The organism is Pseudomonas acericola (SeqCode), from assembly GCF_053456465.1.
In genome coordinates, this window is sequence record NZ_JBRFJB010000005.1 from 313,233 (window position 1) to 370,403 (window position 57,171).

Sequence of the window (57,171 nt, forward strand, 5' to 3'; positions counted from 1 at the left end):
CCAAGACAGGCAGCATCGTGCGCGCCTGTGAGCAACTGAACCTCACGCCGCAGACCATCAGCGGGCAGATCAGCCTGCTGGAGCAGACCTTTGGTATCGCGCTGTTTCAGCGGGTCGGCCGCCAGTTGGAACTGACCGAGGCCGGGCGCCAGGCCCTGCCCTACGCCGAACAGATGTTCCAGACCGGCAATGAATTGGAGGCGATGCTGCGCGCGCAGCCCGATGAACAGCAGATCGTGTTCCGCGTCGGGGTGGCGGATGTGGTGCCCAAATCCATCGTTTACCGGCTGATCGCGCCGACCATGGAGCTGAGCGAACCGATCCGCATCACCTGCCGTGAAGACAAACTCGAACGCCTGCTGGCCGACCTGGCGATCCAGCGCCTGGACCTGGTGATTTCCGACAGCCCGATGCCGACGCACCTGGACATCAAGGGCTACAGCCAGAAGCTGGGCGAATGTGGCATCAGCTTTTTCGCCACCCAGACGTTGGCTGACCGCTATGGCGGTGATTTCCCACAGTGTTTGCAGGGTGCACCGTTATTGATTCCGGGCGCGGAGACGGTGGTGCGCAGCCGCTTGCAGCGTTGGTTTGCCGAGCAGCAGATCCAGCCCAAGATCATTGGTGAGTTCGACGACAGCGCGTTGATGCAGGCATTCGGCCAATCCGGCAGCGGGATCTTTATCGCCCCCAGCGTGATTGCCGATGAAGTGGTGCGCCAGTACGGCGTGGCGCTGATCGGCCAGACCACGGCGGTCACCGAGTCGTTCTACGCGATCTCGGTGGAGCGCAAGGTCAAGCACCCCGGCATCGTGGCGATTACCGAAGGGGCACGGCGGGAGTTGTTCACCGCCCTGCCCTGACGCCTATGTGGCGAGGGAGCTTGCTCCCGCTGGAGTGCGCAGCGCTCCCAAAAAGCGTGGGGCCGCTTCGCAGCCCAGCGGGAGCAAGCTCCCTCGCCACAAAAGCTCCCTCTTCACAGCAAGCCCACTGCCATGAATCAGGCATAGGTCGAAGGCGATTTGGCGGTCATCAACCACAGCGCCAGCAGAATCGACACCAGGATAAACCCAGACGCCGCAAACCCCAGGCTGCCGAGGCCGAGGGTGTCGATCACATGCCCGCCGACCAACGCGCCCAGGCCAATCCCCAGGTTGGCCCCGGCGATGTTCAGCGACGCCGCAAACGCCGGCGCATGGGGCGCGGCTTTCATCAGGCGCACATGGCTGACGAGGAACATCGCCGCCTGGGTCACGCCCCACACCGCCATCGCGGTGGCCAGGCCAATCGTGGAGTGAATCGCCGGCACCAGTGCGACCATCCCCGCAATCATGAAACCGCAGAACACCATGGACGCGATCAATGGGTGGCGATCCACCGCGCGCCCGCCCAATGAATTGCCGATCAGGCCGACGGCACCGAAACCCATCAGGCACCAGCCCACCAGCGTGCCGTCAAACCCGGCCAGGCGCTCGAGGATGTCCGCCAGGTAGGTGTACGCGGTGAACATGCCGCTGAACACCAGGATCGACAACAGGATATGGCCCTGCATCAGCGGGTTGCGCAGGATCTTGAACTGCGAGCGCAGCGACGCCTGGTCGTTCTTCGGCTGGGTCACCGGCAGGTAGATAAACAGCAGCAACGCCTTGGCCAGCGCCACGACCGCGAGGATGGCAAACGCACTGCGCCAGCCGAACATATCGGAAATCAACGTGCCCACCGGAATGCCGAACACCGTGGCGCAGACGATGCCGAAGCCGATCTTCTCGATGGCGCGCCCGGCGAATTCCGGGCCAACGATATCCACCGCCGTCTCACTGGCCAGCGCCCAGAACACCGGCAAGCCCAGTGCCGGGATCAACCGTGCCAGGGCCATCACCCAGATATTCGGCGCCAGCGCGGCCACGGTATTGGCCACGCCGAACAGGATCAGGATGCTGATAAACAGGCGCTTGCGTGGGAAACGTGCGCAGTAGGCCGTAAGAAACGGCCCGAAGGCCGCGACGGTAAAGGCGAACAAGGTCACCAGCAGCCCGGCCTGGGACACGCTGACGTTCAGATCGCGGGCGATGGACGGCAGCAGGCCGACAATGACGAATTCTGTGGTCAGCACAGTAAAGCCGGCAGCCGACAGCAGCAGGATGGGGAACAGCATGAAAACTCCAGAAACGACGACAGCAACGACAGCCCAATGGGCCCGCTGACAGAGAGGAAAGGTGAGAGGCGAGAATCTTAACAGAGTATGTCTGGCTTTGCCGAAGCCCTACGGATGCGGGTGACGGAATGCCGCAGCGCCAGGGAGCTTTCCTACAGCATGCTAGACTCCGCGCCTGCTTCCTACAGCCCTTTCTGCTTGCAATGCTGCGCCCTACTAAAAAAATCAGAGACAAGTGTTTATGACTGCTGCCCCTTCCCTGCTCCAGCGCCTGACACGCGTCAGCCTGGTTACACAAATTGTCATCGGTTTGATCGCTGGCATTCTGCTCGCGCTGTTGGCGCCCGAGGCGGCCCAGGCCACCGGGTTTATCGGCAAGGTGTTTGTCGCCGCGCTCAAGGCCGTGGCGCCGATCCTGGTGTTTGTGTTGGTGATGGCGTCGATCGCCAACCATAAACACGGCCAGGAAACCCACATCAAGCCGATTCTGTTCCTCTACCTGCTGGGCACCTTTGCCGCCGCCGTTGTGGCGGTGATTGCCAGCATGTGGTTCCCCTCCTCGCTGGTGCTGATCACCCATGACGCTGCGGTCAGCGCCCCCGGCGGTATCGGCGAAGTGTTGCAAAGCCTGCTGTTGAGCGTGGTGGACAACCCGGTCAGCGCGCTGATGAACGCCAATTTTATCGGCATCCTGGCCTGGGCCATCGGCATGGGCATCGCCATTCGCCATGCCGGCGAAACCACGCGCACCGTGCTGGACGACCTGTCCAACGGCGTGACGTTGATCGTACGGGTGGTGATCCGCTTCGCGCCCCTGGGCATTTTCGGCCTGGTCGCCTCGACCTTGGCCACCTCCGGTTTCGGCGCCCTGCTCGGTTATGCGCACCTGCTGGTGGTACTGATCGGTTGCATGCTGTTTGTGGCACTGGTGATCAACCCGGCCATCGTGTTCTGGAAACTGCGCCGCAACCCGTACCCGCTGGTGCTGATGTGCCTGCGCGAAAGCGGCATCACCGCCTTCTTCACCCGCAGTTCGGCGGCGAACATCCCGGTCAACCTGGCGTTGAGCAAGCGCCTGGGCCTGCATGAGGACACCTACTCGGTGTCGATCCCGCTCGGTGCCACCATCAACATGGCCGGCGCCGCCATCACCATCACCGTGTTGACGCTGGCCGCCGTGCATACCCTGGGCATCGCCGTCGACCTACCGACCGCCGTGCTGCTCAGCGTGGTCGCCGCGATCTGCGCCTGCGGTGCTTCGGGCGTGGCCGGTGGCTCGCTGCTGCTGATCCCACTGGCGTGCAGCCTGTTTGGCATCCCCAGCGAGATCGCAATGCAGGTGGTTGCGGTCGGTTTCATCATCGGCGTGTTGCAGGACTCGGCGGAGACTGCGCTGAATTCGTCCACCGATGTGCTGTTTACCGCTTCGGCCTGCCTGGGCAAGGAAGAACAGCCGGCCTGATTTGCGCGCACAAAAAAGCCGGGGCGGTTCATGAGTGAACCGCCCCGGCTTTTTTTTGGCTGCTTAGAACGCGCCCATGTAGTCGCGCTTGCCCACTTCCACACCGTTGTGACGCAGCAAGGCGTAGGCGGTGGTGACGTGGAAGAAGAACTGCGGCAGGCCGTAGGTCAGCAGGTAGGACTGGCCGCTGAAGCGCTTCTCTTTCGGCGTGCCTGGACGAGTGATGATCTCGATGCCTTCCTTGCCGTCGATTTGCTCAGGCTTGATGGTGTCGACAAAGGCCAGCACCTTGGCGATCAGGGCTTGCAGGTCAGCGAAGGTCACTTCGCCATCTTCGTATTTCGGCACTTCGATCTCGGCCAGGCGTGCGGAAACGCCCTTGGCGAAGTCGACGGCGATCTGCACCTGGCGCACCAGTTGGAACATGTCCGGGAACAGACGCGCTTGCAACAGTGCGTTCGGCTCGATGTTCTTGGCGGTGGCGTGGGCTTCGGCCTTGGTCAACACACCGCTCAGGGCGGTGAGCATTTGCTTGAAGACTGGGATGGAAGCGGCGTACAGGGAAATAGTCATGGCAGTCTCATGGGTGATGGCACGGTTTGAACAGGCGACGATTATAGACCGCCCAGTCGCTTGTCTTTTATTTTTTCCGGCTTACGCTAGGCACTTCACTGCATAGGGAAAGCGCGATGACCGCCGAGCACGACACCGACACCCCTGAGCCGCGCCTGAACAGCACGGAAATCCGCATCCTGGGCTGCCTGATCGAGAAACAGGCGACCAACCCGGAAACCTACCCCCTGACCCTCAACGCCCTGGTGCTGGCCTGCAACCAGAAGACCAGCCGCGAGCCGGTGATGAACCTCAGCCAGGGCCAGGTCGGCCAGAGCCTGCGTGTACTCGAAGGCCAGGGTTTTACCCGCCTGGTGATGGGCAGCCGCGCCGACCGCTGGGAGCATCGCGTGGAGAAGGCGCTGGAACTGGTGCCGGCCCAGGTAATCCTGATCGGGCTGCTGTTTCTGCGCGGCCCGCAAACCGTCAATGAGCTGCTGACCCGCAGCGGGCGCATGCATGACTTTGAAGATGCCGAGCAGGTCGTGCATCAGCTGGAACGCCTGATTGCGCGCGGGCTGGCGCTGTTGGTGCCGCGTCAGGCGGGGCAGCGGGAAGATCGCTATACCCATGCGCTGGGGGACCCGGCGGATATTGAGGTGATTATGGCGGCGCGGGGTAATCCGGTGGAGCGTGGGAGCTCGGTTTCAGCGGATCGCATTGAAGAGCTGGAAGCTCGGATTGCCGCACTGGAAGAGCGCCTGACTCAGCTGGAACAGGCATAACACCGTCCTAAATGTGGGAGCTGGCTTGCCTGCGATAGCAGTCTGCCAGTTGATGCAACTGTGACTGAAGCACCGCTATCGCAGGCAAGCCAGCTCCCACATTAAATCTCCATAGGGTCTCAGGTGCGGGCGAAGGCCACTGCCGCCTGGAACTGTTCATCGGTCGGCCGCACCCCGGTGTACAACACAAACTGCTCCAACGCCTGAATCGCGATCACTTCCAACCCGGTAATCACCCGCTTGCCCTGGGCCCGCCCCCGCACGATCAACGGTGTTTCGGCGGGGATCGCTACCACATCGAACACAGTATCCGCCGCATCCACAGCCGCCGCTTCAAACGCCAACGCATCCGCCTCTGCCCCACCGGTCATGCCGATCGGCGTCACGTTGATCAGCATCTGCGGGCGTGCATCCCCCAGGTCCGCCTGCCACTCGTACCCCAGGTTCTGCGCCAACGCGCGGCCCGCCGCTTCGTTGCGCGCCACGATCAGGCCATTGGCGTAGCCGCCGTCACGCAAGGCGCTGGCCACGGCCTTGGCCATGCCGCCGCTGCCACGCAGGGCAAAGGTCGAGTCTTTTGGCACCGCGTGCTTGACCAGCAGTTGTTCGATGGCGATGTAATCGGTGTTGTAGGCCTTGAGATGGCCGTTGGTGTTGACGATGGTGTTCAGCGAGTCGATGGCTTGAACCGAATCGTCCAGCTCATCCACCAAGGCAATGGCGGCCTCCTTGAACGGCATGGACACCCCGCAACCTCGGATGCCCAAGGCGCGGATACCACCGATCGCGCCGGGCAAATCCTGGCTGCTGAAGGCTTTATAGTAGAAGTTCAGCCCCAACTGTTCGTACAGGTGGTTGTGAAAACGCAGGCCAAAATTCCCCGGGCGCGCCGACAGAGACATGCACAGTTGGGTGTCTTTGTTGGGGTGCATCTGCATGGGTAACTCCTTGAAGTAAGCAAATCGGTACAGACCTTACACAACCTTTACCTAGCGGCCGTGCTGTTTTCCAGAAATACGTTGTCTTAAAAGTATCCCCGCGACAATCCTTGAGTCTATTGATTGCAGACCACAAGCGCAGGGGCTAACCGAGGAATGACCATGATTCGTACAATCCCCAAAATCGCCCTGCTGGTTGGCGCACTCGCGATGGCAGGCCAAGCCTCCGCCCACGGTGGTGGTTGGGGTGGCCCGGCCGTGCTGGGTGCTTTAGTCGGCGCCGCCGTCGTGGGCTCCGTGGTTGCCAGCCAGCCGCGTGAGGTCTACGTGCAGCAACAGCCGGTGTATGTGCAACCGCAGCCGGTGTATGCAGCCCCGCCGCCGGTCTACTACGCACCGCCACCGCCGGTGTATGTGCAACAACAGGTTTACTACCGCCCGGCGCCGGTCTATTACGGCCCACCGCGTGGCTACTACGGCCCTCCCCACGGCTATTACGGTCGCGGCTGGTAAGCGCCAATCGTCTGAAACAGGCCTCGCCCATGCGGCGAGGCCTTTTTTTTGCATGAAAAGTCTGGATTGATCGCATCAAGGTCGCAGTGAGGACAATGGCCGAGCCGTAATCCCACATCATCGACACCATTGTCTACTTGCTCGACCGGGCTCCGCGCTGTCATGTTTGTGTCACACCACACTCTCACTATCGAGCCTGTCCACCCAATAACAACAAGGACGACTGACCATGCCCACACAAAACCCACACCGCACCGCTGGCCTGTGTACGTCCAGCAAGGTCTACAGCGCCCTCACCGAACTCAAGCACCTGGAAGGCCACCGCAGCGCCAAGTTCCTCGCGCTGCTCGCCGAGAACCTTGTGCGCAAGGGCTTGCTCAATGAGCAGGAAGTGGTGGCAATGCTTGATCAAGTGGTGGACTGACGCGTCACGTCAATGTCCACTATCGAGACAGGTGATTTTTCCTACACCTCGCTGCCGCGTAAGGTGACCTCCATAGCGATTGGAGGTTCTTATGCCCACTGTTCAAATCATGTCCGTCATCGGCAGTGCCGTCCCCGCCCCTCTGCGCGAGCTGGGCTTGCTGGCCTGCTGGTATGTGATGCGCGATGGCGAGGCCATCAGCGGCCCGCTCACCTCGTTGTCCGCCGCCGAGAAACAACTGCAATGCGCCTCGAACTTCAAACTGCACGCTTGAGCCTCACGGCAATGGCAACTTGACCCGTGGCTTGCTCTCCACAAACAGCGCCCAGCTGGACATGAACAACGCCGCCACCAGCGGCCCGATCACAAAGCCGTTCAGGCCAAACACCGACAGCCCGCCCAAGGTCGAGATGAGGATCAGGTAATCCGGCATCTTGGTGTCCTTGCCCACCAGGATCGGCCGCAGCACGTTGTCCACCAGCCCGATCACAAACACGCCAAACAAGGCCAGCACCACGCCCTGCCAGATCGAACCGCTCAACAGGAAGTAAGCGGCCACCGGCCCCCACACAATGCCGGCGCCCACCGCTGGCAACAGTGATAGAAACGCCATCAGCACCGCCCAGAGCAACGCACTGGGAATGTCCAGGAACCAGAAAATCAAGCCGCCCAGCGCGCCCTGGGTCACGGCCACCAGCACATTACCCTTGACCGTGGCACGCACCACCCGGTTGAATTTGAGTTGCAAGCGACGCTTCTGCGGCTCGGCCAGCGGCACCGCCGTGCGCACTTTACGCACCAATTCGGGGCCGTCGCGCAGCAGGAAGAACAGCAGATACAGCATGATGAAAAAGCTCACCAGGAAATCAAACGTGCCTTGGCCAAAGCTGAACGCCTGGGACGCAAAGAACTGGCTGCCCTGCATCGCGCCCTTGACGATCTTCTCGCGCAGCCCTTCGAGGTTGCCCATGCCAAAACGATCCAGCAGGTGCTGGAAGTACGGCGGCAGGAAGTTCTTGAACTGTTCGATATACCCGGCCACGTCCAGCTTGCCGCTTTCGACGTTTTTATAGAGCGTCGCCCCCTCTTGCACCAGCAACGCGCTGGTGATGATCACCGGCAGGATCGCGATCACCAGGCACACCGCCAAGGTGGCCAGGGAGGTCAGGTTGCGGTTCCAGGCGAAACGCTGCTGCAAGCGGCGCTGCATCGGCGCAAAGATGATGCCGAGGATCACCGCCCAGAACACCGCGCCGTAGAACGGCAGCAAGATCCAGATAAAAGCGACGGTCACCAAGACCAGCAGTAACAGCAGGGTTTTGAATTGCAGGTTGGTTTGATTCATGTCCGGTCCATGTCAGAAAAGCAGAAGGCCTGCGTAGGCCCCTGCTGCTTAGTCCACACCCAGCGCTACGAGTGCCCTCTTTGTTGCAAGGCTAGACCCAGATCAATAAACCCCGCGCCGGCTTGCTCTACCCTGCCGCACTTTTTTTGACTCAAGTACCGACCATGTCCCCTGTTATCGCCCCCGAACTGCTCGCCCCCGCAGGCACCCTGAAAAACATGCGCTACGCCTTCGCCTACGGTGCCGATGCGGTCTACGCCGGCCAGCCGCGTTACAGCCTGCGGGTGCGCAACAACGAATTCGACCACGCCAACCTGGCCCTCGGCATCGACGAGGCCCATGCGCAGGGCAAGCGTTTTTACGTGGTGGTCAACATCGCGCCGCACAATGCCAAGCTCAAGACCTTCCTCAAAGACCTGGCCCCGGTGATCGCCATGGGCCCGGATGCGCTGATCATGTCCGACCCCGGGCTCATCATGCTGGTGCGCCGACACTTCCCACAGATGCCGATCCACCTCTCGGTGCAAGCCAACACGGTGAACTGGGCCAGCGTGGAATTCTGGCAGCAGCAAGGCATCTGCCGGGTGATCCTGTCGCGGGAATTGTCCCTGGAAGAGATCGGCGAAATCCGCGAGCAAGTGCCGGCCATGGAGTTGGAAATCTTCGTCCACGGCGCCTTGTGCATGGCCTATTCCGGGCGCTGCCTGCTCTCCGGCTACATGAACAAGCGCGACGCCAACCAAGGCACCTGCACCAACGCCTGCCGCTGGAAATACCAGGCCACGCCGGCGGTGGAAAACGCCACGGGCGAGATCGTCCAGCAATTCCAGCCGACCCTGGGGATTGGCACGCCCACCGACCAGGTGTTCCTGCTACAGGAAGCCAACCGCCCCGACGAACAGATGCCCGCCTTCGAAGACGAGCACGGCACCTACATCATGAACGCCAAGGACCTGCGCGCGGTGCAGCACGTAGAGCGCCTGACCCAGATGGGTGTGCACTCGCTGAAAATCGAAGGCCGCACCAAATCCCACTTCTATTGCGCGCGCACCACCCAGGTGTATCGCCAGGCCATCGACGATGCGGCGGCCGGTCGCGCCTTTGATCGCCGCCTGATGACCGACCTCGAATCCCTGGCCCAGCGCGGCTACACCGAAGGTTTCCTGCGCCGGCATGTGCACGACGAATACCAGAACTACCAGAACGGCAGCTCGGTCTCGGAACGCCAGCAGTTTGTCGGAGAATTGACCGGCGAGCGTCGGGGCGAGCTGGCCGAGGTGAAGGTGAAGAACCGTTTCGCCGTAGGCAATCATCTGGAACTGATGACGCCTGCGGGCAATTTCCACTTTGACCTGGGGATGATGCACAACGCCAAGGGCGAGGCCATCGAGGTGGCGCCGGGGGATGGGCACACGGTGTATGTGCCCGTTCCTATGGAGATGGGCCTGCGCTTTGGCCTGTTGATGCGCGACGTTTAAACGCGCTGACTACAAGGTCATTGCCGCCAGCCAGCCAAACGCCAGCAACGGGAGGTTGTAGTGCAGGAAGGTCGGCACCACGGTGTCCCAGATATGGTGGTGCTGGCCGTCGATATTCAGGCCGGAGGTCGGGCCGAGGGTGGAATCCGACGCCGGCGAACCGGCATCGCCCAAGGCGCCCGCCGTGCCGACGATGCACACGATGGCCATCGGACTGAAACCCAGTTGCACACACAGCGGCACAAAAATCGCCGCCAGGATCGGCACCGTGGAAAACGACGAGCCGATGCCCATGGTCACCAGCAAGCCCACCAGCAACATCAGCAACGCGCCGACGCCACGGCTATGGCCGATAAACGCCGCCGAGGTTTCCACCAGCGAACGCACGTCGCCGGTGGCCTTGAGCACTTCGGCAAAACCCGACGAGGCGATCATGATGAAGCCGATCATCGCCATCATCTTCATGCCTTCGGTAAACAGGTCGTCGGTGTCGCTCCAGCGCACGATGCCCGACACCGAGAAGATCAGGAAACCCGCCAGGGCACCGATGATCATCGAGTCCAGCCACAACTGAATGATGAACGCCGAGGCAATCGCCAGGCCCGCCACCAGCAAGGTCAGCGGGTTGTATTGCACCGCCACTTGCTCGACGCGCTCGATTTTCTCCAGGTCGTACACGCGTTTTTTGCGGTAGCTGACAAACACCGCCACCAACAGGCCGACCACCATGCCCAGCGCCGGCAAGCCCATGGCGTGGGTCACGTTGACCCCGCTGATGTCCACGCCGCTCTTGGCCACATTGGCTAGCAGGATCTGGTTGAGGAAGATATTGCCGAAGCCCACCGGCAGGAACATGTACGGGGTGATCAGGCCGAAGGTCATCACGCAGGCGATCAGGCGGCGGTCCAGTTGCAGCTTGGTCAGCACGTACAACAGGGGCGGCACCAGCAACGGAATAAACGCGATGTGGATCGGCAGGATGTTCTGCGAAGCAATCGCCACCACCCACAACAGGCCAATCAGCAGCCATTTGACGTGGCTGCCGCCGCTGGCTTCCTGGCGGTCCACCAGCATCAGCGCCTTGTCGGCCAGGGCGTGGGCCAGGCCGGACTTGGCAATCGCCACGGCGAAAGCGCCGAGCAAAGCGTAGGACAAGGCCACGGTGGCGCCGCCGCCCAAGCCGCCGTTGAAGGCTGTGAGCGTGGCGTCGATGCCCAAGCCACCGGTGAGGCCACCCACCAGGGCGCCGACGATGATGGCGATGACCACATGCACGCGGGACAAACTGAGCACCAGCATGGTGCCGACCGCGGCAATGACTGCGTTAATCATGGATACCTCAAGCAGAAACATAAAAAACAGGCATGCCCGCGCCAGGACAGGCCAAAGGTGGCTGCCAGCGTGCAGGCTTGGAGGAGGTCTTATTAGAGGGCGCGCACTTTGCCGCAGGTGGGGCTGCATGTCAAAAAACGGCGTCGCTTTGAGCTTTCAATTGAACGTTTAAATAATAAAGATCGGGAAACATCGGCCGATAACCTGATTCACTGTGTTTTCAGGTTAAGGATGCTCCTCGATGTCCCTCAGACAGCTGTCCATTCAATGGAAAATCACCCTGCTCGCCGGCCTTTGCCTGCTGGGAATCGTGACCCTGCTGGTGGGTCTGTCGCTGTATCGCATGGAGCAGAGTTCCGCGCAGGTCAAAGCGTCCAGCATGCAGATGCTCGACGAAGCCGCCCAAGCGCGCATCGAGGCCCAAGGTGAAGGCCAGGCGCTGGGCATTCGTCGCCAGTTCATGGACGCCTACCAGTACGGCCACGGCTTTTCGCGCCAGGTGCTGTTCTTGCGTGAGCAGGCGGAAAAGCGCTTCCTTGACGCCTTCGACACTCGCGAAGACCTGACCCGCCAGGTCAAGGCCGCCTTGCAGGCCAACCCGGACTTGCTCGGCTTGTCCCTGGTCTTCGAAGCCAACGCGCTGGACGGCAAGGACGAACTGTTCGCCAACCAAGCCGAACTGGGCAGCAACGACAAAGGCCGCTTCGCCCTGTACTGGTCGCAGCCGACCCCCGGCAAACTGGAGTCGATGGCCCTGCCGGAAAGCGACATGGCCGACACTAGCGTCGGCCCCAGCGGTGAAAAAGCCAACGCCTGGTTCACCTGCCCGCGCACCACGCTCAAGCCGTGTGTGATCGAACCCTACTTCTATGTGATCAACGGGCAAAACGTGCTGATGACCAGCATCGTGTTCCCGCTGATGGCCAACGGCAAAGTCATCGCGTCGCTGTCGGTGGACATCAACCTCAACAGCCTGCAGGCCGTGAGCCAGCAAGCCAGCCGCAAGCTGTACGACGGCCAGACCCAAGTCAGCATCATCAGCCCCACTGGCGTGCTCGCCGGCTACAGCCCGGATGCGAGCAAGCTCAGCCAGCGCCTGGACCAGGTCGACAGCACCAGTGGCGCGCAGTTGATCGGCTTTTTGTCCAGCGGTGCACAGATCCGCAGCCTGCGCACCGAACATCAACTCAAGGTGCTGGCGCCCTTCGCGCCGATCCCCGATGGCAAATTGTGGGGTGTGTTGCTGGATGTGCCGGAAAAAGTCCTGGTCGCGCCCGCCGAGGCGCTGAAGACGCAGTTGGATGCCGACAATGCCCGGGGCACCCTGCTGGAACTGGGCCTGGGCCTGTTGGCCGCCGTCGTCGGCCTGATCCTGGTGTGGCTGATGGCCCGCAGCGTGACCCGGCCGATTCTCGGCGTGGCGCACATGCTCGAAGACATCGCCAGCGGCGAAGGCGACCTGACCCGCCGTCTGGCCTACGACAAACAGGACGAACTGGGCCAATTGGCCGGCTGGTTCAACCGTTTCCTCGACAAACTGCAACCGATCATCGCCGAGGTGAAGCGCTCGGTGCAGGACGCCCGTGGCACCGCCGACCAATCCGCCGCGATTGCCACTGAAACCAGCGCCGGCATGGAGCAGCAGTATCGCCAGGTCGATCAGGTGGCCACCGCCTCCCACGAAATGAGCGCCACCGCCCAGGACGTCGCCCGCAGCGCGGCCCAAGCAGCGCAGGCCGCCCGCGATGCCGACCAGGCCACCCGCGAAGGCCTGACCGTGATCGACCGCACCACCACCAACATTGGCAACCTGGCAGCCGATATGAGCACCGCCATGGCCCAGGTCGAAGGCTTGGCCGCCAACAGCGAGAAAATCGGCTCGGTGCTCGAAGTGATTCGCGGCATTGCCGAGCAGACCAACCTGCTGGCCCTCAACGCCGCCATCGAAGCCGCCCGCGCCGGTGAAGCCGGTCGTGGGTTCGCGGTAGTCGCCGACGAAGTGCGCAACCTGGCACGGCGCACCCAGGAATCGGTGGAAGAAACCCGCCTGGTGATCGAACACCTGCAAAGCGGCACCGAGGAAGTGGTGGGCTCCATGGGCAACAGCTATCGCCAGGCCCAGGGCAGCGTCGAACAAGTCGGCCAGGCCGTCACCGCCCTGCGCCAGATCGGCGAGGCGGTCACGGTGATCAGCGACATGAACCTGCAAATCGCCAGCGCCGCCGAAGAGCAGAGCGCCGTGGCCGAAGAGATCAACAGTAATGTGGCGACCATTCGCGATGTGACCGAGTCGCTGTCGGAACAGGCGAATGAATCGGCGCGGGTGAGCCAGGCGTTGAACAGCCTGGCGAATCAGCAACAGGGCTTGATGGACCAGTTCCGGGTCTGAGTGCACGACACCGGCCCTGATCTTTAAGTAAATCTAATGTGGGAGCTGGCTTGCCTGCGATGGCATCAACTCGGTTTGTCTGATGTACCGAGTTGTCTGCATCGCAGGCAAGCCAGCTCCCACATTTTTAACCGCGTTAGCGCTTGGGCAGTTCAATCAACACTTTGAGTCCGCCCAACTCGCTTTCCTGCAACTGCAGCACCCCGCCCCACACCTCAACGATATCCCGCACGATCCCCAACCCAAGGCCATGGCCATCGATCTGTTCGTCCAGGCGCGTGCCACGGCTGAACACTTGGTCGCGCTGGATTTCGGGAATTCCGGGGCCATCGTCTTCCACCGCCAGCCAGAAACTGTGCTCGGTTTCGCTGACCGTCAGGCACACGTCGGCATCCGCCCATTTGCAGGCGTTGTCCAACAGGTTTCCCAGCAATTCCAGCAGGTCGGCACGGTCCCACGGCAATTGCAGGCCAGGCGCTGCGTGGTAGCTCAGGTCCAAGTGTTCGCCGTGAATCATGTTCAACGTGGCCAGCAGGCTCGGCAACTCCTTCTCACAGTCGAACAAGGCACCGGGCAAAGTTTCACCGGCCAGGCGGGCGCGATTGAGTTCACGGCCGAGGCGCTGTTGCACCTGTTCCAACTGGTCGCGCAACAGCTTGGCCAGCTCGGGATGGTCCTTGAGTTGCTCGCTTGCGGCCACGCTCAACAGCACCGCCAACGGGGTTTTCAGGGCATGGCCAAGGTTGCCCAGGGCATTGCGCGAACGCTTGAGGCTGTCTTCGGTGTGCGCCAGCAAGTGGTTGATCTGCGCCACCAGCGGCTCCAGCTCCAGCGGCACCTGGGTGTCGAGTTGCGAGCGCTGGCCCTGTTGCAGCTGGGCGATCTGGTTACGTGCGGTTTCCAACGGGCGCAAGGCCCGGCGCACAGTTACCCGTTGCAGCACCAGCACCAGCATCAATGCCGCCAGGCCCAGCACCAGACCGATCTGGCGCATCAGGCGAAAGCTTTCGCGCACCGGCGTGTAGTCCTGCGCCACGCTGATGGAAATCGCCTGGCCGAAGCGCTTGTAGTCCTCACGCAGCACCAGCAATTGCTGGCCTTCCGGGCCCAGTTGCAGATTGCCCTTGAGCCCCGCTTCGGGAAGATGGGGCAGGTCCTGGTCCCACAGGGAGCGGGAACGCCAGTGTTTATCGGCAAAATCGATACGGAAATAGTGCCCGGAAAACGGTCGCTGATACGCCGGCGACAGGCGTTGTTCATGCAACTGCAAACCGTCGGGGCCACGTACCAGCGCCACCAGCAGGCTTTCGCTGTCGTTGCGCAAGCCCGCTTCCAGATAACGCTGCAAACCGGCTTCGAACAACCACAGACTGGTTTGCGCCAGGGCGATGCCGACGATCACCATTACACTGATCAGGCCCAGGCTCAGACGCCGTTGAATCGACCTCATGCGGGGCTGGCGCCAAACCGGTAACCCTGGCCACGGCGGGTTTCGATCACGCTGCGGCCCAGCTTGCGGCGCAAGTGGTTGACGTGGACTTCCAGCACATTGGAGTCACGCTCGGTTTCACCGTCATACAGATGCTCGGCCAGATGGCTTTTCGACAAGATCTGCTCGGGGTGCAGCATGAAATAGCGCAGCAGGCGAAATTCGGCAGCGGTCAGCTGGATTTCCGCACCATCGCGCAGCACACACTGGCGCCCTTCATCCAGATGCAGGCCAGCCGCTTGCAGCGTCGGCTGATTGGCCTGGCCGTGGGAGCGGCGCAACAGCGCCTGGATGCGCAAGTACAGCTCTTCCGGGTGAAAGGGTTTGCTCAGGTAATCGTCAGCCCCAGCCTTGAGCCCTTCGATGCGCTCGGCCCAGGAATCACGGGCAGTGAGCACCAGTACCGGGATGGCCAGCGCGGCGGCGCGCCACTGCGCCAGCACTTCGAGCCCCGGCAGGCCCGGCAGGCCAAGGTCGAGGATGATCAGGTCATAGGGCTCGCTGCGGCCCTGGTACACGGCGTCGCGGCCGTCGGCCAGCCAATCGACTGCGTAGCCCTGGCGTTGCAGGCCAGCCAGCAACTCATCGGCCAAGGGTACGTTGTCTTCCACCAGCAGCAGGCGCATCAGTCTTCCTCGTCTTTGATCAATACACCCGTGGAGGCGTCCAGCTTGATTTCACGCACAACACCCTCGGCGGTAACCAGCTCCACCTCATAGGCGTACTTGCCATGCTTCTTTTCCAATTCGGCTTCCAGCAAGCGGGAACCGGGGTGGCGCGCCATGGCTTGTTGCAACAGTTCTTCCAGCGGCAGGATCACGCCCTGCTGCCGCAGCGCCAAGGCTTCATCCTGATCAAGGTCACGGGCCGCCAGGCTTGAGCAAAAAGCCAGGAGCACCAACGCTATTCGACTGCCGGCACGTACATTTACCTTCATTAGGTTTCCTGATGATTCTTGAGCACCTGCCCGGTGAGCGCGTCCAATTCAATTTCCCACTCGATGCCGTTGGCATCTTCCAGTTCGACTTGGTAGAGGTACTTGCCATACTCCTCATCCAGGTCGGTATCCAGCAGCGTCGAGCCAGGGTGCAGGGCCAGGGCCGTGGCTTGCAGCTGATCAAAGGCGACAATAGTAACAGTGCCGGGTAACTTCAGCGGCTTGTCGAGGTCCACTGCCCAGGCCTGTGGCGCCAGAGACGCCATGATACTGGCGGTGACCAGCGCTGTGAGGCGCTTCATGATGAGTCTCCGTTTCAGGATATTGTTCCTACGCCGGCCACCGTAACTGCTGCAACTTAACTGAAACTGAATTGCCACCATGGCATTCTCGCCCCACCCCCTGCTGCCACAGAGACCGGTATGACAGCCATCCACATCAAGTTTCCCGCACTGACGCTCAAGGCCGGCAAACGGGCCTTTGCGCGCATTCGTGAGCAAGGCCTCAAGCCTGCCGATGTCGGCATCCTCCCCGGCGCGGCCGGTGGGCCCAAGGCGTTGGGCATCCAGGGCCTGGACCTGGCCCTGTTCGGCGACTGGCTGCCCCGCGCGCCACGGGAACGTGCGCTGATTGGCGCGTCCATCGGCTCCTGGCGGTTTGCCAGTGCCTGCCTGCCCGACCCCGTGCAAGGCCTGCTGGACCTTGGCCGCCTGTACAACGAACAGCGCTTTGCCAAAGGCGTGACCATGGCCGAGGTCAGCCAGAGCTGCCAGCGCATGCTCGACGACCTGCTGGCCGGCCGTGATGCGCGGCTGCTGGACAACCCGGACTATCGGCTGAACATCATGGTGGTCAAAAGCCATGGCCTGCTCGCCGATGACCACCGGGGCCGGTTGGGCCTGGGCCTGTCATCGGTGATTGCCGACAACCTGCGGGGCCGCGCGCGACTGGCGCGGCATTTCGAGCGACTGATCATCCACGACCCGCGCCAGGCGCCCCCCGTGCACCCGTTGACGGACTTCCCCTCGCGCTTCCTCGCCCTGGAGTCCGGCAACCTGCGCCAGGCCCTGCTGGCTTCCGGCTCGATCCCCATGGTGATGCAAGGCGTGCGCGACCTGCCTGGCGCCGGCGCCGGCACCTACCGCGACGGCGGCCTGCTGGACTATCACCTCGACCTGCCCTACCACGGCGATGACATCGTGCTGTACCCGCACTTCACCGACCGGGTCATCCCCGGCTGGTTCGACAAGGGCCTGCCATGGCGGCGCAGCAATCAACAAGGCTTGCAGGACGTGTTGCTGCTCGCGCCGTCCAGGGACTACCTGGCCCGCCTGCCCCACGGCAAACTGCCGGACCGCAGTGACTTCAAGCGCTTCCTCGGCGATGACGCCAGCCGCAACAAATACTGGCAAACCGCAATGAGCGAGAGCCAACGGCTAGGGGATGAGTTCCTGGCGTTGGCCGATAACGGCCTGTTGGGCGAACACCTGCAAGCCCTTTGACCCAGTGGTATGCGCGGCGATGGAGCAAGCTGTTAAACTCGCCGCCTGCCAGATACCTGAACGAGCTGAAAACACTGTGGAAATCTTCAAGGAATTTACTTTCGAGTCCGCCCACCGCCTGCCGCATGTGCCGGACGGCCATAAATGCGGGCGCCTGCATGGGCATTCGTTCAAGGTGGCGATCCACCTGAGCGGCGACCTCGACCCCCATACCGGCTGGATTCGCGATTTCTCGGAGATCAAGGCGATTTTCAAGCCGCTCTATGAGCGCCTCGACCACAACTACCTCAACGACATCCCCGGCCTGGAAAACCCCACCAGCGAAGTGCTGGCCAAGTGGATCTGGACCGAGTTGAAACCCCTGCTGCCAGAACTCAGTGCGATCCGCATCCATGAGACCTGCACCAGCGGTTGTATCTATCGCGGTGAGTGATTCGACACTGTGAAAAAGCCACCCTTGAGGTGGTTTTTTTATGCCCGGCTCCCGTACAGTCGTGGCTTCCAGCCGACCAGGAGCACGCTGCAATGATGCGCCCCGCCACTGTTGAGGATGTTGCAGCCATTGAGGCTATCGTCCAGGCTGCCTACTCGCCTTACATCGAACGGATCGGGCGCCAACCCGGCCCGATGCTGGAAGACTATCGCCAGTTGGTCCAAGCCGGCGGCGTCCACGTGCTGGACAACGCCGGGCGTGTGCAGGGTTTTATCATCCTGAAAGATGCCGGCACCGCCCTGCTGCTGGATAACCTGGCTGTCGCCCCGGATGCCCAGGGCCTGGGTTTCGGGCGCCAGTTGATGGATTTTGCCGAACGCCAGGCAATCGATGCAGGCTACGCGGTCATCCGTTTGTACACCAACGCAGCCATGACCGAGAACATCACGCTGTACAGCCGCCGCGGCTATGTCGAAACCCATCGGGCCGAAGAACACGGCCTGCGCCGCGTGTACATGAGCAAAGTCCTTTAGGAGACTCCATGGAAAACACCTGGCTGACCCAAGCCAAGCGCCTGCAAGCGCTGGCGTCTACAGGCCTGCACTTTTGCACCGACGACTTCGAACGCGAACGCCTGGAAGAAATCGCCGAGATTGCCCACAGCATGCTCGCGCAGTTGGGCAACGTGCCGCTGGAACGTATAACGGGACTGGTGCCGGACTTTGCCCAGCGCTACTCAACGCCGATGCTCGACGTGCGCGGTGCGGTGATCGAAGGCGATCGGATCCTGCTGGTGCGTGAATCAACCGATGGCTGCTGGGCGTTACCGGGCGGTTATGCCGACATCGGTTTGTCGGCCGCAGAAAACATCATCAAGGAAATTCGCGAGGAAGCCGGGCTGACCGTCACCGCGCGGGTGCTGTATAGCGTCACCCACAAGGCCAAGGGTCTGTATCGGCCGGACGTGCGGGACTTCTACAAACTGTATTTCCTGTGTGACCGTGTGGACCAGCTGGCGCCGATGGCGGGGTTCGAGACCACCGAGGTGGGGTTTTTCCGCCTGGATGAACTGCCGCCGCTGTCCCGTGGACGCACCATCGAAAGTGATCTGGAAGCCGCCTTTGCGTTCCATCGCGGCGAGACCACGCAGACGCTGTTCGACTGATCTCATTCGTTGCTTTTTGCCCAAGAGGAACTTGCCCATGCACATCATCAATGCCCGCCTGCGCAACCGTGAAGGCCTACATGATCTGCACCTGGAACACGGCAGGATTGCCAGCATCACCCCGCAAGCAACCGTGCCAGTGCTTCAAGCTGATGACCTGGACGCCGCCGGTAACCTGGTGATCCCGCCCTTCGTCGAGCCGCATATCCACCTCGACGCCACGCTCACCGCCGGTGAGCCACGCTGGAACATGAGCGGCACCTTGTTCGAGGGCATCGAGTGCTGGGGCGAGCGCAAAGCCACTATCACCTTTGCCGACACCAAGGCCCGCGCCAAGCAAACCATCCAGGCCCTCGCCGCCCACGGCATCCAGCATGTACGCACCCACGTCGACGTCACCGACCCCAACCTCACGGCGCTGAAGGCCATGCTGGAAGTGCGCGCGGAAAGCACGCACCTGATCGACCTGCAAATCGTCGCCTTCCCCCAGGAAGGCATCGAGTCCTACCGCAACGGCCGTGAGCTGATGGAGGAAGCCGTCCGCCTGGGTGCCGATGTGGTCGGCGGCATCCCGCACTTTGAATACACCCGCGACCAGGGCGTCAGTTCGGTGAAGTTCCTGATGGACCTGGCCGAGCGCACCGGTTGCCTGGTGGATGTGCATTGCGACGAAACCGACGACCCGCACTCGCGCTTTCTCGAAGTGCTCGCCGAAGAAGCCCGCAGCCGTGGCATGGGCGCGCGCGTTACCGCCAGCCACACCACGGCCATGGGTTCCTACGACAATGCCTACTGCGCCAAGCTGTTCCGCTTGCTGGGGCATTCCGGCATCAGCTTCGTCTCCTGCCCGACCGAGAGCATTCACCTGCAAGGCCGCTTTGACAGCTTCCCGAAACGCCGCGGCGTGACCCGCGTCAACGAGCTGCTCGAAGCCGGCATGAACGTGTGCTTCGGCCAGGACTCCATCGTCGATCCCTGGTACCCGCTGGGCAACGGCAACATCCTGCGGGTGCTCGAAGCCGGCTTGCACATCTGCCATATGCTCGGCTACCGCACCTTGCAAAGCGCCCTCGACCTGGTCACCGACAACAGCGCCAAGGCCATGGCCCTCGGCGACCGCTACGGCCTGGAGCCGGGGCGGCCGGCCAACCTGTTGATCCTCTCGGCAGGCAGCGACTATGAAGTGATTCGCAGCCAGGGCCTGCCGCTGTATTCGATCCGCAACGGCAAGGTGTTGATGAAGCGCCAGCCGGCACACGTGGAGTTTTTGATCAGCTAGCTTGCCGACGGGCAGTGCCGAACAGGCTGACACCGAGCAACGTGTCGGCTTTGGCCTGCAAGCGCACCGGCGCCGTACCGCCCGGCATCACCACCGCAACTTCCCCCGCCGCCACCCAACCGGCGCGCCACGCCGCACAGGCCACCGCGCTGGCACTGGTGCCGGAGGACGCCGTGGGCCCTTCGCCGCGCTCAAAGACACGGGCGATCACGCGGTTGTCGGATTCCCGCGCGGCCCATTGCAGGTTGACCCCAGCGGCACAGGGCTGGCCACGGCCAACCGGTGGCGCAAAGGCAATCGCCTGCAAGGGTTCGAATAGCGCGGGCTGCTGCATCTGTACGTTGTCCGGCAACGCCGACGCGTGCGCCACCAACGTCACGCAATGGGGGTTGCCCACCCGTACAAATTGACTCTGCGTCCAGTGCGGGTTGATCGCCGCCAGTGCGCTGACGTGGCTGAGTCCGGCACTGCCAACATCCGATGCGCCAACGGCCGCCGGCCCGAAAGCGGGCTGGCCCAATGCAAGCCAAAATCCCGCCACCTGCTCATACACCGCAGGTTCCACCCAGGTGGCCACCGGCGAGGTACCGCCGGGTTGGTCGTGATGCACGCGCAACTCACTGGCCGCCGTCATCAAGCCCTGGTCCGTGAGGGCCTGGGCAAAGATCGTCAGGCCATTGCCACTGCGCTCGGCGAGGGTGCCGTCCGTGTTGACGATCAACAGATCAAATGGCGGCTCGGCCTGGAACGGCCCGACCAACAAGCCATCGCAACGATGGGCCTTGGCCGTTGGCGGGCGCGGCAGCGAGCCCCAACTGCATTCGGACGCGATGGCCGCTGCTGCCCACGCCTGGCGTTCACGCGCAGCCTGGGCGGCAGTGTCGGCCAGGTCGATGCCCTGGCTGCGTAAAAAGGCCGGGCTGACCACCCCGTAGAGATTGCCCCGGGCATCATAGAACTGGGTCATGGCAGCGCCTGCCAGGAATTTTTCATCGGTTCATCCGCTCGCTAGCCTACAGATTGGAACAGCAGCGTATTACAGAATGCCGTGGCTGTGGGAGGCGGTCTGGAAGGTGCGTGATCCACTGCAAGAAGCCTGGGGTTCAGAAGTTCCCACGGGGATTACGCACCTTCCAGACCGCCTCCGGTAGATCCGATAACCCTTACGTGGCGAGTAACACTTAAGGCGTTCCAAGTTTGTAAAAATATAATTTACCGCTGCAACCACGGGAGCCCGACTCGCTCACCCCGGCCTGATGTGCAAGGATGTCGCGCCGGACACCGTTCGTTGAACGCAAAACCAAGGATTTTCCATGACCGCCATCCCCACCCCTGCGCCCGTGATTCCCGGGCGGCTGGAGCAAATGTCCACCCGCATCGCCTTTTTCATCGCCGGTTTCGGCATCGCGGCCTGGGCGCCGCTGGTGCCCTACGCCAAGGCGCGGGCGCAGTTGAACGAAGGCACCCTGGGCCTGTTGCTGCTGTGCCTGGGCGTGGGCTCGATCATCGCCATGCCGGTGGCCGGCGCATTGGCGTCACGCTATGGCTGTCGGCGCGTGTTGAGCGCCGGCACGGTCCTGATCTGCCTGGCGCTGCCGATGCTGGCCACCGTCAGTTCGATTCCGTGGCTGATCCTTGGGTTGTTCCTGTTTGGCGCAGGCCTGGGTACGGTGGACTCGACGGTCAACCTGCAAGCCGTGATCGTCGAACGGGCCAGCGGCAAAACCATGATGTCGGGCTTTCATGGCCTGTTCAGCCTGGGGGGAATCGTCGGCGCCGCCGGTGTCGCCGGGTTGCTGGGGCTGGGCTTTACGCCGTTGCAGGCGACCCTGGTGGTGGTCGTGATCATGCTCGTGGCCTTGCTCAAGGCCGCACCGCACCTGTTGCCCTACGGCAGTGAAAGCGCGGGGCCGGCGTTTGCCGTGCCCCATGGCGTGGTGCTGTTTATCGGCTGCCTGTGCTTCATCGTGTTTTTGGCCGAAGGCGCCGTGCTCGACTGGAGCGCCGTGTTCCTCAGCGCCGAACGCGGCCTGGACGAAGCCTACGCCGGCCTCGGCTACGCGGCATTCGCCTTGACCATGACCGCCGGGCGCCTGACCGGTGACGCCATTGTGCGCCGCCTCGGCGCCACCCGCGTGATCGTGATCGGCGGCGCGCTGGCCACGGCGGGTATGTTATTGGCCACGCTGTTTCCGGCGTGGCAAACCGCGCTGCTTGGTTATGCGTTGGTCGGCGCCGGTTGCTCGAACATTGTGCCGGTGCTGTACAGCGCCGTCGGCAAGCAAACGGTGATGCCGGAACATATCGCCGTGCCGGCCATCACCACCCTGGGCTACGCCGGTATTCTTGCCGGGCCTGCGGTGATCGGTTTCATCGCCCACGGCAGCAGCCTGAGCACGGCCTTTGTGCTGATTGCACTGTTGCTCGCGGGCGTGGCCATCAGCGGCAAAATCCTCAAGGTGTGAACCCGGCACAAGGCCAGGGCATTACCTGGCTTTGTGCATCTTGTCCTGTTCCAGCCAGCGCTCCAGGCCTTTGTTGCTGATCCAGCCTGCCTGGTGCGCCGGGCCGAACATCCGCGTGCCGCTGGCGCGCTCCAGCGAACGTGACAAGCCCGGTCGCTCAAGGATGTTCTTCGCCGTGTACACGCTGAGTTCGCTGTACTGTTTACCGGGCAACCCGGTCGCAGGATCAAGCACCGGCTGGCCGTCTGGGCCGACAGCGTCAGGGTCGCGCATCAGGGCCCTGAGCCCGGCGACTTCGACGTACTGGTGCTTGTCGAAAAAGAAGGTTCGATCCTTGCTCTGATCCCGCAACTGCTCAAACATCCCTTGAAAAGCCGTGACGACGTGCGCGTTGTCTTGACCATGGAAAGGGTCTTGGCTGAAGGCACTCGGGGAGCTGTTGCCCTGCGAAGCCGTGACGGCGGCCGCCAGGCTGTCACGGGTGATGTCGCCGTCGATGCTCAAGATTGCGTCTCGCAAGGGCGGACGGTTGTTGATCTCCCGGGCCGCCAGGATGACGCCATCGAGTTTATCGTTATCGCCCATCGTGGCTTCTGCGACTTGGCGCAAGGCTGACAGCGTTAGCCGCCCGTCCTTCAGGAAGGGGTGCAACACACCGAAGTTTTCCCGCAGCGTTTCGGCCAGCTGGCTATCTGGGGTGTTGACGCCTGGCGGCAACAGGCTCGCACGCGTAACGGGCGGGTTCTGCAAGGCGCGGTGTTGCAGGCCAGACAAGCCACCGCGCAACAGCGCTGGCCGCCTGGGCGGGTCTTGCGGGGCCGTGTCACAAGGCCGGGACGCATGATGGCGTTCGCTCCAGGCATCATGATGGATGGCCGATGAACACTCAGCAGGTCGCATGCCCGTGTCTGCCAGCGCCGCTGGCCGTGCGTGATGTAGTGCACCATCGATTGTCATGCGTCTTCTCCCACGTTTCTCAGATCCATGCTTGATTCATTGAATGCAAGCAAACCTCTGTGGTGAGCAGGGCGCGGCAGTTCCAAACCTGCGCGCAATACCAATGACAGTATGTAAAAAAGCGGCGCGGGCCCTGATCAGTCGGGCTTTTGCTGGCCCAGGCCCGCGATCAATACAGCCAAGGCACTGCGGATATGTTTCAAGGGTGAGGTCGCGGTGCCACTCCCCTGCCCTGGCGCCAGCATGCCCCGGGCAAAATCATCGGCGACCGGCGCCTGGAATTGCCGTTGGGCGGCAAAGGCTTTCATACGCAGCGCTTGAGCGGCGTAACCGTTTGCCGACGCGCAGGGCGGCAGGCCTTCGGATGCTCCAACATCGTCCAGCACCGCCTCTGGATGCGCAAAGGCACGTGGATAACAACCTTGGCGAGTTTGAAATGAAGTTGTCGTCATGCCTGGACCCTGACTCGGTTCCTGAAAGCGACCCGTACCATCAGAGTCGCCGGGGTTGAATGACCTGAGTGGCGTCACGCTGGAAATGGTTCCTGACACATCGACCTCGTGGCATGGGGCGCCACAAGCCCCCCCCCCCCGCAACCCCATGCCACCGGCTGTTCAATCAGCGGGTTAAGCGCTGAATCTCCCGGCGACTCAGTTGCCCATCGCCATTGCTGTCCATCGCCATCAACACGTTGCCGCGACTGAGAAGTGCCTGGGCCAACTGGATGAGGTGATCCTTGGGCGAGTCTCCCGTCAGCGGCTGGCTAGCCAATTTCTTCAAGTCATCGATACTGATTTGCCCACCCCAGCGGCGTGCCAGTTCATCGAAATGGCTGAGCATCTCACCGGCGATCTCCTTGTCACTCTGGTACCTGAAATAGTTCGTGTCAGCGAGGGCGTCGCGCAAATCTTGCTTGCTGAACCGGTTGTCTGTCGCACCCGTTCCGTTGTTGCGGTCCAGGGCCTGCATCAGGTCGGGGCGGTTCAGAAGCTCCTTGGCCAGGCGAATATTGTTATTCATGACGGGGTCGTTACCCGGCTGCCTGTTGGCCATAGCCTTGATATCGCGGGGGCTCATGTACTTCGCATGGGCGGCCCCCGTGAACGCTTTGAAGTTATCCAGCAGCGCCTGCGTCAACTGCTCATGACTCTGCATTGAGTAGTCCGGCTTCGGCTGGGGCCTGCCAATCGTCGGGTGCGGCCGAGACGGCGCGCTGTTGCAGGGAGGGCACGCGGGCGGGCGGCACCCGCCAAACCATTGGCTTATCCACTGCTTGAACTGTTCCAGGAAGCTTGGATGGCGCATCACACTCACCATCGGCAAAGGGTTGTGGTTGTGCGGCGCGTGAGGGTGATGGCCGCCCCGATTGACCGGCGGCTGATGATCACCAAAGACCGGGCCGGATGCGTGCTCTCGCGAGTGGTAATTCACATGTGCCTGGTTTTTCCCCTCGAAAGAAGACGTGGAAGGTACCCCGCGATTGGCCTGCGGGCTGAGGGGCGAGGTATCAAGGGTGGACGATGGCAGCACGGGTGAGTCAAGGGTCGATATCGACATAGAGGGCTCCAGAGCGAGAAGGATAAGCCGTGAACCTGCATGCCCAACAAATCTCCAGGCAAATCAGGTATCCCTCTGTGTGGTGCTCTTGTCGGAATCGGTTCCTATGCAGGCAGCCGGCAGTCGTGTGAAAGCGTAGGAAAACCCAAAAAATCGTAGCACCTTGAACTTGATGCCAGTCAGTTAGGAACTAGCAAGAGTAAACAGCAACCTGTGGCGAGGGAGCTTGCTCCCGCTGGGTCGCGAAGCGGCCCCAGCTCTTTGTTTAAAAGCCTGGGACTGCTGCGCAGTCCAGCGGGAGCAAGCTCCCTCGCCACAGGTACTGCGTTCGCCCTTAACTGACTGGCATTTTTTTCCTAGCCGATACGGCTCAGAACCCGACGCTTGCCTGCACAAAAAACGTACGCGGTTCGCCCAGATACAACCCGGCATTGTTGTCGCTGGAACGGGTGTAGTGCTGCTGGTCGAAGACGTTTTTTACCCCCACGCCCAGCTTCAGGTTCGACAGTTGCGCGCCAAAGTCATAGCCACTGCGCACGTTGACCGAGACATAGCCCGGAATATCACCGTATTGGCCGTCGGCAGTGCCTTGGGTGATGTAGGTGGTACCCGTGCCGGGCGCGCGCTGGCCGGACTGGGCGTAGACGTCCAGGTTGTGGGTCCAGTGGTTGACGTCATAACGCAGGCCCAACGTCGCCACTTCACGGGAGTACAGCGGCAGGTCACGCCCCTTGAAGGGCACATCGCCTTCGGAAGTAGCCTTGGTGTAGGTAAAGCCGGCGTTGGCGGTCAGGCCGTCCAGGCGCGGGTCGAGGTTCGACAGGTCGTAGTGGGCCGAGGCTTCGATACCGGTGTGCTTGGTGGCGCCGAGGTTGGTCCAGCCCACAGCGTTGCTGACGTATTGCAGCTCATCGGCAAAGTCGATGTAGAACAGCGTCACTTCGCCGCCCCACACGCTGTCGTTGTAGCGCGTGCCCACTTCGTAGGTCTTGGCTTTTTCCGGGTTCAGGCCGTTGGCAGTCTGGTCGCCGCTGCCGCCCTGGCCCAGTTGGAAATACTGCAAGCTGCCGAAGGACGTTTCGTAGTTGGCGAACAGTTTCCACGCGTCGGAGACGTGGTACATCACGCTCAGGGCCGGCAGCGGTTCGTTGTTGTGCACCTCGCGGCGTTTTTCCAGGGTGCGCGGGCCGGTCAGCGGGACCACCGGGCGGTCGTGCCACTCGGTACGGATGTCTTCGAAGCGAATGCCCGGGGTGATGGTCCACTTGCCGATGTCGATCTTGTTATCGACGTAGAACGCATTGGCCTCGGTGCCGCCCGTGCGGTCCTGGTAGACGTGACCATCGCTGCGCCCGCCCGGGGTTGGCACGTTGTTGACCAGGTTGAGGCTGGTGGCCTGCTCGTGCATGCCTTCCTTGAGGTAACGGTAACCGACGCTGACTTCCTGGGTGCTCGGGCCCACATCAAACACATGGCTCACCCGTGGCTCGATGCCGAAGGTGTAGTAGGTGCGCGGATACGAGCCGAGGGTGAGCAAGTCGCGGTTGGCGATATTGCTGCCACGGAAGCTGTCGGAATAGTACGTCAGCACTTCGGCCTGGGTGCGGTCGTCGATCTGCCGGATGTACTTGAAGGACACATCCTTGCGGCGCCCGGTGAAATTGTCCCAGTCGCGCACCGACTGGTAGGGGTTGGCGTCGAATTGCTTCTGGGTCAGGCCGCCGGGCATGTCGGCGGTGGCGTCGTAATAGTGAAAGTTGAGCGAGAAGTCGTCTTGATCGGTCGGCGCCCAGTGGGTCTTGAAGATCACATCATTGATGTCATTGGAATTGTTGCTGTTGCGATAGCCGTCGCCCTTGACCCCGGAGTACAGGAGTGCGGCGCCGATGCCGTTGTCCGCGGTGCCGCCGACAAAGGCGTTTTCCAGATGTTTCCAGCCGCCATGGGCCGAAGTTTCCAGGGTGGTGCCGACTTCACCGGAGAACTTCTCCGGGATCGCGCGGGTGACAAAGTTGATCACGCCGCCGACGTTTTGCGGCCCATAACGCACGGAACCGGCACCGCGTACCACGTCGATGCTGTCCAGGTTGCCAGCAGAAATCGGCGCCATCGACAGTTGCGGCTGGCCATACGGGGCGAACGCCGCCGGTACGCCGTCGATCAACACCGTGGAGCGTGGCGACAGACGCGAAGTCAGACCACGCACGCCGACGTTGAGGGAAATATCGCTGCCGCCGGTGCCGTTGGACTCCTGCACCTGCACGCCCGGCACCCGGCGCAACACGTCGCCGACGTTCATCGCGCCCTGCTCCACCATGGCCTCGCGGCGGATCACCGTCCGCGCGCCGGGGTGGTTCTGCACCACTTCGGCATTGGCATCACCGAGCCAGTCGCCGACCACCTTGATGTCGGTGGTGCCCAGCTCCAGCGGCGAGCCGGCTGCACCGGTGCCGCTGTTCAGCGGGCGCAACGTCACCGAGCCGGCGTCGATCTGGTAGTCCAGGCCGCTGCCTTGCAGCAATTGGCGCAGGGCCTGTTCCGGCGAGAGGTTGCCGTCCACCGCCGGGGCTTGCTTGCCGGCGACCATGTCCGGGCTGAAGAACACTTGCAGGGACGTTTGCTGGCCCAACTGGCTCAGCGCCGCACCCAGCGGCTGGGCCTGGATATGGATGGCGTCGGCGGCGTAAACCGCGCTGCTGACGGCCAGTGCCAGGGCCAGCGGCGCCCAGCGGGAGATTTTATTGTTGTGGCGAGCAAGTTTTTTCACGTCGAATCGAGTCCTGTGATCGCAAGCAAGTGCGGCCGTTAATGCAAACCAGTTGCAGTTGCAGGAGAAGACGACGAGCGCGGAAAAAACCTGAATGTCAGCGTGAAATAATTTCCTGGCTGCCGTCCGGCAAGGCGCGCACGGCCACCGGCAGGATGTGGGGCAAGGCCTTGAGCAAGGCCTCGGTGTCGCTGGACTTGAACACGCTGGTCAAGCGCAAGTCACCCACCGCCGCCGAGCCAACCCGCAACGGCTGCTCGCGGTAGCGTGAGACTTCCCGCGCCACCTCACCCAGGGTGGCGTTGTTGAACACCAGTTTGCCGCTGCGCCAAGCGGTCAGTTCTTCAGCGTTCACCGCGTAGGCTGGCACCACGTTGCCCTGGCCGTCGATGTGCGTGCCGCGCCCCGCCGTGAGGGTGACGATGGCATCGGCTGCATGCCCTTGTACCTTGACGGTTCCGGCCTCGACCACCACGCGGGTCTGGTCATCGTCGCGGCGCACGTCAAAACGGGTGCCGGTCACGGTGACTTGCCCGACCCCGGCGGCGACCACAAACGGGCGGCTAGTGTCATGTTCGACGCTGAACATCGCCTCGCCCCGCTTGAGCTCCACGCCACGCCGGCCCTTCTCGAAATGCACCACGACCACGCTGCGGCTGTTCAACTCCATCATCGAGCCGTCGGGCAGCGTCACCTGGCGATGTTCTCCCAACCGCGTACTGAATTCGGCGCTGTAGGGCTTTGGTTGAATGCTGAACACGCCCAGGCCAATGGCAACGGCCACCACACTGGCAGCCACCGCATAACGCAACACCGCACGGCGCTTGGGACGTTCGGCCGGCGCTTCGCACAGCACCTGCAAACGCGCCGCTGGCAGCAGGTCGGCGGCACTCCACAGGCCGCGCAGCACGTCGAATTCGTATTGGTGATCGGGATGCTCTCGGCGCCACGCCTCGAACTGCTGGCGCTCGGCGGCGTTCAGCTCGGCGTCTTGCAGGCGCACAAACCATTGCGCGGCCTCGTCTCGGGCACGGTTATCCATCATGGAAGATCCTTGGTTCATGGGGCCAGCGCGTCCAGGCGGTCACGCAGATGCCGCAGGGTGCGGATCATATACTTTTCCACCATGTTCTTGGACAAGCCCAGGCGTTCAGCGATTTCCTGCTGGGTGAGGCCTTCGATTTTCTGCCAGATGAAAATCCGCCGGCAGTTGAGCGGCAGCTCCGCCAGGGCCCGCTCGATGGAATCCGCCAACTGGATCGCGTGCATGAAATGCTCCGGGTCGCCACTGTGGGGCGCACTCTGCTCAAAGGCGTCCAGCCCCAATGCCTCGCGCCGATCTTCACGGCGGTGGGCGTCCACCGCGATATTGCGCGCGGTCTGATGCAGGTAGGCGCGCGGTTGCTCAACCTCAGTGGAACGGGCCTCCAGCACCCGCACAAAGGTGTCGTGCGCCAGGTCTTCGGCCTGCTGACGGTTTCTCAGGCGGCGCGTCCAGGTGCCGATCAACTCTTCGTAATACTCGAAAAAGCCTGTTCTGCGGGGCGGCTGGGGAATCATCGCGGAGGCACTGGGGAGGCGGGACGTGAATAGTAATGCTTCCTATTAAGTGGGGCAATTGCTTCCCGTCGTGTCACCGCAGTTCGAAGCGTTGCTCCAGCACATCGTTGGAATCCAGCCCGACCTGCACGCGAAACTCCCCCGGCTCGGCGACGTGTTGCAATTGCGCGTTGTAGAACTTCAAGTCGCCCTCACTCACGTTGAATTCGATACGCCTACGCTCGCCTGCCTTGAGCAGGACTTTCTGGAAACCCTTGAGTTCCTTGACGGGACGGCTGACGGACGCCAGCGGATCGCGGATATACAGCTGAACCACGGTTTCGCCCTCGCGCTCGCCCGTGTTGGTCAGTTCAACGCTGGCCTTGAGAGACTCTCCGGGTCGCAGGACAGCCGCAGACAGTTGCAGATCCGACAGCACAAATTGGCTGTAGCTCAAGCCGTATCCGAACGGATACAGAGGCCCCTCTGCTTCGTCGATGTACTGGGTGGTGTATTTAAACGGCTTGGCCGAATCGTAAGGGCGACCGGTATTCAAATGGTTGTAGTACAGAGGAATCTGCCCCACGGAACGGGGAAAGGTCATCGGCAGTTTTCCCGACGGGTTGTAGTCACCGAACAGGACATCGGCCACGGCATTGCCGCCCTCGGTGCCGCTGTACCAGGTGACCAACAGCGCATCTGCCTGTGACTGTTCGTCGCTCAAATCCATCGGGCGGCCATTCACCAGGACGATGATCAACGGCTTGCCCAGGTCCCACAACGCCTTGAGCAAGTGTTTCTGGCTGGAGGGCAGGTCAATGCGCGAGCGGCTGCTGGCTTCATCATTGAAGCTCCACGGTTCGCCCAACACGGCGACGACGACATCCGCTTGACGGGCGACCGCCCTCGCCTCGTCAAGCAGCGCTCGCGGAGGGCGAGGGTCGATATTCAGCGGCGTGCCGTAGTTCTTTAAACGCGCAATCAACGCGCCATCGTCGCTGGCGTTCGCGCCGCGTGCATAAAGCAGCGTCGCTTTCCCGCGCAGGGCCTGCGCCATGCCGTCATAAATGCTCACCACGCTGGCGGCGTCACAGCTGCCACAGTAGCTGCCCAACAGATCGCGTTGACTCTTGGCCAAAGGGCCGATCAATGCGATCCGTCCGTGCTTGCGCAACGGCAATGCCTGCCGGGCATTCTTCAGCAATACGAAGGTTTCACGCGCGATACTGCGCGCGGCGTCACGCTGCAGGCGCGTTTCAACCGGTGGCAACGCTTCGGCGCGCAGCTTGTGATAAGGGGCGTCAAACAAGCCCATGTCGTACTTCATACCCAACACATGACGCACGGCCTCATCGAGGGCTTCGGTGCTGACAGCCCCTGCCCGTATCTGCCGGGGCAACTCATTCACGTAAGCATCATCGCAAAGCGCCACATCGAGGCCCGAACGCAATGCCAGGGCTGCCGCCTGCCCCTCGTCAGCCGCGACGCCATGGTCGATCAATTGAATAATCGCTGCGCAATCTCCCAGGGTCACCCCTGAGAACCCCCAGTCATGGCGCAACACTTGCCGGATCAACCAGGGATTGGCAATGGCAGGCACGCCCGCCACCGTATTGAACGCCACCATCACCACCCCGGCACCGGCATCGACCGCCGCGCGGTAGGGGTCGAAGTAAAACTGATACATAGTGGCAGTGCTCATGTCGACGCTGTTGTAATCGCGCCCACCCTCGACCGCGCCATACAAGGCAAAGTGCTTGACCGCTGCCATCAGGCTGTTGGTGCCGCGCAGATCTTCGCCTTGATACGCCTTGACCAGGGTCGCGGCGATGCGCGAGGCCAGATAGGCATCTTCCCCATAGCCTTCAGATACCCGCCCCCAACGCGGGTCGCGGGTGATGTCTACCATGGGGCTGAGTGTCAGGTTGACGCCTTCGGCGCCCGCCTCCTGCGCGCTGACCCGCCCCACACGCGTTATCGCCGATAAGTCCCAACTGGCGGCAAGGGCCAGGCTTACGGGGAAAATGGTGTACATGCCGTGCACCACGTCCTGCGCAAAATACAAAGGGATCTTCAACCGGCTTTGCTCCACAGCGATACGCTGCAACTCGCGCCCGAGCGGTGGCGCGCGCCCACCGCCGATGCCACCCACGGAGCCCTCGGCAATCCGCTCAAGGTCGCGAGGGGTGATCCGCTCCAAATCAAAGCTGGCCAATTCCAGTTGGCCGGCTTTTTCTTCCAGGGTCATTTGCGCCAGCAGGTGTTCGATGAAATCTGTCTTTACGGAGGAGGCCTGGGCATGAACATCCAGGACGTAGCCACTTATCAGCAGCACGAGTAGCCAATATTTGCTCACAGGGTCCGTCCTCTGGACACTTGCACGCCTGTAGCCTCAACCCTCGGAATGAACGCGTCTACTGTCAGAATTACCAGTTTTACCGCGCATAACGACCCGCCGCATTGCAGAAACCCACGCTGAACTTACGCCCCGCCCCACCAGTCAGCTAACTGAACCCTCTGACAATGGTGCTTGGCCCATGCTTCTCTCGTTGCAGCAACAAGTCGCCCTGGTCACCGGCGCCAGCTCCGGCATCGGCGCAGGTGCCGCCAAGGCCCTGGCCGACGCCGGCGCGGCCGTGGTGCTCAATTACAACGCCCAGGCGGCCCCCGCCGAAGCCCTCGCGGCACAGATCAACGCCAACGGCGGCCGGGCGATTGCCATCGGCGGCGATGTGTCCAAGGAGGCAGACGTGGAACGCCTATTCGCCCAGACCCTCGACGCCTTTGGCCACCTCGACATTCTGGTCGCCAACTCCGGCCTGCAAAAAGACGCCAATCTGGTGGACATGAGCCTCGACGACTGGAACACGGTGATCGGCGTCAACCTCACCGGCCAATTCCTCTGCGCCCGCGCGGCTGTGCGTATCTTCAATCGCCAGGGCGTGCGTGAAGGCGTGTCGCGGGCAGCGGGAAAAATCATCCATATGAGTTCGGTGCACCAACTGATCCCCTGGGCCGGGCATGTGAATTACGCCGCCTCCAAAGGCGGCGTCGAGATGCTGATGCGCACCCTCGCCCAGGAGGTCAGCGCACAGCGCATCCGCATCAACGGCATTGCACCGGGGGCGATCCGCACGCCGATTAACCGTGCGGCCACCGAGGGCGCAGCGGAAAAAGAGTTGCTGAAGCTGATTCCCTACGGCCGCGTCGGCGACGTGGAAGATGTGGCCAACGCTGTGGTATGGCTGGCCAGCGACGCCTCCGACTATGTAGTCGGCAGCACCCTGTTCATTGATGTCGGCATGAGCCTTTACCCGGAGTTTCGCGGCAATGGTTGAGTTAAACAACGAACCCCAAAGCACCATCGACGCCCACGGCATCATCGGCGACATGCGCACGGCGGCCCTGGTCAACGACAAGGGCAGCATCGACTTCTTCTGCTGGCCGGAGTTCGACAGCCCATCAATCTTCTGTGCACTGCTGGACAGCCCCGAAGCCGGCATTTTCCAGCTCACGCCAGACCTGCCCAACGCCCGCCGCGAACAGATCTACCTGCCCGACACCAACGTCCTGCAAACCCGCTGGCTCAGCGATGCAGCGGTGGTGGAAATCACCGACCTGCTGGTGATCAGCGATGAAATCGACGACCTGCCCTTGCTGATTCGCCGTGTGCGAGTGGTCAGCGGCAAGGCCGATTTCCACCTGCGCTGCGCCGTACGCCATGACTACGCGCGCACACCAACCCATGCCGCTCTCGACAACGGCACCGTGTGCTTCAGCGCCGACAACCAGCCCGGCCTGCGTTTGTCCGGCAGCCACCCGCTGCACGTCAAGGACGGTGCGGCAGTCGCCCGCTTCACCCTGACCCAGGACGAAGGCGCGGAATTTGTCCTCGGCGGCCAGGAGGATGAACGCGTGGACAGCAGCTGCACCGACCTTGCCCTGGCCCACACCTTGCAGTTCTGGCGCGGCTGGATCGCCCAGTCGAATTACCGTGGCCGCTGGCGCGAAATGGTCAATCGCTCCGCCCTGGCGTTGAAGCTTTTGACCTCACGCAAACACGGCGCAATCATCGCCGCCGCGACCTTCGGCCTGCCGGAAACACCCGGCGGCGAGCGCAACTGGGATTACCGCTACACCTGGATCCGCGACGCCTCGTTTACCGTCTACGCGTTCATGCGCCTGGGTTTTGTCGAAGAGGCCAACGCCTATATGCGCTGGCTCAAGGGCCGGGTCAGTGACTGCTGCGGCCAGCCGATGAAAATCAACATCCTCTACGGCATCGACGGCCGCCAGGAGCTGCCGGAAACCGAACTGACACACCTCGCCGGCCACGGCGGTGCCCAGCCGGTGCGCATCGGCAATGGCGCGGTCGGGCAGATCCAGCTGGATATCTACGGCGAACTGATGGACGCGGTGTACCTGGTCAACAAGTACGGCGAAGCCATCTCCCATGACGGCTGGAAACACACGGTGGAAGTCGCCGATCAGGTCTGCGAAATCTGGAACAGCGAAGACGTCGGCATCTGGGAAATGCGTGGCGAGCAGCATCACTTCCTGCATTCGCGGCTGATGTGCTGGGTGGCGCTGGACCGCGCGATACGCCTGGCGTCCAAGCGCTCGCTGCCGGCACCGTTCGGTCGGTGGGACCAGGCGCGCCAGGCAATCTACGCCGACATCTGGAGCAACTTCTGGAACGAAGAACGCGGCCATTTTGTGCAGCATATCGGCGGCACCGCCCTCGACGGCTCGATGCTGTTGATGCCGCTGGTGCGCTTCGTCGCGGCCACCGATCCGCGTTGGCTGTCGACCCTTGAAGCGATCCAGAAAAGCCTGGTGCGCGACGGCATGGTCTACCGCTACCGCAACGACGACAGCCAGATCGACGGCCTGCAAGGCACCGAAGGCGCGTTTGCCGCGTGCTCATTCTGGTACGTCGAATGCCTCGCGCGCGCCGGCCAGGTGGAAAAGGCCCACCTGGAATTCGAACAACTGCTGCGCTACGCCAACCCACTGGGCTTGTACGCCGAAGAGTTCGACAGCCAGGCCCGCCACCTGGGCAACACGCCCCAGGCCTTGAGCCATCTGGCGCTGATCAGCGCAGCGACGTTCCTCGACCGCAAGCTCAGCGGGGAGAAGACGACCTGGCAGCCCTGAGGCACAATGACCGGCCCCTCGGCTACGGACAGGAACCCCATGCGCCAGGTACTGCTGATCATCGACGTGCAACCGTCCTTCAACCCACCGGCGTGGCTGGTGGACGGCATCAACGCCCTGCTCCGCCGCCTGCCCAGCGTCGCCACCGTCGAACGCCATGACGAAAGCGTCACCCCTTTTGCCCGCCAACTCGGCTGGCAACCGGCACCGGATGACGACAGCCTGATCGCGGCAGATCGCATCTTCATCAAGCACGGCTATGCACCCACGCCCGAGACGATTGCCTACCTCAAAAGCCTGGAACCGGCGCGCGTGTTGGTGTGTGGCATACAAACCGACACCTGCGTGCTGGCGGCGGGGTTTGCGCTGTTTGATGCGGGGTTACAGCCAACGTTGATCAGCGACTTGACCGTGGGCTCGTCGTTGGATCGGTCGGGGCAGTTGGGCGTGGAGTTGTGGCGGCATCACTTCAAGCATGTCGTGAGTAGCGCCGATCTTGAGCTGGACTAGAAGACAAACAGTAACCTGTGGCGAGGGAGCTTGCTCCCGTTGGGTCGCGAAGCGGCCCCCGCTCTTCGTTTGGAAAGGCTGGGACTGCTGCGCAGTCCAGCGGGAGCAAGCTCCCTCGCCACAAACACAGCGTCGCTCAATCGGAGGTTTTGCTCAGTTGATCCCCATCATCTCAATCCTCATTCACGTCCCGGACTGGCGGACGGCAACCGAGTGGTATGCCGCAGCCTTTCCGTTGGCGACACGCATTCGTCATGATCCTGATGACTTCGGCCATCTAGATGTAGCAGGCGTCGCCCTCGAGATCGTCAACGCCGATGACAAGGTTGCATCAGGGGCGGCTGGATCAGTGGTGTACTGGGGAGTAGACGACTTGCAGCAGGCATTGCGTCGGTTTGAGGAGCTGGGCGGGACGTTGTATCGGGGGCCGATGGAGATCGAGGGTGGTCATTGGATTTGTCAGGTGCGCGACCCGTGGGGAAATTGCATAGGCCTTCGACAAACCAGCTTGGAGAAATAATCCCCGTGCCAAAGATCTCCGCCATCGAGCCACGGCAATCGGTTAGCGTTTCAGCACCACTGGCCAGCCGGAAATCGCCCACCATGACCACCACCGCAGTGAAAACCACTGGCGCAGGTTCTGTTCGGCTGAAGTCGTTCGCCAAGCCTTAAGAACGCTGCAATTGTGGCGAGGGAGCTTGCTCCCGTTGGGTCGCGAAGCGGCCCCCGCTCTTCGTTTGGAAAGGCTGGGACTGCTGCGCAGTCCAGCGGGAGCAAGCTCCCTCGCCACAGGTTGTTTTACGCCTTTTCGCGGTTTCAGGTCACTGGCGAAAACCGCTCGCGGTAAGCCTGCGGCGTTACCGACAAGGCGCGTAGAAAACTGCGACGCAGGGTTTCCTCACTGCCAAAACCACACTGCACGGCGATGCGTTTGATCGACGCCGTGCTATCCGCCAATTGCCGACGGGCCGTCTCGACTCGGATCAATTCGACAGCCCGCGCCGGGGTCTGGCCGGTTTCGTTGCGGTAGTGGCGCACAAAGCTGCGTTCGCTCATGCCGGCTTGGGCGGCCAGGGTCGGAATGTTCAGGTCGAGGGTGAGGTTTTCGGCCATCCACGCGTGGAGTTCGGTGAAGCGGCTCTCGGCCTTTTGCAGGGACAGGGTCACGCTGAATTGGGACTGCCCGCCCGGGCGTTTGAGGAACACCACCAGGTGCCGCGCCACTTCCAGCGCCACTTCGCTGCCCAGGTCGTCTTCCACCAGGGCCAGGCACAGGTCGATGCCGGCGGTGACGCCGGCGGAGGTCCACACTGCGCCTTGGCGGATGAAAATCGGGTTGGATTCCACCGTCAGCGCGGGGAATTTGCGCGCCAGTTCTTCGCAGCGCGTCCAGTGGGTGGCCACGCGGCAGCCGTCCAATAAACCACTGGCCGCCAGCAGGAAGGCGCCGGTGCACACCGAGGTCATGCGTCGGGTGTGCCGGGCTTTTTCCCGCACCCAGTCGACCAGCGCCGGGTCGTCGGCGGCGCCGTACACGCCCCAGCCGCCGGCGATCACCAGGGTGTCGCAAGGCGCGTCGATGGCCGGCAACGGCTCGGCCACCAGTGCCAGGCCGGCGGAGGTCATCACTGGCGCCGTTTGCGCAGCGATCACCGTGACCGCGTAAGGCAACGGCATGCCGCGCTGGCGTGCCAGGTCATTGGTGGAGGCGAACACCTGCAACGGCCCGGTCACGTCGAGCACCTGGGCATTGGCAAAAGCGAGGACATGGACAATTCGCGGCATGATTGGCGTGATCTGTGGGCTGAATGGCGTATGCGCCAAAGCCTAGGCCCCTAGAGTGAAGCCGTCCACCCCTTTCTCGGAGCACTGTCCATGACCTTGCAGATCGGCTTTGTGTTGTTCCCCGGCATCCAGCAACTGGACCTGACCGGCCCCTATGACGTCCTCGGTTCGCTGCCGGACGTGACATTGCACCTGGTGTGGAAAGACCTCGCGCCAGTCACCTCCAGCACCGGGCTGGTGTTCACCCCGACCATGACCTATGCCGACTGCCCTCAGCTGGATGTGATCTGTGTACCGGGCGGTTCCGGCGTGGGTGCGTTGATGGAAGACCCGCAGACCCTGGACTTCCTCACGGTGCAGGCGCAGACCGCGCGGTATGTAACGTCGGTGTGTACCGGCTCACTGGTATTGGGCGCGGCGGGCCTGCTGCGCGGGCGCAAGGCCACCACCCACTGGGCCTACCACGACATGCTCGCCCCGCTCGGCGCGATCCCCGTGCAAGAGCGCGTGGTGCGCGATGGCAACCTGTTGACGGGGGGCGGCATCACTGCCGGCATCGACTTCGCGTTGACACTGGCAGCGGAGCTGTACGACGAAGCGACGGCGCAACTGGTGCAGTTGCAGATTGAATATGCGCCGGCGCCGCCGTTTGACTCGGGTCGTCCGGATACCGCGCCCAAGTCAGTGCTGGAGGAAGCGCACAAGCGCACGGCGCAGTCGCGCAAGACCCGTGGCGAGATTGTCGCAAGAGCAGCCGCACTGCTGGGCTGACACCACAATCCCACGGTGTGAATACAATCAACTGTGGGAGCTGGCTTGCCTGCTCCCACAGTTTTACCTCCCACCTTTCAATAGGGTCAGTTGGGACGCGACATCACCGCCAACCGCACCGCCAACACCGTCAGCACCGTCGCCAGCCCCCATTTCTGTAGCCAGGCGCTACTCGGGCGCTTGGCAAAGTAGCGGCTCAGCACACCACCAAACGCCCCCAGCAGCCCATGAAATACCGCTGCGATCACCGTCAATACGCCGCCAAGCACCAGCAATTGCACGGCAATCGATCCCGCTTGCGGCCGCACAAACTGCGGCAGAAACACCACAAAAAACAACAACGCCTTGGGGTTGAGCAAACTGTTGAGCATCGCTTGCACACATACCCGCCCCAGGGGGACGCGGTGGACGTGGGCCGTGTCCAAACGCGGGCTTTTCTGCAAGGTCTTGAACACCAGCCACAGCAGGTAGATCACCCCCGCATAACGAATCAGGTCAAACGACGGCGGCCAACTGGCCACCAGTGCCGTCACCCCGCTGGCGGTCAACGCGGTCAGCAGCAGGTCGGCCACGCCGATGCCCAGGGCGCAGGCGATGCCGCCGCGCCAGCCGTGGCTCACGCCGTGGCTGATGACAAAGGCCATGTTCGGCCCCGGCGACAACAGTAACAACAGCACCGCACCGCAAAACACCGCCAGGGTCGCCAGGTCGATCATGCTCAAGCCTCCGCCGATAAAACCTGAAGCGTAATCCGCATGCCGTGGGCCAACAAAAAATTGTGCTGGATACATTGCGCGCCAGTGATTGCTCATTGCCACAATCAACGCTTAGAATGCGAAACATTATCAATTATGACTGCTGTGCCAGGATGCCCATGTCGAGCGATCACCCACTGGACCCCGCCGCCATCGGCCAGCTGTACCTGGCCCATCACTCCTGGCTGCACGGCTGGTTGAACCGGCGCACCGGCTGCCGCGAGCATGCCGCCGACCTGGCGCAGGAGACATTTGTGCGCCTGCTCAATGCGCGCAAGCAGCAGACCTTGCAGCAACCGCGCGCGTACCTGAGCAGCATCGCCCGCAGCCTGATGATCGACGGCTACCGCCGCCGCGAACTGGAACGCGCCTACCTCGAAAGCCTTGCGCATTTCCCACAGGCCGAGGTGCCGTCGGAAGAAACCCGGCGCCTGATCCTCGACAGCCTGGAGCGCATCGACCGCCTGCTCGACCAACTCAAGCCGCGCGTGCGCGAAGCCTTCCTGCTCGCCCAATTGGACGGCCTGACCTGCGCGCAAATCGCCCTGCGCCTCGGCGTGTCCAAGGCCACCGTGGAGCGCGACCTGTCCAAGGCGCTGCACGCCTGTTATCGGTTGCGTTATGCAGAATGCTGACCCGCGCCTGGTCGACCAGGCCATCCAATGGATGATCAAGCTGCGCTTCAATGTCGCCGACGACGCCAGCACCGCCGCGTTCGAACGCTGGCTGCACAGCAGCGCCGAACACCAGCAGGTGTGGCAGCGCGTGGCGACCATGAATGACGATTTCAACCAACTGCCGGCCCAGCTCGGGCGCCGCACCCTCAGCGGCGCACGGCAACGCATCAGCCGCCGTGAAAGCCTCAAGCTGCTGGGCCTGGTGGCCGGTGCGGCCGGGCTGACCTGGTTCGGCCGCGACTACACGCCGCTGCCCGCCCTGGTGGCCGACTACCGCACCGCCACCGGCGAACAGCGACGGGTGACGCTGGACGACGGCAGCCAGCTCCAGCTCAACAGCGCCACCGCAATCGATGCCAGCTTCAATGCAGAACGCCGCAAGGTGCAGCTGCGCCAAGGCGAAATCGTGGTGCAGCCCAGCGGCGACAGTCGCCCCTTCTGGGTCCTGGCGCGCAACGCCGACCTGCGCGCCCAAGGCGCACGCATGCTGGTCCGTGAAGAAGCCCAAGGCACGCTGGTCGCGGTGCAACAGGGCAGCGTGGCGGTGTTTGCCGACCGCCATGACGCCAACGCCCGCCAGGTGATCCCGCCCGGCGCGGCGGTGCTGATCGACCGCCAAAGCATCCGCCCGCCCATCGCCAATGGCCTCGACCCCTGGGCCTGGAGCGACGGTGTAATCAGCGCCCACAACATGCGCCTGGATGACTTCCTCAGTGAGTTGGCGCGCTACCGCAACGGGCTGTTGCGTTGCAGCGAGGCAGTGGCAGGGTTGCGCGTGTCGGGCACCTATCAGTTGAGCGATACCGATCAAGTGCTGACGCTAGTCGCGCAATCGCTCAACGTCGATGTCACCTACCGCAGCCGTTACTGGGTGAGCGTCACCCCCCGGGTGTAAACCGTCGAAAAATAAATGAGGTGAATTCGCATTGCCGCTCGACCTGTAAGGAAAGGCCGATCAACAGGCCAGTCTTTTTCCACTTCCTTCAGGAGCAGCCCACGGTCATGCAAGCGTTCCCCTCCCCCCGTTCCCCCCTCAAGCGCGCGGTCCAGGCCGCCCTGCTGGGCGCCTGCCTGAGCGGCGGCGCCCTGCCCCTGGCCGTGCTGGCCGAGACACCGGCCAGCGACACCCAGGCCCGCGACTGGCACATCGCCGCCGGCTCCCTGGCCAATGCCCTGGACCAGTTCGCCCGCCAGGCCGGCATCAGCCTGTCGTATGACGCCAACAGCGTCGCCGGCAAGACCAGCACCGGCCTGAATGGCCGCTTCGACCACGAACAGGCCCTCGAGCAGTTGTTGCGCGGCCAGGGCCTGCAAGCCCAGCGCCAAGGCAACAGCACCTGGTTGTTGCTGCCGCAGGTGGCGGACAGCGGCGCGCTGAACCTGGGCGCCACCACCATCACCGGCGACCGCCTGGGCGCCACCACCGAGGGCACCGGTTCCTACACCACCGGCGCGGTGACCATCGGCAAAGGCCAACACAGCCTGCGGGAAACACCGCAATCGGTGAGTGTGATGACCCGCCAGTTGATGGACGACCAGAACGTCACCACCATCGACGACGTGATGGAACGCACGCCGGGCATCACCAGCTACGAGTCGCCGATGGGTGGCAAGTACTTCTATTCCCGTGGTTTCAAGATGCTCGGCCAGTACCAGTACGACGGCGTGCCACTGGACATGGGCAAGGACTACGCCCAGGCCGACAGTTTCAGCGCCAACATGGCGATTTATGACCGCGTGGAAGTGCTCAAGGGGGCCGCCGGCATGCTCAAGGGCGCCGGCACCGCCAGCGGCGCGGTGAACTTCGTGCGCAAGCGACCCCAGGCCAAGCCCACCACCAGCCTGTCGCTGTCCGCCGGCACGTGGGACAACTATCGCGCCGACCTCGACACCGGCGGCCCGCTAAATGACAGCGGCACCGTGCGCGGCCGAATGGCGATCAGCCAACAGGATCGCGCCTCGTACATGGACATCGCCAAGCGCAAGGACCAGGCATTCTATGGCGCGCTAGACGTGGACCTGAGCCCCGACACCACCCTGGGCATCGGCGCCAGCTACGAAGACGTCGATGCCACCCCGTGCTGGGGCGGCCTGCCGCGTTATGCCGACGGCAAGAGCGCCAACCTCAGCCGCTCGACGTGCCTGGGCCAATCCTGGAACGACTGGCAAAGCCGCCGCGCCACGTACTTCGTCGACCTCACCCACGCGCTCAACGACGACTGGAAACTCAAGGTCGCGGCCGTGCACAGCCGCAACCTGCAAGACACCAAGTACGCCGCCAGCGAAGGCACCATCCAGTACGGCGACCCGGCGCCCACCGCCCTGTCCTACGCCGCGTTGATGGACTACGACCACCGCGACTACGGGCTCGACGCCTACCTCGACGGCAAGTTCGAAGCCTTCGGCCTGGAACACGAACTGATCCTCGGCGCCAACGGCAGCCGTGGCACCCAGGACGATGTGTACGCGATCCAGAACCTGCCAACGCGCCAGGGCATCTACACGCCCAACCACCACTTGCCGGAGCCGGCCGACAACACCTTTTGGCCGAACATGTACCGTGGCAGCACGATCAAGGAAACCGCCACCCAGTACGGCGCCTACGCCACCTTGCGCCTGCGCCTGGCCGAACCGTTGATGTTCATCGTGGGCAGCCGCGTGAGTTGGTACGACAACCGTCGCCAGTCCTACAGCCTGGGCTGGGGCGAGTGGTCGTTGCAGGATGCGCGCAGCAAAGAAACCGGCGAAGTCACGCCGTTCGCCGCGCTGATCTATGACCTCAACGAGCACCTGTCGGTGTACGCCAGCTACGCGGATATCTTCCAGCCGCAAAGCGCCTACGCCACCGCCGATGGCGCCGCGCTCAAGCCGAAGATCGGCGACAACTATGAGCTGGGCATCAAGGGCGAATGGTTCGACGGCCGTCTCAACAGTTCCCTGGCACTGTTCCGCGCCATCGAGAAAAACGGTGCTGAAACCGACTTCCGCAGCTTCTGTGCAACCTCCGCCGATGGCTTTTGCTACACCGACACCGCCCGAGTGCGCGCCCAAGGCGTGGAGGCCGAAGTCAGCGGTGAACTGCTCGAGCGCTTGCAGGTGTCTGGCGGCTACACCTACACCCAGACCAAGTCCCTGAAGACCATCGACAGCGCCCTCGAAGGCGGCTCATCCAACACCTACGTGCCCAAGCATATGCTGCGGGTGTGGGGCGACTACCAGCTCGACGGCGCGCTGTCGAAATGGAGCGTCGGCACCGGCGTCAACGCCCAGAGCAGCAACTACCGCATGCAGACCATCAAGCTGGAACAAGCCGGTTACGCGGTATGGAACGCGCGGCTGGCCTACCGCGTCGACGACACTTGGACCGTGGCTCTCAACGGCAACAACCTGTTCGACAAAAGCTACTACAACACCGTCGGTACAGCGTCGTGGGGCAACTTTTATGGCGAACCGCGCAATTTCACGGTTAGTTTGAAAGGCAACTTCTAATCCCCCGAAAGTCCCGGTGGCCGGGCACTTAACGTGCCTTGCCACCCCCTCTTTGTCCCCCTTTCCTACTTCCATTTGAAAAAGCTTTCTCCGTTCGGCAGGAAAATTCTCACATTTGTTCCTACACTCAAAATCACACCCTAAGTCCGAGTGTTAAGACAAGGAATGTCAAAAAAATGCCAAATAGACCGCAACTCAAGCGCCCTAAACGGGCCATCCGCAACATGGTCAACTTTTTGACATGGCAAGTTAAGGAAGCACTCCCTTAGTCACTACCCCCGCAGTTCCCCTTCAAATGGCGAGCCGCCTTTGAATTGGATAGTTGCGTATTACCCAGAGTAGCCGTAGTTCGACTGGCCTCTAAGCAGCCTGCTGCCTTATTGATCAAACAGCCGAACAAAAAGTCTGGAGTGCAATGAGGGATGTTGTATGCGAGAAAAGTCGTCCGTCGACAGTTTGTTTTTAACACGCGCCGGTTTTGTTGAGTTTTTTGTTGTTTTCGTCAAATTCATCCATGGCTTGAGTGCCATCTTGCCGCCGTTGGTCCTGGTGTATTTCCTCGACCCGATAGCCCCCGAACTGCGCCCGCACTTCCTTGGTCTGCTGCTGTTTTTCGCGATCATGACCATCATTCTGTTCCAGGCCCTGGGCATCTATTCCGAAGAATTGTTCAGCAACCGCCTGCGCCTGAAAACCAAGGTCAAGGCCTGGTCTGCGGCGTTTTGCATCCTGCTGTTCATGTACCAGATCCTGCAATCCTTCCCCCAATTGACCCCACGCAATCTGGTCGCCTGGTACTTCGCCAGCCTGGCGCTGTTCTGCCTTGAACGGCTGCTGATGCTGCGCCTGTACCGCAACCTGATGCGCAAGGGCAAATACCTGCAACGCACGGTGATCCTGGGCTTTACCGACACCGCCGTGCACGTCGCCGACCACCTGCAACGCAATGGCGATATCCGCTCGGGCCTGATCGGTTTTATCGACGACCGCACCGAGCGCATTCCCAAGGAATTGAGCAACCTGCCCTTGCTGGGCAACTCCCGCGACCTGGAAAAACTGATCCGTGGCGAACAGGTCAACCAGGTGATGATCTGCCTGCCGTGGGCGGCCGAACAGCGTATCCACGGGCTGGTCAACCGCCTGCGGCAGATGTCGGTCAACGTGATGCTGGTACCCGACATGGCGGCCCTGCGCTACGGCCACAGCAAGATCACCGACGTCGGCGGCATCCTGATGTTCAACACTTCGCAATTGCCGCTGCGGGGCTGGTCGCCGGTGATCAAGCGCCTGGAGGACATGCTGCTGGCCAGCCTGGCGCTGGTGTGCCTGTCACCAGTGATGGTGGCGACGGCGATTGCGATCAAGCTCGACTCCAAGGGCCCGGTGCTGTTCCGGCAAAACCGCTACGGCTACAACGACAACGAAATCCGCGTGTTCAAGTTCCGCTCGATGTACACCGACCAGAGCGACTTCACCGCCGAACGCCAGACCACCCGCCAGGACCCGCGCATCACCCGCGTCGGGCGGATCATCCGCAAGACCAGCATCGACGAGCTGCCGCAGCTGTTCAACGTGCTGCTGGGCAACATGTCGATGGTCGGCCCGCGCCCCCACGCTACCGCGACCAAGGCCGCCGGCGTGCCGTTTGAAGTGGCGGTGAGCGAGTACAGCTCGCGCCACCGGGTCAAGCCAGGGATCACCGGCTGGGCGCAGATCAACGGTTTCCGCGGCGAGACCGACACCCTCTACAAGATCCAGAAACGCGTGGAGTACGACCTGGAGTACATCTCCAAATGGTCGGTGTGGCTTGACCTGTACATCGTCTTCATGACGGTCCCCGCCGTCCTGTCCACCAAGGAGGTCTATTGATGAACACCCTCAACGGATTGATTCCCTGCATCGTCTCCGGGGGGTCGGGCACGCGGCTGTGGCCAGTGTCGCGGCAGAACATGCCCAAGCCCTTCATGCGCATGCGCGACGGCCAGAGCCTGCTGCAAAAAACCTTCCAGCGCGCGGCCAAACTGCCCGGCGTGGAAAGCGTGCTGACGGTGACCAACCGCGACCTGCTGTTTCGCACCCTGGATGACTACCGCAGCGTGAACAAGGCGCACTTGCCCCTCGACCTGCTGCTGGAACCGTTCGGGCGCAACACAGCGGCGGCCATCGCGGTGGCGGCGCTGCATGTGCAGGAACACTTCGGCGATGCCGCGCAACTGCTGGTGCTGCCCGCCGACCATCTGATCCTCAATGAAGTGGCGTTCGCCGAGGCCGTGACCCAGACCCGCGACCTCGCCGAGGCGGGCTACCTGGTGACCTTCGGCATCCAGCCCGATCACCCGGAAACCGGCTTTGGCTACATCGAGCAAGGCGAAGCGCTGGGCACTGGCTATCGGGTCAAGCGCTTCGTCGAAAAACCCGACCTGGCCACCGCCCAGGGCTACCTCGACGGCGGCAAGCACCTGTGGAACGCGGGCATGTTCTGCTTCAAGGCTGGCACCCTGGTGGACGAACTCGCCCGCCACGCGCCGGACGTACTCACCGCCGCCAGGGCCGCGCTGGAACACAGCCAGAGCCTGCAAAACAAAACCTCGCGCCAGCGTGAACTGGACGCCGATGGCTTCGCCAGCGCGCCGGATATTTCCATCGACGTGGCGCTTATGGAAAAGTCCCGCCAAGTCGCCGTGGTGCCCTGCGACATCGGCTGGAGCGACATCGGCTCGTGGGAAGCGCTGCGCCAGCTCACCCCCAGCGACGCCCATGGCAACCAGGTCAATGGCGAAGCGATCCTGCATGACGTGCACAACTGCTACATCGACTCACCCAAGCGCGTCACCGGCGCCGTGGGCGTGCGCGACCTGATCATCGTCGATACCCCCGACGCGCTGCTGATCGCCGACGCCCATCGCAGCCAGGATGTGCGCTACATCGTCGCCGAACTCAAGCGCCAGAATCATCCGGCGTACAGCCTGCACCGCACCGTCACCCGGCCGTGGGGCACCTACACCGTGCTGGAGGAAAGCAGCCGCTTCAAGATCAAGCGCATCGTGGTCAAGCCCCAGGGTTCGCTGTCGTTGCAGATGCACCATCACCGCAGCGAGCACTGGGTGGTGGTCAGCGGCGCGGCGCAGATCACCAATGGCGAGCGCGAGTTCCTGATCAACGCTAACGAGTCCACCTACATCCCGGCCGGGCACAAACACCGGCTGACCAACCCCGGCATCATCGACCTGGTGATGATCGAGGTGCAGAGCGGCGAGTACCTGGGCGAAGACGACATCGTGCGCTTCGACGACATCTACGGGCGCGCCCCGGCTGACGTGAAAAAATGACATGCGCACTTCATTGATCATCCCGACCCGTAACGCTTCCAGCCACCTGGCGCGCCTGCTGCCGGCGCTGGCCATGCAAAGCCTGCAACCGGACGAAACGCTGGTGGTGGACAGCGCCTCCAGCGACGACACCGTGGCGCGCTTTCGTGCCTTCGGTGCACGGGTCGAGGTGATCGATGCCCGCGATTTCAACCACGGCGGCACCCGGCGCTGGGCCAGCGAACAAGTGGGCGGCGACGCCTTGATCGTGATGACCCAGGACGCCATCCCCGCCAGCCCCGAGACCTTTGCCAACCTGCTCGCCGAGTTGCAGCAAGACCCGCTCAACGGCGTCGCCTACGGCCGCCAATTGCCGCACCCCGGCGCCGGCGTACTGGGCGCGCAGTCACGGCACTTCAACTACCCGGCGCAGAGCCGCAGCAAAAGCCTGGCCGATGCGCCGGAGCTGGGGATCAAGACCTGCTTCAGCTCCGACTCGTTTTCCGTGTACCGGCGCAGCGCCCTGCACGCGGTGGGTGGTTTCCCCGCCGATGTGATCGGCAGCGAAGACGCCTACGTCGCCGCGCGCCTGCTGCTCGACGGCTACAAGGTGCGGTATGCCGCCAGCGCGCAGGTGTACCACTCCCACGATTACAAGCTTATGGATGAGTTTCACCGCTACTTCGACATTGGCGTGTTCTACGGCCGCGAGCCGTGGATCCGTGAAGCGTTCGGCGATGCCGGCGGTGAAGGTAAACGCTACGTACTGGCTGAGCTCGCGGCACTGCGCGCAGCCGGTGCATTGCACCGCGTCCCCGAAGTCCTGGTGCGCAGCGCGTTCAAGTTGCTCGGCTACCGGCTGGGGCATCAGGAACGCCGCCTCCCCCTCGCCCTCAAGCGGCGCATCAGCATGTTTCCCGGTTATTGGAGGTGAGCAGCATGACCCACAGGAAATCCCCCTTGATGAAACGAACCGTGCTCGTCCTGGCCATGCTGGCCCTGGCCGCCTGCAATACCCCCGCGCGCATCGTCGCACCCGATGGCAAGACGGTGGAGGACGGCAAGCGCGCCCTCGAACAGTTGGCGCAATTGCCACCGGCTGTGGAGCGCATCCGCGTCGGCGACCAGTTGCGCATCGTCCGTGATGCCGGCGAGATGCCGACGCTGTCGGCGTTCAACGTCAGCACCATCTATGAGTTGACGCTGTACACGGTGCAGACCGACGGCAAGATCAACTACCCGTTCCTCGGGCCGATCCAGGTGGCCGGGCGCCAGCCTTCGGAACTCGCCACCGAACTGACCGGCAAGCTCGCGCAGACCTACCGCGAACCACGGGTGACGGTGAACATCAACCAGGCGCCGGGCAACTCGGTGATCGTCGGTGGCGCGGTGAACAACCCGACGGCGGTGCAGATCGCCACGGCCAACACCCTGGAACAGGCGATTCTTGGCGCCGGCGGGGTCAGCCCGGCGGGCAATGCGAGCATGGTCGCCCTGCTGCGTGAAGACGCCCAGGGTGCCTACCGCGCCTACTTCCTCGACTTCAGCCAGTTGCTCAAGACCGGCCCCAACGGGCGCAAACCGGTGCACCTGCAACGCGGTGACGTGGTGTTCGTGCCCAAATCCAACGTGGGCGAACGCATCCAGGGGGTGGATACCTACATGAACCAACTGATCCCGTTCACCAAGTCCATCGGGGTTGGCTACAACTACACCCGAACCAGCGGCGGCAATAACTAAAGGAGCGACATCCCATGATCGAGATCCGTTCTTTTCGTGATCTTCTGCGCCTGTTCTTCATCTTCCGTCGCGAGTTCAAGCTGGCGGCGATTGCCGCGCTGGTGATCATCCTGCTCGGCGCGTTCCTGTTGCCGGCCAAGTACGAATCCACCGCGCGCCTGCTGGTCAAGCCGGGGCGCGATTCGACCTTGCCGATCGAGATCAGCAACCGCCAGGCGCTGGTCATGCCCAGCACCCAGCGCGACCCGATTGTCGATGAAGAACGCCTGCTCACCGGGCGCCCCATCGTGCGCGCGGTGGCCGAGCACTACCTGGAAGTCATCGAAAACGCGCCGCCGCCCGAAGGGTTCTGGAAGCGCACCAAGCACTACGTCAAGGAAGGCATCGGCGCCATTTTCGGCGGCGTGCGTGTGGTCCTGGAAACCGTGGGCATCGTCGAAAAAACCACCCCGGTGGAGCGTCTCGCCGCCAGCCTGGAAAAGAGCTTTGAAGTGAGCCACGCCGCCGGTTCCACTGTGATGGACATCAGCTTCACCTGGGGCGACCCGGAAATCGCCCAGGCGGTGGTCAAGGATTGGGTCGAGACCTATATCAACGAACGCACCCAGGCCCTGGGCCGCAAGAGCCTCTACGTGTTTTACGAAGGCCAGGTCGCCACCAGCGCCACCGAGATCCAGAGCTACAAGCAGCAGATCCTCAAGCACCTCAACGAGATCGGCGCGGCGAGCATCACCGACCGCCTGGAAGACTTGTCCGAGCGCATCAACGTGCTGCGCGGCGAAACCTTCAACACCCAGCGCTTGATCGCCTCCTCCGACAGCGCCATTGCGAGCACGCGCACCCAGCTCAAGACCCAACCCAAGGAAGTCACCACGGTACGCCAGATCGCACTGAACCCACAGCAACAAGACTTGCGTCGCCTGCTTAACCAGAAGCTGCTGGAAAAGGCCGACATGATGCGCACCTACACCGACAACGCGCCGCCGGTGAAAGCCCTCGACGCGTCGATCCGTGCGATGCGCGCCGAGGTCTCCAGCGAAAGCAACACCGTGCAAGCCTCGGAAAACCGTGCGCCGAACACCCTGGAAATCCACTTGCAGCGCGTGCTGCTGGATGAGACCAGCAACAACCAGGCGCTGCGCACGCAGCTGGTGCAACAGCAAAACCAACTGCTCAACCTCGAAGCCCAGCGCAAGCAAGCCCTGGAGATTGAACCGGAACTGGCGCGCCTGGCCCGCGAGCTGAACACCACCGAGCGCAACTACGCGCTGTACGTGGATAACCTGGAAAAATCGCGCATCGACCGCGAGCTGGACAACAGCCAGATCAGCAACATCGCCGTGATCGAAGAAGCCACCCTGAACCCTGGGCGGATCTTCCCGAAAACCCTGGTGATGCTGTTCCTGGCGATCCCGTTTGCCATCGTCGTCGGCTTGCTGGTGATCTACCTGTGCTACCTGATGGACCAGCGCATTCACGACGGCGGCCTGGTGGAGCGCAAGTTCGGCCTGCGCCTGTGGAGCACCCTGCCGGAACTGGACACCAGCACCGTGCAAAGCACCAACGCATTCCACGCGAGCATCTACCGGCTGTACAGCCAGCTCAAACCCGACCGCATTGCGCAGAACGGCCTGACCCTGGGCCTGACCTCGGCGCGACACGGCGAAGGCGTGACCTTTGTCGTCGAACAGCTGCGCCATCTGCTGCTGGAAAACGGCGTCAACGTGCGGGTCGGCGGCCTCGTCCCGGCGGAGCCTGGCGAAGTGGTGTTGCTGGATGCCTCGGGCTTGCTGGACAACCGCGAGGCGTTTGTCACCCTGCGTCGCGCCGACCTGATTGCGCTGGTGGTGGAAGCGCATAAAAGCACGGTGCCGGTGGTGGAACATGCGCTGTCGATCCTCAACACCGCGTTCGGCAAGGTGGACGGCATCATCATCAACCGGCGCAAATTCGAAGTGCCGGCCAAGGTGTTGCGCACCATCGCCAAATACCGGGGGGCGTTCTGATGCGCATTGCCCTGCTCGCTCCCTTGCCGCCAGAAAAAAACGGCATCGCCGACTACGCGAACCATTTCAAGACGGCATTGGAGCAGTTGGGCGTGACGGTGGCGACACCGTTGACCGGCGTGGACGGCAACAGCGCAGCGATCCAGCAGGCCATCGCCGGCTTCGACTGGCAACGTGTGGACCTGGTCCACGCCGAGCTGGGCGGCGGGCGCCTCGGCGAGTTTTTGGCCTTGCGTGAATTGCGCAAGGCCCATCCCGGCCTGGCGTTGACCGCCACCGTGCATGACCCCGAGCGCATGGTCTGGCGCCGTGAACACCTGCCTTTCCCACTGAACCTGTTGGAGCGTTTGCCCAGCCCGTTGCCGCAAGCGGCGGTGGTGCTGGCCGACCCGTTGACCTTGCGCGAAGAACGCCATGTCGCTCAAGGCCTGACGCGGCTGATCACCCTCACCCGCCTCGGCGCCGACTGCCTGAGCCAGCGCATGCAACTGCCGGCCGGCAAAGTCGCGGTGATCAACCACGCCAACCTGGCCATTCCACCAGCACCGTTGCCAGCGCTGGACACTCTGCACCTGCTGTACTTCGGTTTTATCTACCGGGGCAAAGGCATTGAAGACCTGTTGCAAGCCCTGGCCGATGTGTTCAAGCAAGCCCCCGAATTGCGTGACCGCGTGCGCCTGACCCTGGCCGGTGGCACCGCCGCCGAAATGGCCTTTGGCGCGGGCGGCAATTACCTGGAGCAACTGAACAGCCAGATCGCCGCACTCGGCCTGACCGACGCCATCGACTGGCGGCTGAACCTTCCGGCCAGCGAGATTGCCCAGACGATCCAGGCCCACCATGTGATGGTGCTGCCCTATCGCGAATCGAAAAAACTCGGCCTGCTCGGCCGCCAACGCGGCACCAGTGGCGCGCTGTCCTGGGCCGCCGCGTGCGGGCGCGGGGCGATCACCTCGGATGCGCGGGCGTTTGCCGAAGAAGTCGCCAGCGGCAACGGCGCGATCTATCCCCAAGGCGACGTAGCGGCGCTCGCAGCACAGCTGCTGCGCCTGGCACGCACGCCGGCGCTGGCGCGGGACTGGGCCGAACGCGCCGGGGAAATCGGCCGCGAACGCCTGTGGCCGTTGACCGCGCAAAAATTCAAGCAGCTCTTCGAACAGGCGATTGCCGGAGCCCCCTATGGCGCGTAAACGCACGTACCTTGCGACCCTGGCCGTGGTCGCCGCCCTGGGCCTCACGGCCTTTATGTGGGGTCGCCAGGCCGACGCCGAGAGCCATGTGCTCAAGAGCAACAAGGTCGTGGTGTGGAAGGATTTCCTCGGGGTGAACGCGCAGTTCCTGTGGTTCGCCCCTGAGCGTTACCAATTGCAGATCGATCGCCTCAAGGCCCTGGGCCTGCAATGGGTGCGCCTGGATCTGCACTGGGACCAACTGGAGCCGGTGGAGAACCAGTACCAGATCGCAACCCTCGATCAGTTGGTCGGCAAGTTGCAGGACAACCAGCTCAAATCGGTGTTCTACCTGGTGGGCTCGGCGCCCTTCGCCACTACCGCGCCGGCCGGTGCGCCGTATCAGGACCAGTACCCGCCCAAAGACCCGAACGTGTTCGCCACGCGCATGGCGTTGCTGTCCCAGCGATACCCCAGCGTCGATGCGTGGCAGGTGTGGAACGAGCCCAACCTGCTCGGCTTCTGGCGCCCGGTGGCTGATCCCGCAGGCTTCGCCGCGCTGTTGACGGCCACGGCGGGCGCCTTGCGCGGGGTCAATCCGAGCAAGCCGGTGGTCGCCGCCGGCATGGCGTTTTTCAGCGAAATGCCCAACGGCCAGACCATGTTCGATGCCCTTGGCGCCCTTGGCGTGGCCAGCCTCAACACGGTGATTTCCTACCATCCGTACACCCAATTGCCGGAAGGCAACGACCCGGCCAACCTGGACTTTATCGCCAAGACCAGCGCCCTCAACACTGCCCTGCGCAACGGCGGCGTGCAGACCCTGTGGAGCACCGAATGGGGCTGGTCCACCTACCCGGGGCCCAAGGACGCGCAAGACCTCATCACCCTGCAAGGCCAGGCCGACTACGTGCTGCGGCGCCTGGCGCTGATGAGCGCGATGGATTTCGACAAGATCTTCCTGTTCACCCTCAGCGATCTCGACCAGCGCGCCAGCGTGCGTGACCAGTTCTACGGCTTGCTCGATATCGACGCCAACCCCAAGCCGGTGTACACCGCGCTGAAAAACTTTCTCGACATCAGCGGACCGAGCCTGAGCCCCGGCGACCCGCCGCTCGCCGACCAATTGCCCGATGGCCTGTTCAGCATCGGCTGGACCCGCGCCGACGGCCACAAGCTGTGGTTTTTCTGGTCGGCAGCGGGCGGCAACGCGCACTTGCCAGGCCTGGCCAACGCCACCCTGTACAACCCGCTGCTCGGTACGCAAACACCGCTCACCGGCACCAACGGCCTGACCGTGACGGTCAAGCCGACCCTGCAAATTCTGTTATGGGATTGACGCGGCCATGCGCATTTTATGGATCCTGCCCTACTCACCCTGGCCCGCCACCAGCGGCGGCAAGACGCGCCAGTTTCACCTGCTGCGCAGCCTCGCGGCGCGCGGGCACCAGATCACCTTGCTGCTGCATGACAAACACCCGGTCACGCCGGCCGACCGCCAGGTGCTGGAGGCGTTTCTCGAACAATTGATCGTGCTGCCACGCCGCCCGCTGCGCAGCGTCAAAACGTTGCTGGCCGGGCTGTTCGCGCCCTACCCGCTGCTGGCCAGCGTGAATGGCCTGTCGACGGAGCTGCAGGACACGTTCGAGTGGCTATTGGGTGAGCAATGGGACGTGGTGCAGATCGAACACACCTACACCTTCCAGCCGTACGAAGACGCGCTGGCGCGTAACGCCCAGCCGTTTGTGCTGACCGAACACAACGTCGAATCGGCCCTCGGCGCCGCCACCTATGACCGTTTGCCGCGCTGGGCGCTGCCGTTCATTCGCTACGATCAATGGCGCTATGCACGCTGGGAACGCCGCGTCATGCGCCAGGCCACGCAAGTGGTGGCGGTGACCGAAAGCGACGCAGAGGTGCTGGAAAAGATCGCCGGCAAACGGGTGCCGGTGGTGGTCAACGGCGTGGATTGCGATCACTTCGCCAAGGCCCGCCCCGACCCGGCGAGCCGCCGCGTGCTGTTCCTCGGCAACTACGAATATGCGCCGAATGTGGACGCCATCGAGTGGGCCCTGGATGAAATCCTGCCCAAGGTCTGGGCGCGCTGCCCCGATGCGCGCATGAGCGTGTGCGGCTTCGGCATGCCCGCCAGTTGGCGCACGCGCTGGCCTGATCCGCGCATCGAATGGCAAGGCTTTGTGCCCGATCTGCTGGAACTGCAATCGAGCAGTTCGGTGTTTCTCGCCCCGTTGCGCCACGGCGGCGGTTCCAAGCTCAAGGTCCTCGAAGCCCTGGCGGCCGGCCTGCCGCTGGCCAGCACCGCGCAAGGCGTGTCGGGCCTGGATCTGGTGGAAGGCCTGGACTACCTAGGCGGCCACACCGCCACCGCCCTGGCCGATGCCGTGGTGCGCCTGCTGCAATTTCCCGGCGCCGCCGCGCCCATGGGCGAAGCCGGCCGCGCGTATGTGCGCCGCGCCCATGACTGGAGCGTCGCCGCCAGCCAGTTGGAGCAGGTGTACGCCAGCCTCGCGCCGGTCAAACACAAGGAGCCCGCATGCGTGTAGGCCTGGATTACCGCACCGTCGGCACGTCGCCGCAATCGGGGATCAGCCGCCAGGTGTATGCCCTGGAAAACGCCCTGCGCGCCTTGCCGGATGTTGAGCTGGAGCGCTTCACCGTGGCGCCCCTGGGCGATGAAACCCGTTTGCAGGCGCATTGCCCAAGCTGGGGCTGCGCAAAAACCGCGATGCACCAACCGCAGAATCGCCTGCGTTTCGAGGCCGGTTTTCTGCCGCGTGTGCTGCGCGAGCAACACGTTGATCTGTATATCAGCACCTTCAACATGGGCCTGCCGCTGCCGCCCAAACCCAAGGGGTTGCGCACGGTGGTGTTGTTGCATGACCTGTTCCAGATCACCTTGGACAACTACCACGCCAACCGCCTGAAGGCATTGATCTACAAGACCAGCGATCGCCTGTCGATTGCCTATGCCGTGCGCAGCGCCGACCGCGTGTGGACGCCGTCGCAGTACAGCGCCGATGAAACCGCGCGGCTGTTTCCGAAGGCGGCGGGCAAGATCCGCGTGCTGCCCAATCAGGTCGATGGCTTTGCCGGATTGCCCGCCGACCTCAGTGCGCGCCAATTGCCCGAGGGTTACTGGCTGCTGGTGGGCACCCGCGAGTTGCGCAAGAACGTGCCGTTCCTGGTGGACGCCTGGCAGCAGGCGCGGCGCCAATCCAGCGAGGTGCCGGAGCTGGTGCTGGTGGGCAGCCTCGACCATCTGCCCGAGGCCCAGCGCACACTGCCGGGGATTCGCGCCTTGAGCGGTGTGTCGGATGCCGAACTGCATGCGCTGTACCGCCAGGCCTCGCGCCTGTGGCAACCCTCTTACGCCGAAGGTTTCGGCCTGCCGGTGATCGAAGCCCTGAGCGTCGGCACGCCGGTGGCGGTGGCCAGCGGCACCTCGCTGGATGAAATCACCCCGCCGACGGCGCCGCGCTTTTCGCCCACCGATGGCCCGGCGCTGGTGCAGTTGATGCTGGAGCTGGCGCAGCGCCCCATTGAAGATTCGCCGGAGCAACGCCGCCTGTGGGCTGAGCGTTACAACCCTGGCGCCTATCGCCGCCGCCTGGCCGACCTGATCGAGGAGCTCAAGTGAGAATAAACCTGGCAAGCCTCGTCCCCATCCTCTTCGGCGTGCTGTTCGGCGCGCTGGCCTTGTTGCTGTCACCGGCCAAGGCGTTTGTCGCCGTGATCGGCCTGGCGGGCGCGCTGACCATCCTGCGCTTTCCGCTGTGGGGCCTGCTGCTGTTTGCCCTGGTGGCGACATTCATGCCGTACTCCACGGTGAACCTGGGCATCCGCACCACCGTCAGCGAAGCGATCCTCGCGCTGACCTGGGGCGCGGTGGTGTGGGAGCGCTTTCTGTCGCGCCTACCCGATTCGCCGCGTTTCGCCCAGCGCCCCACCGACCAGATGTTGATGTGGCTGATGCTGTTCAGCGTGTTCCCGTTTATCGTCGGCCAGGTCATCACCCACGCCGACAGCAGCGGCCTGGCCAACTGGCTGCGCTGGTTGCTGAACCTGTCGGGGGTGTTCCTCGCGGCCAAGTTGTTGGTGGAACGCAAGCACCGCGAAGCCCTGGTGATCGCCCTGCTGTTGGGCACATTGGCGATGCTACTGCTGTCGATTGCAGTGTTTGTGCGTACTCGCTCGGGGGCCGGGATTGCGCCGATCCTGGGGCTGTTCAACTACGCCAACTTCGACACCCTGAAATTCGGCCTGGAAGCCATGTCCTCGCGCATGGGTTCACCCTGGACCCACCCGAATGCCATCGGCGGGATCATGGCGCTGCTGCTGCCGTTGGCGTTCTGCTACGGCATGACCGAGCAAGGCTGGAAGCGCGGTCTCGGCCTGAGCGTGGCGTGCCTGGGCGCCGCGGCGCTGCTGTTGGCCAGTAGCCGTGGCGCGATGGTCAGCCTGGCGTTGGTGCTGCTGTGGATGGCCACGCGCCGCGTGCCGTACACCGGGCGCCTGCTGATGATCGGCGCGGCGCTGACCGTGGCGCTGGTGATCGCGTACCCGCCGTTGCAGGACCGGTTGGCGACGATCTTTTCGTCGAGCAACGCCAGTACCGAAGTGCGTTTCGATGAATACCGCATGTTCCCGCAGGCAGTGGCGGCGTATCCGCTGGGCATTGGCTTCAAGGTTGATCCACCGGTGCCGGGCACGCATCTGCTGGGGATCTCCAACCTGTGGCTGAACTACATCTACAAGATCGGCATTCTCGGCATGCTGCTGTTTGTCGCGGTGACCGTGCGCTGGTGGCGTGAAGCGCGCCCGGAAAAAGGCCCGATCCGCCTCACCAAGGACAACGCCCTGTGGCTGGGGACCACGGCGGGGATTCTGGCGGCGTTGGTCAGTGGCTTGTTTGACCACTACTTCAGCTTTGCCGTGGTGATGGTGGCGCTGTTCTGGCTGATGGTGGGGATCAATGTGCTGGAGGCGCGGCGGTTGTTCCCGGCGCGGTTGCCGCAGGTCAAACACGTCGCGGCGCCCGGGCCGCTGCTTGATGGCGTGCGCCCCTGATGCTCGGCTCTGCCGTCTGGCTCACCGTGGCGACCTTGCTCGGCTTGTGCCTGGGCTTTGCGCGCGAATGGTTGCTGGTGGCGGCGTGGGGCGCGGGCGAGCGCAGTGATGCGTTCCTGATCGCGCTGTTTTTGCCCGAAGCCTTGCGTATGTCCCTGGCCGGTGGCGTGCTCAGCGCCGCCGCGCTGCCGTTGTACCTGCAACGCCAGGAGGGTGAGCGCCTGAGTTGGCTGGCGGTGTTGTTTCCGGCGTTGCTGCTGATCGCGCTGGTGACCAGCCTGTTGCTGACGCTGTTGGCGCCGTGGCTGGTGCAACTGCTCGGCCCCGGTCTGGCGGCGAGTGCCACGGCGTTGGCGGGCAGCAATCTGCAGATCGTCGCGTGGTGCGTGCCGGGCTTGATGCTGCATGCGCTGTTCAGTATTCCGTTGCAGGCCAGCGAGCGGTTTGTGCTGGCGGGGTTGGGTTCGTTGCTGTTCAACCTGCCGCCGGTGACCTACCTCGCCCTCGCCGGCACCGCCACGCAACCGCACACGCTGGCCCTGGCCTGCCTCGCCGGCAGCCTGTTGATGCCGCTGGCGCTGGTGCCGTCGATCTGGCGCCAGGGCTGGCGGCCCTGGCGTTGGCAGCTGTCGCTGGTGCCGTTGCGGGAGCTGGGCCAACGCATCGGCCCGCTGCTGTTGAGCAATGGCGCCAGCCAGGGCTTGGCGCTGATCGAGCGGCTGGTGGCCTCGCTGCTGGGGGAAGGCGCGGTGACGTGGGTCAACCTCGCGCGCAAGCTGATGAACCTGCCGCTGATTGCGTTGATGAGCCTTAACCAGGTGCTGCTGGGCATGATGAGCCGCCGCCAGGGCGACGAGCGCCTGGCCCTGCTCAAGCGCGGCCTGGAAACCGCCAGCGTGCTGACCCTGCCCGCCGGTGTCGGCCTGGTGGCGGCGGCGCCGAGCCTGGTGGCGTTGCTGCTGCCCAAGCAGTCGGCGGATTCGCCGCTGCCGCTGCTGCTGGCGTGGTTCGCCGTGCCGCTGGTGTTCGGCGCCTGGAACGCATTGCTGGCGCGCTATGCCTACGCCGCTGGCGACACACGCCAGCCGTTGCGCTGCGAATTGCTCGGCAGCCTGGTCAATGTGCTGTTGCTCGGCGCGCTGCCGTTTATCTTCGGCCTGGCCGGTATTCCGCTGGCTGCGTTGGCCGGCGTGCTGTGCACCGCGCTGCTGTTGATGCAGCGCCAGTCCTTGCTCGCCGCCCTGCCCTGGGCG

50 protein-coding genes and 3 pseudogenes (2 of these 53 running past the window's edge) are annotated in these 57,171 nt (G+C 63.1%); 34 read left to right on the top strand and 19 right to left on the bottom strand.

From position 1 onward, the window contains the following. A protein-coding gene (nhaR, locus tag ACU688_RS20930) for a transcriptional activator NhaR (RefSeq protein ID WP_448186237.1) crosses the window boundary here: on the top strand, positions 1-863 show its 3' portion. The gene continues 40 nt to the left of window position 1, outside the view; only the last 863 of its 903 coding nucleotides appear in the window; its start codon lies off the left edge, out of view; it ends in the stop codon at positions 861-863. 137 nt (positions 864-1,000) lie between these two features. On the opposite strand, the gene ACU688_RS20935 is transcribed toward nhaR, so the two are convergent. After that, entirely contained in the window at positions 1,001-2,155 is a 1,155-nt protein-coding gene (locus tag ACU688_RS20935; protein WP_448186238.1) for an MFS transporter, read from the bottom strand. 241 nt (positions 2,156-2,396) lie between these two features. Here ACU688_RS20935 and sstT point away from each other — a divergent pair, with 241 nt between their 5' ends. Further along, a complete protein-coding gene (sstT, locus tag ACU688_RS20940) occupies positions 2,397-3,617 on the top strand; it encodes a serine/threonine transporter SstT (protein WP_448186239.1) in 1,221 nt (406 codons plus the stop codon). Between the two features lie 63 nt (positions 3,618-3,680). Here sstT and ACU688_RS20945 read toward each other — a convergent pair whose 3' ends face one another. Beyond that, the gene (locus tag ACU688_RS20945) at positions 3,681-4,190 is read right to left on the bottom strand and encodes a DUF1993 domain-containing protein (RefSeq protein ID WP_124525195.1); all 510 of its coding nucleotides are present in this window, start codon (positions 4,188-4,190) and stop codon (positions 3,681-3,683) included. 116 nt (positions 4,191-4,306) lie between these two features. Here ACU688_RS20945 and ACU688_RS20950 point away from each other — a divergent pair, with 116 nt between their 5' ends. Further along, positions 4,307-4,954, top strand: coding sequence for a YceH family protein (locus ACU688_RS20950; protein WP_448186240.1), 648 nt, complete (start codon positions 4,307-4,309; stop codon positions 4,952-4,954). A 119-nt stretch (positions 4,955-5,073) separates the two neighbouring features. On the opposite strand, the gene ACU688_RS20955 is transcribed toward ACU688_RS20950, so the two are convergent. Further along, entirely contained in the window at positions 5,074-5,892 is an 819-nt protein-coding gene (locus tag ACU688_RS20955; protein ID WP_448186241.1) for a shikimate 5-dehydrogenase, read from the bottom strand. A gap of 156 nt (positions 5,893-6,048) precedes the next feature. On the opposite strand from ACU688_RS20955, the gene ACU688_RS20960 reads away from it, so the two are divergent. From ACU688_RS20960 to ACU688_RS20970, 3 genes are all read left to right on the top strand, one after another. Beyond that, a complete protein-coding gene (locus tag ACU688_RS20960; RefSeq protein ID WP_026136767.1) occupies positions 6,049-6,405 on the top strand; it encodes a hypothetical protein in 357 nt (118 codons plus the stop codon). A 229-nt stretch (positions 6,406-6,634) separates the two neighbouring features. Beyond that, positions 6,635-6,829: a hypothetical protein gene (locus tag ACU688_RS20965; RefSeq protein ID WP_105524780.1), complete on the top strand. Its 195-nt coding sequence runs from the start codon at positions 6,635-6,637 to the stop codon at positions 6,827-6,829. A 91-nt stretch (positions 6,830-6,920) separates the two neighbouring features. Continuing rightward, positions 6,921-7,103, top strand: a complete 183-nt coding sequence (locus ACU688_RS20970; protein ID WP_448186242.1) for a hypothetical protein — start codon at positions 6,921-6,923, stop codon at positions 7,101-7,103. A 3-nt stretch (positions 7,104-7,106) separates the two neighbouring features. Here ACU688_RS20970 and ACU688_RS20975 read toward each other — a convergent pair whose 3' ends face one another. Next, positions 7,107-8,174, bottom strand: coding sequence for an AI-2E family transporter (locus tag ACU688_RS20975; protein WP_448186243.1), 1,068 nt, complete (start codon positions 8,172-8,174; stop codon positions 7,107-7,109). A gap of 164 nt (positions 8,175-8,338) precedes the next feature. Here ACU688_RS20975 and trhP point away from each other — a divergent pair. Next, positions 8,339-9,744 (top strand): annotated as a pseudogene (gene trhP, locus ACU688_RS20980) (prephenate-dependent tRNA uridine(34) hydroxylase TrhP); the annotation flags it as partial. Here trhP and ACU688_RS20985 read toward each other — a convergent pair. Further along, positions 9,662-10,981, bottom strand: coding sequence for a Na+/H+ antiporter family protein (locus ACU688_RS20985; protein WP_448186299.1), 1,320 nt, complete (start codon positions 10,979-10,981; stop codon positions 9,662-9,664). The pseudogene trhP and the gene ACU688_RS20985 overlap by 83 nt on opposite strands. A 463-nt stretch (positions 10,982-11,444) precedes the next feature. On the opposite strand from ACU688_RS20985, the pseudogene ACU688_RS20990 reads away from it, so the two are divergent. Together ACU688_RS20990 and ACU688_RS20995 are read left to right on the top strand one after the other, a co-directional pair. Then, positions 11,445-12,515: pseudogene (locus ACU688_RS20990) on the top strand (methyl-accepting chemotaxis protein); the annotation flags it as partial. Positions 12,516-12,863: 348 nt separating this feature from the next. Next, positions 12,864-13,373, top strand: a pseudogene (locus ACU688_RS20995) (methyl-accepting chemotaxis protein); the annotation flags it as partial. 136 nt (positions 13,374-13,509) lie between these two features. Here ACU688_RS20995 and ACU688_RS21000 read toward each other — a convergent pair. Genes ACU688_RS21000 through ACU688_RS21015 form a run of 4 tightly spaced genes read right to left on the bottom strand, consistent with a single transcriptional unit; the run spans position 13,510 to position 16,101 of the window. Next, the gene (locus tag ACU688_RS21000) at positions 13,510-14,823 is read right to left on the bottom strand and encodes a sensor histidine kinase (protein ID WP_448186244.1); all 1,314 of its coding nucleotides are present in this window, start codon (positions 14,821-14,823) and stop codon (positions 13,510-13,512) included. Further along, the gene (locus ACU688_RS21005; RefSeq protein WP_448186245.1) at positions 14,820-15,488 is read right to left on the bottom strand and encodes a response regulator transcription factor; all 669 of its coding nucleotides are present in this window, start codon (positions 15,486-15,488) and stop codon (positions 14,820-14,822) included. The genes ACU688_RS21000 and ACU688_RS21005 overlap by 4 nt, the downstream gene beginning before the upstream one ends. Beyond that, positions 15,488-15,799 (bottom strand): PepSY domain-containing protein, encoded by a 312-nt coding sequence (locus ACU688_RS21010; protein WP_448186246.1) that lies wholly within the window; start codon positions 15,797-15,799, stop codon positions 15,488-15,490. Before ACU688_RS21010 ends, ACU688_RS21005 begins: the two co-directional genes overlap by 1 nt. Further along, a complete protein-coding gene (locus tag ACU688_RS21015; RefSeq protein ID WP_448186247.1) occupies positions 15,799-16,101 on the bottom strand; it encodes a PepSY domain-containing protein in 303 nt (100 codons plus the stop codon). Before ACU688_RS21015 ends, ACU688_RS21010 begins: the two co-directional genes overlap by 1 nt. Before the next feature lie 120 nt (positions 16,102-16,221). Between ACU688_RS21015 and ACU688_RS21020 the strand changes: the two genes are divergently transcribed. From ACU688_RS21020 to codA, 5 genes are all read left to right on the top strand, one after another. After that, the gene (locus ACU688_RS21020; protein WP_448186248.1) at positions 16,222-17,301 is read left to right on the top strand and encodes a patatin-like phospholipase domain-containing protein; all 1,080 of its coding nucleotides are present in this window, start codon (positions 16,222-16,224) and stop codon (positions 17,299-17,301) included. A 76-nt stretch (positions 17,302-17,377) separates the two neighbouring features. Continuing rightward, positions 17,378-17,734, top strand: a complete 357-nt coding sequence (gene queD, locus ACU688_RS21025; protein ID WP_017736453.1) for a 6-carboxytetrahydropterin synthase QueD — start codon at positions 17,378-17,380, stop codon at positions 17,732-17,734. A gap of 92 nt (positions 17,735-17,826) precedes the next feature. Further along, entirely contained in the window at positions 17,827-18,267 is a 441-nt protein-coding gene (locus ACU688_RS21030; protein ID WP_448186249.1) for a GNAT family N-acetyltransferase, read from the top strand. An 8-nt stretch (positions 18,268-18,275) separates the two neighbouring features. Continuing rightward, positions 18,276-18,899, top strand: a complete 624-nt coding sequence (locus ACU688_RS21035) for an NUDIX hydrolase (RefSeq protein WP_448186250.1) — start codon at positions 18,276-18,278, stop codon at positions 18,897-18,899. A 37-nt stretch (positions 18,900-18,936) separates the two neighbouring features. Next, positions 18,937-20,178, top strand: coding sequence for a cytosine deaminase (gene codA, locus ACU688_RS21040; protein ID WP_448186251.1), 1,242 nt, complete (start codon positions 18,937-18,939; stop codon positions 20,176-20,178). Here the strand turns inward: codA and ACU688_RS21045 are convergent. Continuing rightward, positions 20,171-21,145, bottom strand: a complete 975-nt coding sequence (locus ACU688_RS21045) for a diaminopimelate epimerase (RefSeq protein WP_448186252.1) — start codon at positions 21,143-21,145, stop codon at positions 20,171-20,173. The genes codA and ACU688_RS21045 overlap by 8 nt on opposite strands. A gap of 346 nt (positions 21,146-21,491) precedes the next feature. Here ACU688_RS21045 and ACU688_RS21050 point away from each other — a divergent pair, with 346 nt between their 5' ends. Further along, the gene (locus ACU688_RS21050; protein ID WP_448186253.1) at positions 21,492-22,643 is read left to right on the top strand and encodes an MFS transporter; all 1,152 of its coding nucleotides are present in this window, start codon (positions 21,492-21,494) and stop codon (positions 22,641-22,643) included. Between the two features lie 21 nt (positions 22,644-22,664). Here ACU688_RS21050 and ACU688_RS21055 read toward each other — a convergent pair whose 3' ends face one another. From ACU688_RS21055 to bglX, 7 genes are all read right to left on the bottom strand, one after another. Continuing rightward, complete coding sequence (locus ACU688_RS21055; protein ID WP_448186254.1) at positions 22,665-23,600, bottom strand: type III secretion protein; 936 nt, start codon at positions 23,598-23,600, stop codon at positions 22,665-22,667. 137 nt (positions 23,601-23,737) lie between these two features. After that, positions 23,738-24,052: a type III secretion protein gene (locus ACU688_RS21060; RefSeq protein WP_448186255.1), complete on the bottom strand. Its 315-nt coding sequence runs from the start codon at positions 24,050-24,052 to the stop codon at positions 23,738-23,740. A gap of 166 nt (positions 24,053-24,218) precedes the next feature. Continuing rightward, the gene (locus ACU688_RS21065) at positions 24,219-25,157 is read right to left on the bottom strand and encodes a penta-EF hand family protein (protein WP_448186256.1); all 939 of its coding nucleotides are present in this window, start codon (positions 25,155-25,157) and stop codon (positions 24,219-24,221) included. A 370-nt stretch (positions 25,158-25,527) separates the two neighbouring features. Beyond that, entirely contained in the window at positions 25,528-27,924 is a 2,397-nt protein-coding gene (locus ACU688_RS21070) for a TonB-dependent siderophore receptor (protein WP_448186257.1), read from the bottom strand. Positions 27,925-28,021: 97 nt separating this feature from the next. After that, positions 28,022-28,969, bottom strand: coding sequence for a FecR family protein (locus ACU688_RS21075; RefSeq protein WP_448186258.1), 948 nt, complete (start codon positions 28,967-28,969; stop codon positions 28,022-28,024). Positions 28,970-28,983: 14 nt separating this feature from the next. Beyond that, on the bottom strand, positions 28,984-29,484 hold the full coding sequence (locus ACU688_RS21080) for a sigma-70 family RNA polymerase sigma factor (protein WP_448186259.1): 501 nt from the start codon (positions 29,482-29,484) through the stop codon (positions 28,984-28,986). Positions 29,485-29,557: 73 nt separating this feature from the next. After that, positions 29,558-31,819 carry a beta-glucosidase BglX gene (bglX, locus tag ACU688_RS21085; RefSeq protein ID WP_448186260.1) on the bottom strand — a complete coding sequence of 754 codons (2,262 nt, stop codon included), beginning with the start codon at positions 31,817-31,819 and terminating at the stop codon, positions 29,558-29,560. 181 nt (positions 31,820-32,000) lie between these two features. On the opposite strand from bglX, the gene ACU688_RS21090 reads away from it, so the two are divergent. The 4 genes from ACU688_RS21090 to ACU688_RS21105 all read left to right on the top strand — a co-directional run bounded on the left by ACU688_RS21090 (position 32,001) and on the right by ACU688_RS21105 (position 35,650). Further along, positions 32,001-32,801, top strand: a complete 801-nt coding sequence (locus ACU688_RS21090) for an SDR family oxidoreductase (RefSeq protein WP_448186261.1) — start codon at positions 32,001-32,003, stop codon at positions 32,799-32,801. Then, complete coding sequence (locus ACU688_RS21095; protein ID WP_448186262.1) at positions 32,794-34,620, top strand: glycoside hydrolase family 15 protein; 1,827 nt, start codon at positions 32,794-32,796, stop codon at positions 34,618-34,620. The genes ACU688_RS21090 and ACU688_RS21095 overlap by 8 nt, the downstream gene beginning before the upstream one ends. 39 nt (positions 34,621-34,659) lie before the next feature. Next, on the top strand, positions 34,660-35,130 hold the full coding sequence (locus tag ACU688_RS21100) for a cysteine hydrolase family protein (protein ID WP_448186263.1): 471 nt from the start codon (positions 34,660-34,662) through the stop codon (positions 35,128-35,130). A 157-nt stretch (positions 35,131-35,287) separates the two neighbouring features. Continuing rightward, positions 35,288-35,650, top strand: a complete 363-nt coding sequence (locus ACU688_RS21105; RefSeq protein WP_448186264.1) for a VOC family protein — start codon at positions 35,288-35,290, stop codon at positions 35,648-35,650. Between the two features lie 296 nt (positions 35,651-35,946). On the opposite strand, the gene ACU688_RS21110 is transcribed toward ACU688_RS21105, so the two are convergent. Beyond that, positions 35,947-36,915: a GlxA family transcriptional regulator gene (locus ACU688_RS21110; RefSeq protein WP_448186265.1), complete on the bottom strand. Its 969-nt coding sequence runs from the start codon at positions 36,913-36,915 to the stop codon at positions 35,947-35,949. 90 nt (positions 36,916-37,005) lie between these two features. On the opposite strand from ACU688_RS21110, the gene inhA reads away from it, so the two are divergent. Next, the gene (gene inhA, locus ACU688_RS21115) at positions 37,006-37,686 is read left to right on the top strand and encodes an isonitrile hydratase (protein WP_448186266.1); all 681 of its coding nucleotides are present in this window, start codon (positions 37,006-37,008) and stop codon (positions 37,684-37,686) included. A gap of 86 nt (positions 37,687-37,772) precedes the next feature. Here the strand turns inward: inhA and ACU688_RS21120 are convergent, their stop codons facing one another. Continuing rightward, positions 37,773-38,402, bottom strand: coding sequence for a LysE family translocator (locus tag ACU688_RS21120; protein WP_448186267.1), 630 nt, complete (start codon positions 38,400-38,402; stop codon positions 37,773-37,775). Between the two features lie 158 nt (positions 38,403-38,560). On the opposite strand from ACU688_RS21120, the gene ACU688_RS21125 reads away from it, so the two are divergent. From ACU688_RS21125 to ACU688_RS21190, 14 genes are all read left to right on the top strand, one after another. Beyond that, a complete protein-coding gene (locus ACU688_RS21125) occupies positions 38,561-39,076 on the top strand; it encodes a sigma-70 family RNA polymerase sigma factor (protein WP_448186268.1) in 516 nt (171 codons plus the stop codon). Next, complete coding sequence (locus tag ACU688_RS21130; RefSeq protein WP_448186269.1) at positions 39,063-40,013, top strand: FecR domain-containing protein; 951 nt, start codon at positions 39,063-39,065, stop codon at positions 40,011-40,013. Before ACU688_RS21125 ends, ACU688_RS21130 begins: the two co-directional genes overlap by 14 nt. Positions 40,014-40,120: 107 nt before the next feature. Next, positions 40,121-42,607, top strand: a complete 2,487-nt coding sequence (locus ACU688_RS21135; RefSeq protein WP_448186270.1) for a TonB-dependent siderophore receptor — start codon at positions 40,121-40,123, stop codon at positions 42,605-42,607. Between the two features lie 429 nt (positions 42,608-43,036). Further along, complete coding sequence (locus ACU688_RS21140) at positions 43,037-44,476, top strand: undecaprenyl-phosphate glucose phosphotransferase (RefSeq protein ID WP_448186271.1); 1,440 nt, start codon at positions 43,037-43,039, stop codon at positions 44,474-44,476. Then, positions 44,476-45,936 (top strand): mannose-1-phosphate guanylyltransferase/mannose-6-phosphate isomerase, encoded by a 1,461-nt coding sequence (locus ACU688_RS21145; protein ID WP_448186272.1) that lies wholly within the window; start codon positions 44,476-44,478, stop codon positions 45,934-45,936. Before ACU688_RS21140 ends, ACU688_RS21145 begins: the two co-directional genes overlap by 1 nt. A gap of 1 nt (position 45,937) precedes the next feature. Beyond that, on the top strand, positions 45,938-46,849 hold the full coding sequence (locus ACU688_RS21150; RefSeq protein WP_448186273.1) for a glycosyltransferase family 2 protein: 912 nt from the start codon (positions 45,938-45,940) through the stop codon (positions 46,847-46,849). A gap of 29 nt (positions 46,850-46,878) precedes the next feature. Beyond that, positions 46,879-47,655, top strand: coding sequence for a polysaccharide biosynthesis/export family protein (locus ACU688_RS21155; protein ID WP_017736422.1), 777 nt, complete (start codon positions 46,879-46,881; stop codon positions 47,653-47,655). A gap of 14 nt (positions 47,656-47,669) precedes the next feature. After that, entirely contained in the window at positions 47,670-49,661 is a 1,992-nt protein-coding gene (locus ACU688_RS21160) for a GumC family protein (RefSeq protein WP_448186274.1), read from the top strand. After that, positions 49,661-50,851, top strand: a complete 1,191-nt coding sequence (locus ACU688_RS21165) for a glycosyltransferase (protein WP_448186275.1) — start codon at positions 49,661-49,663, stop codon at positions 50,849-50,851. The genes ACU688_RS21160 and ACU688_RS21165 overlap by 1 nt, the downstream gene beginning before the upstream one ends. After that, entirely contained in the window at positions 50,841-52,169 is a 1,329-nt protein-coding gene (locus ACU688_RS21170; protein ID WP_448186276.1) for a glycoside hydrolase family protein, read from the top strand. Before ACU688_RS21165 ends, ACU688_RS21170 begins: the two co-directional genes overlap by 11 nt. Before the next feature lie 7 nt (positions 52,170-52,176). Beyond that, a complete protein-coding gene (locus ACU688_RS21175; protein WP_448186277.1) occupies positions 52,177-53,394 on the top strand; it encodes a glycosyltransferase family 4 protein in 1,218 nt (405 codons plus the stop codon). Next, the gene (locus ACU688_RS21180; protein WP_448186278.1) at positions 53,385-54,488 is read left to right on the top strand and encodes a glycosyltransferase family 4 protein; all 1,104 of its coding nucleotides are present in this window, start codon (positions 53,385-53,387) and stop codon (positions 54,486-54,488) included. The genes ACU688_RS21175 and ACU688_RS21180 overlap by 10 nt, the downstream gene beginning before the upstream one ends. Positions 54,489-54,490: 2 nt before the next feature. After that, positions 54,491-55,918, top strand: coding sequence for an O-antigen ligase family protein (locus ACU688_RS21185; RefSeq protein WP_448186300.1), 1,428 nt, complete (start codon positions 54,491-54,493; stop codon positions 55,916-55,918). Then, on the top strand, positions 55,918-57,171 hold the 5' portion of the coding sequence (locus ACU688_RS21190) for a lipid II flippase MurJ (RefSeq protein ID WP_448186279.1). 156 nt of this gene lie beyond the right edge of the window; 1,254 of the gene's 1,410 nt are visible here — the first part of the coding sequence; its start codon is at positions 55,918-55,920; the stop codon falls past the right edge of the window. Before ACU688_RS21185 ends, ACU688_RS21190 begins: the two co-directional genes overlap by 1 nt.

Excerpts from the sequence above, each read along its gene's own strand:
- ACU688_RS21075 (WP_448186258.1), bottom strand. The coding sequence starts at position 28,969 with ATGATGGATAACCGTGCCCGAGACGAGGCCGCGCAATGGTTTGTGCGC.
- ACU688_RS21135 (WP_448186270.1), top strand. The coding sequence starts at position 40,121 with ATGCAAGCGTTCCCCTCCCCCCGTTCCCCCCTCAAGCGCGCGGTCCAG.
- ACU688_RS20975 (WP_448186243.1), bottom strand. The coding sequence starts at position 8,174 with ATGAATCAAACCAACCTGCAATTCAAAACCCTGCTGTTACTGCTGGTC.
- ACU688_RS21155 (WP_017736422.1), top strand. The coding sequence starts at position 46,879 with ATGAAACGAACCGTGCTCGTCCTGGCCATGCTGGCCCTGGCCGCCTGC.
- ACU688_RS20935 (WP_448186238.1), bottom strand. The coding sequence starts at position 2,155 with ATGCTGTTCCCCATCCTGCTGCTGTCGGCTGCCGGCTTTACTGTGCTG.
- ACU688_RS21020 (WP_448186248.1), top strand. The coding sequence starts at position 16,222 with ATGACAGCCATCCACATCAAGTTTCCCGCACTGACGCTCAAGGCCGGC.
- ACU688_RS21005 (WP_448186245.1), bottom strand. The coding sequence starts at position 15,488 with ATGCGCCTGCTGCTGGTGGAAGACAACGTACCCTTGGCCGATGAGTTG.
- ACU688_RS21065 (WP_448186256.1), bottom strand. The coding sequence starts at position 25,157 with ATGTCGATATCGACCCTTGACTCACCCGTGCTGCCATCGTCCACCCTT.
- ACU688_RS21145 (WP_448186272.1), top strand. The coding sequence starts at position 44,476 with ATGAACACCCTCAACGGATTGATTCCCTGCATCGTCTCCGGGGGGTCG.
- ACU688_RS21055 (WP_448186254.1), bottom strand. The coding sequence starts at position 23,600 with ATGACAATCGATGGTGCACTACATCACGCACGGCCAGCGGCGCTGGCA.
- ACU688_RS20945 (WP_124525195.1), bottom strand. The coding sequence starts at position 4,190 with ATGACTATTTCCCTGTACGCCGCTTCCATCCCAGTCTTCAAGCAAATG.
- ACU688_RS20950 (WP_448186240.1), top strand. The coding sequence starts at position 4,307 with ATGACCGCCGAGCACGACACCGACACCCCTGAGCCGCGCCTGAACAGC.
- ACU688_RS21165 (WP_448186275.1), top strand. The coding sequence starts at position 49,661 with ATGCGCATTGCCCTGCTCGCTCCCTTGCCGCCAGAAAAAAACGGCATC.
- ACU688_RS21015 (WP_448186247.1), bottom strand. The coding sequence starts at position 16,101 with ATGAAGCGCCTCACAGCGCTGGTCACCGCCAGTATCATGGCGTCTCTG.
- codA (WP_448186251.1), top strand. The coding sequence starts at position 18,937 with ATGCACATCATCAATGCCCGCCTGCGCAACCGTGAAGGCCTACATGAT.
- ACU688_RS21125 (WP_448186268.1), top strand. The coding sequence starts at position 38,561 with ATGTCGAGCGATCACCCACTGGACCCCGCCGCCATCGGCCAGCTGTAC.
- ACU688_RS21120 (WP_448186267.1), bottom strand. The coding sequence starts at position 38,402 with ATGATCGACCTGGCGACCCTGGCGGTGTTTTGCGGTGCGGTGCTGTTG.
- ACU688_RS21130 (WP_448186269.1), top strand. The coding sequence starts at position 39,063 with ATGCAGAATGCTGACCCGCGCCTGGTCGACCAGGCCATCCAATGGATG.
- ACU688_RS20955 (WP_448186241.1), bottom strand. The coding sequence starts at position 5,892 with ATGCAGATGCACCCCAACAAAGACACCCAACTGTGCATGTCTCTGTCG.
- ACU688_RS21010 (WP_448186246.1), bottom strand. The coding sequence starts at position 15,799 with ATGAAGGTAAATGTACGTGCCGGCAGTCGAATAGCGTTGGTGCTCCTG.
- ACU688_RS21030 (WP_448186249.1), top strand. The coding sequence starts at position 17,827 with ATGATGCGCCCCGCCACTGTTGAGGATGTTGCAGCCATTGAGGCTATC.
- inhA (WP_448186266.1), top strand. The coding sequence starts at position 37,006 with ATGACCTTGCAGATCGGCTTTGTGTTGTTCCCCGGCATCCAGCAACTG.
- sstT (WP_448186239.1), top strand. The coding sequence starts at position 2,397 with ATGACTGCTGCCCCTTCCCTGCTCCAGCGCCTGACACGCGTCAGCCTG.
- ACU688_RS21050 (WP_448186253.1), top strand. The coding sequence starts at position 21,492 with ATGACCGCCATCCCCACCCCTGCGCCCGTGATTCCCGGGCGGCTGGAG.
- ACU688_RS21150 (WP_448186273.1), top strand. The coding sequence starts at position 45,938 with ATGCGCACTTCATTGATCATCCCGACCCGTAACGCTTCCAGCCACCTG.
- ACU688_RS21110 (WP_448186265.1), bottom strand. The coding sequence starts at position 36,915 with ATGCCGCGAATTGTCCATGTCCTCGCTTTTGCCAATGCCCAGGTGCTC.
- ACU688_RS21090 (WP_448186261.1), top strand. The coding sequence starts at position 32,001 with ATGCTTCTCTCGTTGCAGCAACAAGTCGCCCTGGTCACCGGCGCCAGC.
- ACU688_RS21175 (WP_448186277.1), top strand. The coding sequence starts at position 52,177 with ATGCGCATTTTATGGATCCTGCCCTACTCACCCTGGCCCGCCACCAGC.
- ACU688_RS20965 (WP_105524780.1), top strand. The coding sequence starts at position 6,635 with ATGCCCACACAAAACCCACACCGCACCGCTGGCCTGTGTACGTCCAGC.
- ACU688_RS21140 (WP_448186271.1), top strand. The coding sequence starts at position 43,037 with ATGCGAGAAAAGTCGTCCGTCGACAGTTTGTTTTTAACACGCGCCGGT.
- ACU688_RS21100 (WP_448186263.1), top strand. The coding sequence starts at position 34,660 with ATGCGCCAGGTACTGCTGATCATCGACGTGCAACCGTCCTTCAACCCA.
- ACU688_RS20970 (WP_448186242.1), top strand. The coding sequence starts at position 6,921 with ATGCCCACTGTTCAAATCATGTCCGTCATCGGCAGTGCCGTCCCCGCC.
- ACU688_RS21160 (WP_448186274.1), top strand. The coding sequence starts at position 47,670 with ATGATCGAGATCCGTTCTTTTCGTGATCTTCTGCGCCTGTTCTTCATC.
- ACU688_RS21045 (WP_448186252.1), bottom strand. The coding sequence starts at position 21,145 with ATGACCCAGTTCTATGATGCCCGGGGCAATCTCTACGGGGTGGTCAGC.
- ACU688_RS21000 (WP_448186244.1), bottom strand. The coding sequence starts at position 14,823 with ATGAGGTCGATTCAACGGCGTCTGAGCCTGGGCCTGATCAGTGTAATG.
- ACU688_RS21035 (WP_448186250.1), top strand. The coding sequence starts at position 18,276 with ATGGAAAACACCTGGCTGACCCAAGCCAAGCGCCTGCAAGCGCTGGCG.
- ACU688_RS20960 (WP_026136767.1), top strand. The coding sequence starts at position 6,049 with ATGACCATGATTCGTACAATCCCCAAAATCGCCCTGCTGGTTGGCGCA.
- ACU688_RS21080 (WP_448186259.1), bottom strand. The coding sequence starts at position 29,484 with ATGATTCCCCAGCCGCCCCGCAGAACAGGCTTTTTCGAGTATTACGAA.
- ACU688_RS21095 (WP_448186262.1), top strand. The coding sequence starts at position 32,794 with ATGGTTGAGTTAAACAACGAACCCCAAAGCACCATCGACGCCCACGGC.
- ACU688_RS21180 (WP_448186278.1), top strand. The coding sequence starts at position 53,385 with ATGCGTGTAGGCCTGGATTACCGCACCGTCGGCACGTCGCCGCAATCG.
- ACU688_RS21060 (WP_448186255.1), bottom strand. The coding sequence starts at position 24,052 with ATGACGACAACTTCATTTCAAACTCGCCAAGGTTGTTATCCACGTGCC.
- ACU688_RS21170 (WP_448186276.1), top strand. The coding sequence starts at position 50,841 with ATGGCGCGTAAACGCACGTACCTTGCGACCCTGGCCGTGGTCGCCGCC.